The 57,671-nt window shown below is 58.7% G+C and carries 46 protein-coding genes (2 of these 46 only partly in view); 35 read left to right on the top strand and 11 right to left on the bottom strand.

Going from position 1 to position 57,671, the window contains the following annotated elements:
• The 4 genes in view from B9Z42_RS04710 to B9Z42_RS04725 are tightly spaced (each overlapping or abutting the next) and all read left to right on the top strand, a layout consistent with a single transcriptional unit that may run on beyond the window.
• Positions 1–11,051 carry the 3' portion of an Ig-like domain-containing protein gene (locus B9Z42_RS04710; protein WP_100132178.1) on the top strand. Its footprint begins 2,719 nt before the window's first position, so only the last 11,051 of its 13,770 coding nucleotides appear in the window; the start codon falls outside the window, past its left edge; the stop codon is at positions 11,049–11,051.
• A complete protein-coding gene (locus B9Z42_RS04715) occupies positions 11,051–12,037 on the top strand; it encodes a glycosyltransferase (protein WP_100132179.1) in 987 nt (328 codons plus the stop codon). Before B9Z42_RS04710 ends, B9Z42_RS04715 begins: the two co-directional genes overlap by 1 nt.
• On the top strand, positions 12,034–12,891 hold the full coding sequence (locus tag B9Z42_RS04720; protein WP_100132180.1) for an FkbM family methyltransferase: 858 nt from the start codon (positions 12,034–12,036) through the stop codon (positions 12,889–12,891). Before B9Z42_RS04715 ends, B9Z42_RS04720 begins: the two co-directional genes overlap by 4 nt.
• Positions 12,888–15,275: a tetratricopeptide repeat protein gene (locus B9Z42_RS04725; protein WP_100132181.1), complete on the top strand. Its 2,388-nt coding sequence runs from the start codon at positions 12,888–12,890 to the stop codon at positions 15,273–15,275. Before B9Z42_RS04720 ends, B9Z42_RS04725 begins: the two co-directional genes overlap by 4 nt.
• A gap of 27 nt (positions 15,276–15,302) precedes the next feature.
• Here B9Z42_RS04725 and B9Z42_RS04730 read toward each other — a convergent pair whose 3' ends face one another.
• Positions 15,303–15,530: a helix-turn-helix domain-containing protein gene (locus tag B9Z42_RS04730; protein ID WP_100132182.1), complete on the bottom strand. Its 228-nt coding sequence runs from the start codon at positions 15,528–15,530 to the stop codon at positions 15,303–15,305.
• Positions 15,531–15,697: 167 nt separating this feature from the next.
• Between B9Z42_RS04730 and zapE the strand changes: the two genes are divergently transcribed.
• From zapE to B9Z42_RS04745, 3 genes are read left to right on the top strand one after another with little or no spacing between them, the layout of a single operon-like run.
• Positions 15,698–16,795, top strand: a complete 1,098-nt coding sequence (zapE, locus tag B9Z42_RS04735) for a cell division protein ZapE (RefSeq protein WP_100132183.1) — start codon at positions 15,698–15,700, stop codon at positions 16,793–16,795.
• Complete coding sequence (locus B9Z42_RS04740; protein WP_100132184.1) at positions 16,792–17,355, top strand: hypothetical protein; 564 nt, start codon at positions 16,792–16,794, stop codon at positions 17,353–17,355. Before zapE ends, B9Z42_RS04740 begins: the two co-directional genes overlap by 4 nt.
• Positions 17,356–17,366: 11 nt before the next feature.
• A complete protein-coding gene (locus B9Z42_RS04745; protein WP_100132297.1) occupies positions 17,367–19,505 on the top strand; it encodes an ATP-dependent DNA helicase in 2,139 nt (712 codons plus the stop codon).
• A 55-nt stretch (positions 19,506–19,560) separates the two neighbouring features.
• Here the strand turns inward: B9Z42_RS04745 and B9Z42_RS04750 are convergent, their stop codons facing one another.
• Positions 19,561–20,334, bottom strand: coding sequence for an outer membrane protein assembly factor BamD (locus B9Z42_RS04750; protein ID WP_233203528.1), 774 nt, complete (start codon positions 20,332–20,334; stop codon positions 19,561–19,563).
• A 110-nt stretch (positions 20,335–20,444) separates the two neighbouring features.
• Between B9Z42_RS04750 and B9Z42_RS04755 the strand changes: the two genes are divergently transcribed.
• The 21 genes from B9Z42_RS04755 (at position 20,445) to B9Z42_RS04855 (ending at position 41,305) form a co-directional block, all read left to right on the top strand.
• Entirely contained in the window at positions 20,445–21,419 is a 975-nt protein-coding gene (locus B9Z42_RS04755) for an RluA family pseudouridine synthase (RefSeq protein ID WP_369806835.1), read from the top strand.
• A gap of 208 nt (positions 21,420–21,627) precedes the next feature.
• Entirely contained in the window at positions 21,628–22,350 is a 723-nt protein-coding gene (gene scpB, locus B9Z42_RS04760) for an SMC-Scp complex subunit ScpB (protein ID WP_100132186.1), read from the top strand.
• Complete coding sequence (locus tag B9Z42_RS04765) at positions 22,340–23,629, top strand: pseudouridine synthase (RefSeq protein WP_199171984.1); 1,290 nt, start codon at positions 22,340–22,342, stop codon at positions 23,627–23,629. Before scpB ends, B9Z42_RS04765 begins: the two co-directional genes overlap by 11 nt.
• A gap of 113 nt (positions 23,630–23,742) precedes the next feature.
• Positions 23,743–24,168: a nucleoside-diphosphate kinase gene (ndk, locus tag B9Z42_RS04770; RefSeq protein ID WP_100132188.1), complete on the top strand. Its 426-nt coding sequence runs from the start codon at positions 23,743–23,745 to the stop codon at positions 24,166–24,168.
• A 45-nt stretch (positions 24,169–24,213) separates the two neighbouring features.
• Entirely contained in the window at positions 24,214–25,344 is a 1,131-nt protein-coding gene (gene rlmN, locus B9Z42_RS04775) for a 23S rRNA (adenine(2503)-C(2))-methyltransferase RlmN (RefSeq protein ID WP_100132299.1), read from the top strand.
• Positions 25,341–26,189, top strand: coding sequence for a type IV pilus biogenesis/stability protein PilW (pilW, locus tag B9Z42_RS04780; RefSeq protein ID WP_100132189.1), 849 nt, complete (start codon positions 25,341–25,343; stop codon positions 26,187–26,189). Before rlmN ends, pilW begins: the two co-directional genes overlap by 4 nt.
• Positions 26,190–26,221: 32 nt before the next feature.
• Positions 26,222–26,863 (top strand): RodZ family helix-turn-helix domain-containing protein, encoded by a 642-nt coding sequence (locus tag B9Z42_RS04785; protein WP_100132190.1) that lies wholly within the window; start codon positions 26,222–26,224, stop codon positions 26,861–26,863.
• Positions 26,853–28,115 carry a flavodoxin-dependent (E)-4-hydroxy-3-methylbut-2-enyl-diphosphate synthase gene (gene ispG / locus B9Z42_RS04790; RefSeq protein ID WP_199171978.1) on the top strand — a complete coding sequence of 421 codons (1,263 nt, stop codon included), beginning with the start codon at positions 26,853–26,855 and terminating at the stop codon, positions 28,113–28,115. Before B9Z42_RS04785 ends, ispG begins: the two co-directional genes overlap by 11 nt.
• A gap of 147 nt (positions 28,116–28,262) precedes the next feature.
• Positions 28,263–29,552: a histidine--tRNA ligase gene (gene hisS / locus B9Z42_RS04795; protein ID WP_233203540.1), complete on the top strand. Its 1,290-nt coding sequence runs from the start codon at positions 28,263–28,265 to the stop codon at positions 29,550–29,552.
• A 46-nt stretch (positions 29,553–29,598) separates the two neighbouring features.
• Complete coding sequence (locus B9Z42_RS04800) at positions 29,599–30,270, top strand: tetratricopeptide repeat protein (RefSeq protein ID WP_100132192.1); 672 nt, start codon at positions 29,599–29,601, stop codon at positions 30,268–30,270.
• Positions 30,267–31,394, top strand: coding sequence for an outer membrane protein assembly factor BamB (gene bamB / locus B9Z42_RS04805; RefSeq protein WP_233203529.1), 1,128 nt, complete (start codon positions 30,267–30,269; stop codon positions 31,392–31,394). The genes B9Z42_RS04800 and bamB overlap by 4 nt, the downstream gene beginning before the upstream one ends.
• Positions 31,395–31,418: 24 nt before the next feature.
• Complete coding sequence (der, locus tag B9Z42_RS04810) at positions 31,419–32,759, top strand: ribosome biogenesis GTPase Der (RefSeq protein ID WP_100132193.1); 1,341 nt, start codon at positions 31,419–31,421, stop codon at positions 32,757–32,759.
• A gap of 65 nt (positions 32,760–32,824) precedes the next feature.
• Positions 32,825–33,091: an RNA chaperone Hfq gene (gene hfq, locus B9Z42_RS04815; protein ID WP_100132194.1), complete on the top strand. Its 267-nt coding sequence runs from the start codon at positions 32,825–32,827 to the stop codon at positions 33,089–33,091.
• Positions 33,092–33,161: 70 nt separating this feature from the next.
• Positions 33,162–34,328: a GTPase HflX gene (gene hflX / locus B9Z42_RS04820; RefSeq protein WP_233203530.1), complete on the top strand. Its 1,167-nt coding sequence runs from the start codon at positions 33,162–33,164 to the stop codon at positions 34,326–34,328.
• A gap of 107 nt (positions 34,329–34,435) precedes the next feature.
• Complete coding sequence (gene hflK, locus B9Z42_RS04825) at positions 34,436–35,713, top strand: FtsH protease activity modulator HflK (RefSeq protein WP_100132303.1); 1,278 nt, start codon at positions 34,436–34,438, stop codon at positions 35,711–35,713.
• Positions 35,714–35,729: 16 nt separating this feature from the next.
• Positions 35,730–36,638 (top strand): protease modulator HflC, encoded by a 909-nt coding sequence (hflC, locus tag B9Z42_RS04830; protein ID WP_100132304.1) that lies wholly within the window; start codon positions 35,730–35,732, stop codon positions 36,636–36,638.
• A gap of 12 nt (positions 36,639–36,650) precedes the next feature.
• On the top strand, positions 36,651–36,845 hold the full coding sequence (locus tag B9Z42_RS04835) for a DUF2065 domain-containing protein (protein WP_369806837.1): 195 nt from the start codon (positions 36,651–36,653) through the stop codon (positions 36,843–36,845).
• Positions 36,846–36,895: 50 nt separating this feature from the next.
• On the top strand, positions 36,896–38,053 hold the full coding sequence (locus B9Z42_RS04840) for an ATP phosphoribosyltransferase regulatory subunit (protein ID WP_100132195.1): 1,158 nt from the start codon (positions 36,896–36,898) through the stop codon (positions 38,051–38,053).
• A 31-nt stretch (positions 38,054–38,084) separates the two neighbouring features.
• The gene (locus tag B9Z42_RS04845) at positions 38,085–39,437 is read left to right on the top strand and encodes an adenylosuccinate synthase (RefSeq protein ID WP_199171979.1); all 1,353 of its coding nucleotides are present in this window, start codon (positions 38,085–38,087) and stop codon (positions 39,435–39,437) included.
• A gap of 42 nt (positions 39,438–39,479) precedes the next feature.
• Positions 39,480–40,004, top strand: coding sequence for a phosphoribosyltransferase (locus tag B9Z42_RS04850; protein ID WP_100132196.1), 525 nt, complete (start codon positions 39,480–39,482; stop codon positions 40,002–40,004).
• A 68-nt stretch (positions 40,005–40,072) separates the two neighbouring features.
• Complete coding sequence (locus tag B9Z42_RS04855; protein ID WP_100132197.1) at positions 40,073–41,305, top strand: PLP-dependent transferase; 1,233 nt, start codon at positions 40,073–40,075, stop codon at positions 41,303–41,305.
• 45 nt (positions 41,306–41,350) lie between these two features.
• Here B9Z42_RS04855 and mnmH read toward each other — a convergent pair whose 3' ends face one another.
• Positions 41,351–42,427, bottom strand: coding sequence for a tRNA 2-selenouridine(34) synthase MnmH (gene mnmH / locus B9Z42_RS04860; protein ID WP_100132198.1), 1,077 nt, complete (start codon positions 42,425–42,427; stop codon positions 41,351–41,353).
• On the bottom strand, positions 42,428–43,201 hold the full coding sequence (locus B9Z42_RS04865) for an arylesterase (RefSeq protein ID WP_369806838.1): 774 nt from the start codon (positions 43,199–43,201) through the stop codon (positions 42,428–42,430).
• On the opposite strand from B9Z42_RS04865, the gene B9Z42_RS04870 reads away from it, so the two are divergent.
• Positions 43,200–43,916 carry an ABC transporter ATP-binding protein gene (locus B9Z42_RS04870; RefSeq protein ID WP_100132199.1) on the top strand — a complete coding sequence of 239 codons (717 nt, stop codon included), beginning with the start codon at positions 43,200–43,202 and terminating at the stop codon, positions 43,914–43,916. The genes B9Z42_RS04865 and B9Z42_RS04870 overlap by 2 nt on opposite strands.
• A 20-nt stretch (positions 43,917–43,936) precedes the next feature.
• Positions 43,937–44,686 (top strand): 23S rRNA (guanosine(2251)-2'-O)-methyltransferase RlmB, encoded by a 750-nt coding sequence (gene rlmB, locus B9Z42_RS04875; RefSeq protein WP_100132200.1) that lies wholly within the window; start codon positions 43,937–43,939, stop codon positions 44,684–44,686.
• A gap of 22 nt (positions 44,687–44,708) precedes the next feature.
• On the opposite strand, the gene B9Z42_RS04880 is transcribed toward rlmB, so the two are convergent.
• The 4 genes from B9Z42_RS04880 to fabG are packed head-to-tail and all read right to left on the bottom strand — an operon-like array spanning position 44,709 to position 47,326.
• Positions 44,709–45,362 (bottom strand): nucleoside/nucleotide kinase family protein, encoded by a 654-nt coding sequence (locus B9Z42_RS04880; protein ID WP_100132201.1) that lies wholly within the window; start codon positions 45,360–45,362, stop codon positions 44,709–44,711.
• Between the two features lies 1 nt (position 45,363).
• Positions 45,364–45,960, bottom strand: coding sequence for a chromate transporter (locus B9Z42_RS04885; protein WP_100132202.1), 597 nt, complete (start codon positions 45,958–45,960; stop codon positions 45,364–45,366).
• Positions 45,957–46,562 (bottom strand): chromate transporter, encoded by a 606-nt coding sequence (locus tag B9Z42_RS04890; RefSeq protein WP_233203531.1) that lies wholly within the window; start codon positions 46,560–46,562, stop codon positions 45,957–45,959. The genes B9Z42_RS04885 and B9Z42_RS04890 overlap by 4 nt, the downstream gene beginning before the upstream one ends.
• Entirely contained in the window at positions 46,559–47,326 is a 768-nt protein-coding gene (gene fabG / locus B9Z42_RS04895; RefSeq protein ID WP_100132203.1) for a 3-oxoacyl-ACP reductase FabG, read from the bottom strand. The genes B9Z42_RS04890 and fabG overlap by 4 nt, the downstream gene beginning before the upstream one ends.
• Before the next feature lie 129 nt (positions 47,327–47,455).
• Between fabG and B9Z42_RS04900 the strand changes: the two genes are divergently transcribed.
• The 5 genes from B9Z42_RS04900 to B9Z42_RS04920 all read left to right on the top strand — a co-directional run bounded on the left by B9Z42_RS04900 (position 47,456) and on the right by B9Z42_RS04920 (position 52,867).
• Positions 47,456–48,703, top strand: coding sequence for an ABC transporter substrate-binding protein (locus tag B9Z42_RS04900; RefSeq protein WP_100132204.1), 1,248 nt, complete (start codon positions 47,456–47,458; stop codon positions 48,701–48,703).
• Between the two features lie 44 nt (positions 48,704–48,747).
• On the top strand, positions 48,748–49,962 hold the full coding sequence (locus B9Z42_RS04905; protein WP_100132205.1) for a carbohydrate porin: 1,215 nt from the start codon (positions 48,748–48,750) through the stop codon (positions 49,960–49,962).
• Positions 49,963–50,044: 82 nt separating this feature from the next.
• Positions 50,045–50,926, top strand: a complete 882-nt coding sequence (locus B9Z42_RS04910; RefSeq protein ID WP_100132206.1) for a carbohydrate ABC transporter permease — start codon at positions 50,045–50,047, stop codon at positions 50,924–50,926.
• Positions 50,916–51,785 carry a carbohydrate ABC transporter permease gene (locus tag B9Z42_RS04915; protein WP_100132207.1) on the top strand — a complete coding sequence of 290 codons (870 nt, stop codon included), beginning with the start codon at positions 50,916–50,918 and terminating at the stop codon, positions 51,783–51,785. The genes B9Z42_RS04910 and B9Z42_RS04915 overlap by 11 nt, the downstream gene beginning before the upstream one ends.
• A gap of 11 nt (positions 51,786–51,796) precedes the next feature.
• Positions 51,797–52,867, top strand: coding sequence for an ABC transporter ATP-binding protein (locus B9Z42_RS04920; RefSeq protein WP_100132208.1), 1,071 nt, complete (start codon positions 51,797–51,799; stop codon positions 52,865–52,867).
• A gap of 59 nt (positions 52,868–52,926) precedes the next feature.
• Here the strand turns inward: B9Z42_RS04920 and B9Z42_RS04925 are convergent, their stop codons facing one another.
• The 3 genes in view from B9Z42_RS04925 to ppc are tightly spaced (at most 30 nt apart) and all read right to left on the bottom strand, a layout consistent with a single transcriptional unit that may run on beyond the window.
• Complete coding sequence (locus B9Z42_RS04925) at positions 52,927–54,321, bottom strand: sensor histidine kinase (RefSeq protein ID WP_100132209.1); 1,395 nt, start codon at positions 54,319–54,321, stop codon at positions 52,927–52,929.
• Positions 54,318–55,007 carry a response regulator transcription factor gene (locus B9Z42_RS04930; RefSeq protein WP_100132210.1) on the bottom strand — a complete coding sequence of 230 codons (690 nt, stop codon included), beginning with the start codon at positions 55,005–55,007 and terminating at the stop codon, positions 54,318–54,320. The genes B9Z42_RS04925 and B9Z42_RS04930 overlap by 4 nt, the downstream gene beginning before the upstream one ends.
• A 30-nt stretch (positions 55,008–55,037) precedes the next feature.
• Positions 55,038–57,671, bottom strand: the 3' portion of a protein-coding gene (gene ppc / locus B9Z42_RS04935; RefSeq protein ID WP_100132211.1) for a phosphoenolpyruvate carboxylase. Its footprint extends 282 nt past the window's final position; only the last 2,634 of its 2,916 coding nucleotides appear in the window; the start codon falls outside the window, past its right edge — the gene reads right to left on this strand; its stop codon occupies positions 55,038–55,040.

A 57,671-nucleotide genomic window follows, 5' to 3' on the forward strand; every position in this document is an offset into this window, starting at 1 on the left:
AGCCCACCGTCACGATCAGCAGCAGTGCAACCAGTTTGGGCGCCAACGCCACAGCTACCTTGACCTTCACGTTGAGCGAAGCCATCGCCAATTTCAGCGACACCAGCATCACCGTCACGGGTGGCACGCTTAGCAATTTCAGCGGTAGCGGCACCAGCTACACGGCCACTTTCACGCCCGATGCGGGCCTGAGTGGCGCAGCCACCGTCAATGTGGCAGCCAGCGCTTTGACCGACGCAGCGGGTAACAGCAACAGCGCGGCCAGCAACACGGTTTCCATCAGCGTGGACACGCAGGCCCCCACCGTGGCCAGCATCACCGCCAGCCGGTCGTCATTGTTGGTTGACCAAACCGCTAGCCTCAACATCATGCTGAGCGAAGCATCCACCACCTTCGGCTTGGCCGATCTGCAGGCAGTGGGCGGCACATTGAGCAACTTGCAAGGCTCTGGCAGCAGTTACACCGCCACCTTCACGCCTGATGACAACCGCACCGCACCCGGTAGCGTGTCGGTCACATCACGCAGCTTCAGCGACGCGGCCGGCAACGACAGCGAAAAATCAGACAACGACGGCGTCGTCATGGCCATTCAGACCCTGCGGCCCACAGCGACGCTTCAAGCACGCCAAACGAAGTTGGGCATGGGTGATGCAACCACCATCGACATCACCCTGAGCGAAAAATCCAACGACTTCGTGGTGGGTGACCTCACCGCCAGCCATGGCACGCTCAGCGAATTCACGCCAAAAGGCGATGGCATGCACTACAGCGTGGTGTTCACGCCTGAAGCACCTTTCACCGGCACCGGCGGCGTCACGCTGGCAGATGGCCGCTTCACCAACGCAGCGGGCAACAGCAACAAAGGCGAGGGCCAAGTCGCCAGCACCGACAGCTTGGCCATAGACACCACACCCCCCACGGTCACCATCACCAGCGACGTTACGGCTTTGTCTATTGGCCAAAGTGCAAAAGTTACTTTTACCTTCAACAAAGACCCTGGCGACAGCTTTGACGCCAAAGACATCACCGTCAATGGCGGCACGCTGACCAACTTGGTCAACAACACCGGCACCATTTGGACGGCACGCTTCACACCCACCGATGGCAGTACCGGCCAAGCCAGCATCACAGTGGCTTCGGGCCGCTACACCGATGGCGCAGGTAACAAAGGCGCAGCAGGTACCACGCCCGCCATCACCATTGACACCCAAGGCCCCGTAGCTGACAGCTTGCTGCCAGGTAACGCCACCACCGTGCTGCCTGGCCATGCGCTGGTGTTGAACTTCAACGAGGTCGTTCACAAAGGCACGGGCAACCTCGTGCTGGTCGACGACACCGCAGCCACGCGCACCAGCTTCGCCGTGAGCGACACAGCCGTGGTGCTGTCCAACGACGGCAAAACCCTCACCATCACGCCCACTACTGCATTGGTGGCCGGTAACCAATACCACGTCGAAGCGGCACCTGGCACCTTGCTCGACGCCGCAGGCAACGCTTGGGCTGGCATCGCCAGCAGTGACTGGGCCAACAGTGGCTGGCACTTTACCGCCGCCACGCCCAGCGTGAGCTTGAACAAAATCAGCACCGACAACCGAGTGAATGGCGTGGAAAACACCGCTGGCGTGACCGTCAGTGGCGTGCTGGACTCTGAAACACTGGCTGTGGTTCAGGCCTTTCAGGCGGGTGACTTCACCGTCACCTTGACTCAAGGTGGCATAAGCATTCCCGTCACCGTCAATAGCTATGTGGTCACCAACGGTGTGGGTGCTTGGAGTGGCACCACTACGGCGGGGGCATTCACACAAAACGGCACTTACAGCGTCAATGTGACGGCCAGTCGCGTCATCAGCAGCAGCACGGTGAGTGCGCAGACCACAGGCATCGTCTTGGTCGACCTCAGCGCATCAGCGCCTACGCTCACTCTGCTCAACGACACCGGCACCAGTAACAGCGACGATATAACCAGCGACGCCACCGTCAGCGTGGCAGTCTTGGAAGACAAAGCCTCTTGGGAATACAGCACCGACAGCGGCAGCACTTGGCAGGCTGGCAGCGGCACCCAGTTCACCGGTGCCAGCACCGAGGGTGCCCACACCGTGCTGGTGCGTCAAACCGACGCAGCGGGCAACGTGTCCAGCAACGGCACGCTCAGCTTCACGCTTGACACCTCCGCAGCTAAACCTGTCATCAACGCCATCGCTACCGACAACATCATCAACGCCAGCGAAGTGGGCAGCGTTATCTCCGGCACAGCAGAGGCCGGTGCCAGCGTGCAGCTGATGCTCGGTAATGGAAAGCAAGAACGCACCGTCACCATCACGGCTGACGGCTCCGGCAACTGGACCCATACCCTCAACGCCGCCGACTTGGCCGCGATGGGCCGTGGTCAAACCCAAATCACGGCCACACAAACGGACGTGGCGGGCAACACTTCGTTCACAACGCTGCGCAACTTGACCGTGGACACCTTTGCGCCCACCGTCAGCATCGAAGCCAGGCAGACACAGCTCACGGCAGTCAACGGCACCACCACACTCACATTCACCCTTAGCGAAGAAAGCACAGACTTCACGGCCAGCAGCGTCACCGTCACGGGCGGTACGCTCAGCGGCTTTGCAGGCAGTGGCACGCAATACTCAGCCACCTTCACCCCCACCAATGCGGCCACAACAGCGGGCAGCGTCAAAGTCGCCGCGGGAGCCTTCAGCGACGCAGCAGGCAACACCAACGCCGAAGCCAGCAACCGCATTGAACTCAGTGTGGACACCGTGGTGCCCACCGTGGCTGTGTCCAGCAACGCAGCCACCTTACTGGCAGGCGAAACGGCAACCCTCACTTTCACACTCAGCGAGGCCAGCGACAGCTTTGGCGCAGACAGCCTCAACGTGGTCGGTGGCACCCTGAGCCCACTCAGTGCCAACGCTGCGCGCACTGTTTACACCAGCGTGTTCACCCCCACCCCAAGCTTTGCAGGGGCGGGCAGCGTCACGGTGGCTAACAGCGCCTTCTTTGACCGAGCTGGCAACGTCAACGCCGACGGCGCTGACACCAACAACAGCGTGTCCCTGAGCATCCAGGGCGCCATCGTCACGCTCGACATCAGCAGTGACAAAACCTTGCTGAAGGCTGGCGAGACAGCCACCATTAGCTTCACGTTCAGCAGCGCCCCCACGGGCTTTGCGGCCGGTGACATCACCGTCTCAGGCGGCACCTTGGGCGCGCTCACCACCGTCGACAGCACCCACTACACCGCCACCTTCACGCCCACAGCCAGTGCTGCCAGCGGCACGGCCAGCATCAGTGTGGCCAAGGGCAGTTATACCGGTGGCGGGGGCAATTTGGGCGAGGGCGCCAGCGTGCCCAGCATCTTCTTGGACACCCTGGCACCCACCCTCCAAACCCTCAACCCCGATGACAACGGCTTTTTGGCTGCTGGCAACGCCTTGGTGGCCACCTTCACCGAAGCGGTCAGCGCAGGCACGGGCAGCATTCGCTTGGTGGACGACACCAGCAACACCACGGTCACCTATGCCATCACCGACAGCGCCATCGTCATCGACGGTAACAAGCTGACCTTGACACCCACCACAGCTCTGGTCGCCGGACACAACTACCACCTGAGCATTGATAGCACCGCCTTGGAAGATTCCGCAGGCAACGCCTATGTGGGCATTGCCAACGCCACCAGCTGGAACTTTGGAGCCACCAACCTCTCCACCACGCTCAACCCGGTCACGGGTGACGGCCGCATCAATGACGACGAAAAAACAGCGGGCCTGATTGTGCTGAGCGGCACTGTGTCCTCCCTCAACCCAGCCGTGCTCACCGCGCTGACGGCCAGCGACATCGTGGTCAAGATCACCGTGCCGCGTGACAAAGACAGCCAAAGCTCAGACAACAAAGTGGTGACCTGCACAGGCGTTACCTACGACAGCACGACAGGCGAATGGACCGCCACGCTGCCAGCCACATGGGAGTACGCCAACTTCAACATCTTTGGGGTGATGACCAGCACCACCACCAAGACAACCCTGATCAACGGCGACACTGACAACATCGCTGTCACCATCACCGGCCGCAACGGCACCGCCGCCGCAGGCCTGACCGCCACGCTGAGCGACACGATGACGGTCGACCTGAGCGACCCCGCCACGCCCACCCTCACACTGGCCGGCGACACCGGCAGCAGCAACAGCGACGGCATCACCCGCAACGGTCTGATCAACGTTGGCGCCTTGGAGGCAGGCGGCACTTGGCAATACAGCTTGGATAACGGTGCTAATTGGCAACCGGGCACAGGCACCAGCCTGGCGCTCACGCAAGACGGCGCGGTCGCCCTGCAAGTCAAGCAAGCCGATGCCGCGGGCAACGCCTCGGGCACACGCAGCTTGGCCGTCACGCTCGACACCCAAGCAGACGCACCTGGGGTCAATGCCATTGCCACAGACTACCGCATCAACGCCAGCGAAACCAGCAGTGCCATCAGCGGCACGGCCGATGCCAATGCCAGCGTGAGTCTGGTGATTGGTGCCAACACCCGCACCGTCACCGCCAACAGCAGCGGCGTGTGGAGTTACACCTTGGTCGCAGGCGACATCACCGCCATGGGGCAGGGCAACGAGGTCATCCAAGTCACCCAAGCCGACAAAGCCGGCAACACCAGCGCGGCCACCAAGGCGGTGATTGAGGTCGACACCGTGCTGCCCACCGTCACGCTGGCCAACACCGGCAGCGCCAGTTTGTTGGCAGGCCAGAGCACCACCTTCACTGCCACACTGAGCGAACTCTCGGCCAGCTTTTCAGTGGAGAGTCTGACCGTCAGTGGCGGCACCGTGACTAACTTCAAGGCCGATGCCACGGGCTTGGTCTACACCGGCACATTCACGCCCGACAGCAACAGCACCACAGCAGGCAGCATTGGCATTGCAGCCGGTGCGGTAGGCGATGCGTCTGGCAACACCAACAGCGCCGCCAGCAACACGTTGGCCCTGACCATCAACACCGTGCAACCCAATGTGGCCGTCACCAGCAGCGTGGCGGCAACCACCCCCCTGCACGCAGGCGAAACGGCCACCGTCACCTTCACGCTCAGCGCGGCATCCAGCGACTTCACAGCCGCCGACGTGACCACCATCGGTGGTACTTTGGGCAACTGGACCGCCGTCAGTGGCACGGTGTACACCGCCAGCTTCACGCCCGACGCCAACAGCCGAGCCCCCGGCAGCGTCAGGGTGGCCAGCGGCACCTTTGCCAACGCCGCGACCAACACCAATGCCGACGGCGCGGACGACAACAACACGGTCAGCTTTGCCATCGCCACGGCTCGCCCCACGCTCACCATCAGCAGCGACCTGGGTACCTTGGGCGGCGCTCAAACGTCGCAAATCACCTTCACCTTCAGCGAAGATCCGGGTAGCAGCTTCACGCTGGCCGACATCGCCCTCACCGGTGGCACGCTCAGCGCCCTCAACGGCGCAGGTAACGTTTATACCGCCGTGTTCACGCCTACAGCTGGCTTTGTAGGCGCAGCCGTCATCAGCGTGGCCAATGGGCTCTACACCAACGCCGACGGCAGCTTGGGTCAAGCCGCTGGCAGCCCATCGCTCACCATCGACGCCGTGGCACCCACCGTGGCCATCAGTCGAAGTGCCAGCGGCACGTTAGGCGCGGGGCAAACCGACACCATCACCTTCGACTTCAGCGAAGCGCCGGGCAGCAGCTTCACACTAGACGACATCGATCTGAGCGGCGGTACTTTAGGATCACTCAGCGCCGTGTCTGCCACCCAGTATGTCGCCACTTTCACGCCAGATGCCAACGAAAGAGGCACGGCCAACATCCGTTTGGGAAATGGGCGTTTCAACGACGTCGCAGGCAACGTCAATGCCGATGGCAACGATGCCAACAACCTGCTGGCCATTGGCTATGCCACCGGCAACAGCAACGTGGGCAACGTCACGATCGCCAGCGCGCCTAGCCTGCGTTTGTCGGCCGACACAGGTGCAAGTAGCTTGGACGGCATCACCAACAACGGTGTGATCGAAGTCTCTGCCCTGATGGATGGTGCCACCTGGTCTTACAGCCTAGACGGAGGTGCCAACTGGCTAGCAGGCAGCGGTAGCAGCTTTGCCCTGACCAGTGCAGGTGTTTACACCGCCGCAGCGGGTAGCAGGCAACTGCAGGTGCGCCAGACCGCCGGGGGGTTGACCTCCAATGCGGGCACCTTGGCTGAAAACGTGGACTTCCGTCCGGCCTACAGCAGCAATGTGTCGGTAGCGCTGGACGTGGACACCGGCAGCTCGGCCACCGATGCCATCACCTACCGTGGTGCGCCCGTGGTCAGTGGCCTGGCAGCCACAGACACTTGGCGCTACAGCATTGACAACGGCCTTAACTGGGTCACGGGCTTCACCGCCACCTGGACCGACGCTGGACAAAGTTACTCGGCCAATATCATTTCAAACGGTCAACTCTGGGGCCAGGACAAGACATACAACACCCTTATGGAAGCCACAGATGTGGCTGGCAACACGCGCACCGTGCAATATGCGTTCAGACAAGACAACTTTGTCGAGTCCCCGAATTTCAAGCTCACACCCGACGGAGCCCTTGTGGCTGCCACCAACATCGAGCCGGGTGCAACTGTGTCGTACGCCCTATGGTTGGGTTCAACCTCTGTCTACCGAGGGCCAAACTACACCCCACCCACAACGCCTGGTAGATACAACCTGAACATCAGCCTTACGGATGTGGCGGGGAATAGCAGTTCAAATTCGTTTAGTTTCGATGTGGTCGCGCCAGTATTAGGCATCAAATTGTCGGCTGTTGCAGGCGGCACAGGCGGCTTTGTCATCAATGGTCAGGGTGCGTCCGACCAAAGCGGCATTAGTGTGTCAAGCGCAGGGGATGTGAACGGAGATGGCTTGAATGACCTGATCGTCGGTGCCTCTGGTAGCGATCCTGCAGCGGGATCAGGTGCTGGGCGAAGCTATGTGGTGTTTGGCAAGACGGGCACGGGGGGCATCGATCTTTCAGCCGTAGCTGCTGGTACGGACGGCTTTGTAATCAACGGGCAATGCGCGCTTGACGAAAGCGGCATCAGCGTGTCCAACGTGGGTGATGTGAATGGCGACGGCTTGGCAGACTTGATTGTCGGTGCCTCTGCTAGCGATCCTGCGGCGCGAGTAAATGCTGGGCGCAGTTATGTGGTGTTTGGCAAGACCTCGACCACGGCCGTGGATCTGTCAAGTATGGGGGCCACGTGGGGCTTCGTCATCAACGGGCAATGCGGTGGTGACTTCAGCGGCTCCAGTGTGTCCAGCGCGGGGGATGTGAACGGCGACGGACTGGCTGATCTGATCGTCGGGGCCAGCCAGAGTGATCCCACAGCTGGGCTCTCTGAGGCCGGGCGAAGCTATGTGGTGTTTGGCAAGACGGGCACTGCGGCCATCGATTTGTCGGCCGTGGCTGCGGGTCCGGGCGGCTTTGTGATCAACGGTGAGTGCCAGGGTGACAACAGCGGTATCAGTGTGTCCAGCGCTGGGGACGTCAACGGAGACGGCTTGGCCGACCTGATTGTAGGTGCCAATAAGGGCGGCTTTCTGCCATCTAGTTTGGGAAACCAAGTTGGTCGCAGTTTTGTGGTGTTTGGCAAGACGGGCTCGACAGCCATCGATCTGTCGTCCGTCGCGGGCGGCACAGACGGTTTTGTTATCAACGGCCAGTGTTATATGGACAAATCCGGCTTTAGCGTGTCCAGCGCGGGGGATGTGAACGGCGACGGACTGGCTGATCTGATCGTCGGGGCCAGCCAGAGTGATCCCACAGCTCGGCTCTCTGATGCCGGGCGAAGCTATGTGGTGTTTGGCAAGACTGCCACGGGTGCCATCAATTTGTCAGAAGTGGCCGCGGGAGTAGGCGGCTTTGTCATCAACGGCCAGTGTATTTATGACTTAAGTGGCTTCAGCGTATCTGGAGCGGGGGATGTGAACGGAGACGGTTTGGCCGATGTGATCCTTGGGGCCAAATACAGCGATCCGGTGGGGGCCAATAATGGCGGACGAAGCTATGTGGTTTTTGGCAAAACCACCACGGCAGCAATTGATCTCTCAGCTGTGGCTTCAGGTGTAGGCGGCTTTGTGATGCATGGCCAGTGCTTAAGTGACCAAAGCGGTATTAGTGTATCCGGCGCGGGGGACGTCAACGGTGACGGCTTGGCCGACTTGCTCGTTGGGGCCCCTAACAGCGATGCCTTGGCGGGTGCCGATTCAGGCCGTAGTTACGTGATTTTTGGCAACACCACCGGGGACTTTGGCCAAACCGCGGTCGACTGGCTGGGCACCGACGGTGCCGACACACGCAGCGACAACGGCAAAGCCAGCACTTTGGTGGCCGGCGCAGGCAACGACATACTCACCGCCACCGCTGCCAGCGTGCTTTACGGCGGTGCGGGCAGCGACAGATTTCTCATCAACCAAGCCATGATCACAGCGCTGCAAAGCCCCATGGGCCAAGGCGGCAACGTGGGCCAACTGGCGCGCATCGACGGCGGTAGCGGCACAGACATCCTGGCCCTGTGGGGCAGTGGCTTGACCCTTGACTTGACCAAAGTCGCCAACCAATCCGGGGCCAACCCCGACGGCGGCAGCCGCATCGACAGCGTGGAAATCATCAACTTGTCTGGCATCGGCAACAACACCTTGGTATTGGCTGGACGCGATGTGCAAGACATGGCTGGCATGAACCTTTACAACAGCGGCAACGGCTGGACGGGCCTGGCCGCCAGCGTGGCGCGCCATCAACTGTTGGTCGAGGGTGACTCCGGCGACGTACTCACCTTGGGTACAGAGTGGTCCCGCGGCGGCACAGCCATATGTTTGGGAGAGAACTACAAGATTTACAACGCAGGCTCAGGTGCTCAGGTGCTGGTGCACGAGGCGGTGACGGTGAACCTGGCGCCCCCAATGGTTCATTTGTCAGCCGTGGATGCGGGTGTGGGTGGGTTTGTGATCAACGGGCAGTGCGAAAGTGACCTCAGTGGTTCGAGTGTGAGTTCAGCTGGCGACGTCAACGGCGACGGACTGGCAGACTTGATTGTCGGGGCATCTAAAAGCGGCCCGACTACGGGTGGCAATACGGGACGAAGCTATGTTGTGTTTGGCAAGACCTCAGGCACCAGCATTGATCTGTCTGCTGTCGCCAATCAAAGCGGTGGCTTTGTGATCAATGGGCAGTGCGCTTCTGACAATAGCGGCATCAGTGTGAGTGCTGCGGGCGATGTCAACGGCGATGGTTATTCAGACCTAATCGTTGGGGCGTCCAGTGCAAACAACTTGTTGGGCCGAAGCTACGTGGTGTTTGGCAAGGCAACCGGCTCCACCATAAACCTATCTTCGGTGGCAAACGGTATTGGTGGCTTTGCCATCAACGGGTTCCTCTCGAATGCACTCAACGGTTTAGGTACGAGTGTAGGCGGCGGTTTCAGCGTGAGTTCTGCGGGCGACGTGAACGGCGATGGTCTGGCCGATCTGATCGTGGGTGCACCCTTTGGGAATAACAGTTTAGGTAGAAGCTTTGTGGTGTTTGGCAAGGCATCCTTTACAGCGATCAACCTTTCTGAGGTGGCGGGTGGCCAAGGTGGCTTTGTGATCAACGGTAACAGCACTACTCTAAACAGCGGTAACAGCGTGAGTTCTGCGGGTGATGTAAACGGCGATGGCTTAGCTGACCTGATTGTTGGCTTAACCATGCTCAAATCTGAGGGTGCCTGTTACGTGGTGTTCGGAAAGGCCACAGGCACTGCTGTGGACTTGACAACACTGGCAAAAGGTAATGCGGGTGGTTTTGTGATCAACAGACAAAGCGATTCAGGTATGAGCGAAACGCGCGTGAGTGCAGCTGGCGACGTGAACGGCGATGGCTTGGCTGACCTGATCGTGGGTGTAAGTAACATGGATAAGTTTTCGGGTCGAAGTTATCTGGTGTTTGGCAAGGCCACATTCGAAGCTGTGAATTTGTCGGCTGTGGCAGCCGGCACAGGTGGTTTTGTGATCAACGGTGACGTTAATTCCAGATCAAGCGGCTCTAGCGTGAGCGCTGCTGGCGACGTGAATGGAGATGGCCTTGCCGACTTGATCGTGGGGGCGCCCAGCGCAAACGCCGGTGTTGGGCGCAGTTACGTGGTGTACGGCAAAACTTCGGGTATTGCTTTGAACCTGTCGGATGTGGCGGCGAGCAAGGGCGGATTTGTGATCAACGCGGACTTCAACTCATTGAGCAACGGCACGAGTGTGAGTGCTGCAGGTGATGTGAACGGGGACGGCTTGGCCGACCTGATCATTGGAGCACCCAACTCGAATGCACAGGCCGGTCGCAGTTACGTGATTTTCGGCGGCACCACTGGGGTATTTGAGCAAACCGCCGTTGATCAGATGGGCACGGACGGGGCTGATATGCAAAGCGATAACGGCACAGCCAGCACCTTGGTGGCCGGGGCAGGCCAAGACACCCTCACCGCCACTGCCGCCAGCGTGCTTTACGGCGGGGCGGGTTCGGACACCTTCAAAATCAGCCAAGCCATGGTCACCGCGCTGCAAAGCCCCATGGGTACAGGCGGTAACGTGGACCAACTGGCACGCATCGACGGCGGCAGTGGCACGGATAGGATTAGCCTGACTGGTGCAGCCTTGACGTTTGACTTGACGCTGGTGGCCAACCAAGCCGCCAGCAACCCCGACGGCGGCAGCCGCATTGACAGCGTGGAGATTTTTGACATCTCAGGCTGGTATGTCAACAACACCCTCAAGTTGACGTCAAAAGATGTGCTGGAGCTCGGCTCTGCCAAGTTGTTTGACCCCGCGTCTTCGCGCCAGCAGCTGATGGTGCTAGGTGATAAGGGCGACATCGTCGATCTGGCTGACGGTACAGGTACTTCGGGGTGGACCAAGGAAAGCAAACTGGTTACGCATGGCAACGCAGGGTTGCAACAAGTCTGGAACCACAAAGACAGCTTGGCCACACTGTATATATCGTCGGATGTGACGGTGATTTGATGACAAACCCAGCCATCTACTACGCCTGCACGCTGCCCGTGCGTGCAGGCGGTGAGCTGGTGAATTTTCAGCATGTGGACAGCTTGCGCCGCCAAGGTTGGCGAGCGTTTGCGTGGCTGCAAGAAGGTGCGGAGCTGGAGTGGCCATCACAGGCTTTTCCGGTGCCGGTGGTGCAAGGTGGGCCGCACCACCGCTGGACACCGCACGATGTGCTGGTGTTGCCCGAGGTGTGGTCTGACAGCGGTTGGCAGATCATGCGCGAGCAGGGCTGCCAGCTGGTGATGCACAACCAAAACCCTTACTACACCTTCAGAGGTTTGCCCACCCTAGACGCGCTGAATGCTTTTCCACTGGCGGGCGGCCTGTGTTGCAGCGCTTTCACGCGCGACACTTTGCAGGCTTGGGGTTCGACCACCGACTGGCAGGTGGTGCAACCCATGGTGCTGCCGCATTTTGAGCAAGCGCTGGCCCATATAAGTGGCCTGTCGGCCAAGAGGCAGCAAATTGCGTTCATGCCGCGCAAGCGCCCTAACGAGGCCAAGCAGCTGCAACAGTGGTTTGCCGCGCTGTGCCCGCAGTGGGCCCAAGTGCCGTGGGTCGAGGTGGACGGCATGAGCCGCCCGCAGGTGGCGCAAACGCTGGCCGAGTCGCTGGTGTTTGTGAGCCTGAGCAAAGACGAAGGCCTGGGGCTGCCGCCGCTGGAGGCCATGGCCGCAGGCTGTTTGGTGGCGGGCTTCACAGGCGGTGGTGGGCAAGAGTACGCCACGCCTGACAACGGGCTGTGGGTGGGCGAGGCGCAGCTGCCCGACCTGGCTTTGGCCATAGCCAGTTTGCTGGCCATGGATGCGCCGCAGCAAGCGGCGCGTGTGCGAGCGGGGCAAGCCACAGCGGCCCTATTCAGTAGAGCGAATTTTGATGCGCAGCTGAACGCAGCTTGGCACCAGCTGTTGGGTGACACGGCATCGGCTTACCGGAGTGGCGCATGAGTGGTTTGCAATTCCCTAAACCCGTGGGCCATTGGCTGCAGGTGGATGTGCCGGGCCCCGCACGGTTTTGGATGGACAGCTGCACAGGCCGCGATCAAGTGGCCTTGTCAGCATGGGCCGACGGCTGGGCGGCCTATGAAGCGCCTTTGCCCAGCTTGGTGGCGTGTTGGTGTGCCGCTCTGAACCCCGTGGTGGTGGATGTGGGTGCGAACACTGGTTTTTACAGCCTGCTTGCCTTGGCCACGGGCGCTGCGCATGTGCACGCGTTTGAGCCCGTGCGCGAGATTGCCGATGTGCTGCGGGCCAATGCGCAGATGTCGGAATTGACGGCGCGGTTGGATGTGTACGAGATGGCTTTGGGGGAAGCGCAGGCGATGTTGGATTTGCATTTTCCGGACGCGTCGCATGGGTTGATGGAAACCTCGGCTTCGCTGAACAAAGCTTTTCGCACGCGCCATGCTGGTGTGCGGCGGGTACCCGTGCAGCGGCTTGACGCAGTACTTCCCCCGGACGTGCTGTGGCGTGGTGTGACGCCCAATACGCCGGTGCTGGTGAAGATCGATGTGGAGACGCACGAGCCTGCCGTGCTGAAAGGTGCGTCGGGCTGGTGGCAAACCGTTCGGCCTGCCTTGGTGTGCGAGGTACTGCCCGGCTGCGACACCCAGTTTTTTGAAAACTTTGCCCAAGCGAATGACTATGTGCATTACGCGTTGGGCAGTGATGGCGGGGTGGATGAGTTGGTGAGACATGTTGTAGCGACAGAGCGCGTCACGCCAAGCGACACCCACCGCGACCATTTGTTTTTGCCTAGATCAGACGCCGCGCGCTGGCTGGCACCTTTGGGTATGAAATGAAGAAGACAGAGAGCAAGCCGGTTAAAAAAGCGGCAACTAAGAAAACACCATCGCGTGTGAATGGTGCGAAGAACGCGACAGAGATCGCCAATGCCATGGGTGACAACACGCAAGTGATCACTCGTTTTAACGCGGGTAATGCCGCGTGGCGTGCGCAAGATTGGACGGGGGCTTTGGCTGCTTACGACGCGGCTTTGGCCTTGGAGCCAACTTTTGAATTGGCCTTGCTAGGCCGCGCCCGCGTTCTTGTGCGCTTGGGCCAATGGATGCCTGCACGCGAGGCGTTTGCCAGCTTACTGCGTGCCCACCCGCAGCAATTCAGTGGTTGGCTCGAAGCGGGGCATCTGTGCCGCCAGATGGGTGAGTTGCAACAAGCCGCGGCGGCGTATCAACGTGCGATGGACGCCGCGCCCGAGCGCTACGAAGCGCCGCTGGGCATGGCGCGGGTGCTGCACCAGCTAGACCAAAAGCCTTTGGCCGCGCAAGCGTTTGAACAAGCGATGACTTTGGCAGGCGGAGCGCAAGCCAATGGGGCTAGCCAATCTGCGAGCAAGGCAGTGGCAAATGGTTCGCCTCATTTGCCCGCCGAGGTGGCGCACCGCATGGGCCAGTACCTGCTGGAGCTGGGCGACAACGCGGCTGCTGTGCAGGTGCTGCGCTTGGCGTTGCAAAAGCTGCAAGCTCAAGCGCCAAACGCCACGGCGCGCGGCAACACGCAAGGCGGCAGCAACACAACGCTTTCCGTCATCAACATCATGGCTGAAGTTCAAATGGACTTGGGCGAGGCTTTGCTGCGTTTGGGCCAGCAGCCTGCCGCTTTGCAGGTTTTAACGGAGGCGTCGGCGGCCACCCACGAGCCCACGCTGGCCCGATTGGGCGCCTTGGCCTTCAGGCACAACCTGTGGCAAGAGGGCTTGGCCGTGCTGCGCAAGTGTGTAGACCTGTACCCGCAAAGCCCCACCGCCCGCTGGAACCTGGCGCATTTGCTGGCGGAGAGCTGGCAGATGGACGAGGCCGAGCAGGTGTTGCAAGAAGCGGAGAAGCTGGGGCCGATGCCCGGTGCGAAGAGCATGCGTGCCTCCATTGCTGGCCGCCAAGGCGATGCCGACACGGCGCTGCGCTTGTACCGTGAGCTGGCGGATGAGTCGGGCGAGCAGGGCAAGTTTGCCTCCAGCTCGGCCATGTCTTCGCTTTACAGCGATCAGTTGACGGCGCATGAAGTGGCCGACTTGCACCGCGAGCTGTTTGCACCGCTGGGGCAGGGTGCACGAGCGCGTGAGAGTTTTGTGCGGGCACCGCTGGCCGGGCGGCGCATCAAATTGGGGCTGGTGAGTGCGGATTTTCACCACCAGCACCCGGTGAACATCTTCATGCAGCCGGTGCTGCGCGAGATCGACCGCAGCCGCTTTGAGGTGTTTTTGTATTTCACGGGTGTGAGCTACGACGAGCAAACCCGATTGGCGCAGCAGCGCATCGAACACTGGGTGGAAGCCACCACGCTGAACGACACCCAACTGGCCAAACGCATCGACGCGGATGGCATTGATTTGCTGCTCGATCTGGCAGGCCACACCGGCCAGCAGCGCATGAGCTTGTTTGCCAAACGTGTGGCACCCGTGCAGGCCACGTATTTGGGCTACCCCGGCTCCACCGGTGTGCCCAACATGGACTGGGTGCTGGGCGACGAGGTGGTCACGCCCGTGGGCAGCGACTCGCTTTGTTCAGAACGCATTGCGCGTTTGCCGGGCACAGTGTTCTGCTTTGCACCGGAGGTGGACTACCCATACCCGGCGTTTGCAGACGACGTTGCGAAACGGTCTTTGACCTTTGGCTCGTTCAACAACGTACCCAAATTGACACCGCGCACCTTGCGGTTGTGGGCGCAAATTTTGAAGGCGGTGCCTGATTCACGTTTGTTGCTCAAGGCCCCAAGTTTTTCAGACGGCGGTGCGGTGCGGCTGTTTGGCGAGCGGCTGCAAAAGCTGGGCGTCGATTTGGCCCGCGTGGAGTTTCGCGGCCCTACGGGCTTGACCGACATGATGGCCGAGTACACCGATGTAGACATTGCGCTGGACCCCGTGCCCTACAACGGCGGCACCACCAGTTTGCAAGCGATGTGGATGGGTGTGCCGGTGGTGACGCAGGCCGGGCACAACTTTGTCTCGCGCATGGGCGGAAGCTTCATGACTGCCGCTGGCCTGCCCGAGTGGGTGGCAGATGACGACGAAGGCTATGTGCGTGTGGCGGTGCAAATGGCGCAAGACCGGGCCGCTTTATTGGCGCTGAAACGTGGCTTGCGCGAACGGCTTAAAGCACGGCGTGGCTGGGATGTGGTGGCGCACACGCGGGCGATGGAGGCGGCGTTTGAGGGCATGGTAAGTTAGCCCATTCCCCTTGACTGGGCTGGTTCGTTATTTGAGCGTGCGTTTGTACGCACGAAGTTCTGAGGCTAAGAACATTTGGTTGCGACCCACGCTGTGGCTAGGTTTTAGTTCCGCAGCCTGCACATGACGGCGCAAAGTTGGCAGTGACACCTCTAGGTACTCTGCGGCCTCTGCAGCCGACAAGGGCTCTCGGTCCAAATGACCAAACGCTTGTTCGTGGGTGAAGTCGTCGTCGCGAATGCTGATGGTGCTCATTGCGTGTTCTCAAGTTTTTGCATGAACTGACGTGGGGTCATCACTTGAATTCCAAAGGGGCTGGCTTTTTTTTGAATTCTGCACCGTTAACACTTGGGGCACCGCTAATGAGTGCGCTGATGCGTGACAGAGTTTTTCGTCACTGACCGTGCACAATATCCCCCGCTATGTCCGTCCATCAAAACTACCTCAAAGAACTCGAAATTCGTGGCTTCCAAAGCGACCCCGCCCAGCTTCGCGCGATAGATGCGTTAGAACGCTGCGCCAACGATTGGGCGGCTTACAGAGAGAAGCGGTCGAGCCCGCTGAAAAAACTGGTTAACCGGCCACCCATCCCGCGTGGGGTTTACATGTTTGGTGGCGTAGGCCGGGGCAAGAGCTTTTTGATGGATTGCTTTTTCGACGCGGTGCCGATCAAGCGCAAAACGCGTTTGCATTTTCACGAGTTCATGCGCGAGGTGCATCGCGAGTTGCGCGAGTTGCAAGGCACGGTGAACCCGTTGGATGTGCTGGGCAAGCGCATGTCCAAGCGCTACAAGCTGATTTGCTTTGACGAGTTTCATGTGGCGGACATCACCGACGCCATGATCTTGCACCGCTTGCTCGACGCTTTGTTTCAAAACGGCGTGGGGTTTGTGACGACGTCCAATTTCAAGCCCGACGATTTGTACCCCGGCGGCATGCACCGCGACCGCATCATGCCGGCCATTGAGCTGCTCAACCGCTCGCTGGATGTGATCAACGTGGACAACGGCACCGATTACCGCCGTCGCACCTTGGAGCAGGTCGAGTTGTATTTGCGGCCCTTGGGCGAAAAAGCCGATGCTGCCATGTCCGATGCGTTCAAGCGTTTGGCCGAATGCCCCGACGAAGACCCCGTGCTGCACATCGAGGCCCGCGAAATCAAAGCACGACGCCGTGCAGGCGGGCTGGTGTGGTTTGACTTCAAAGAGCTGTGTGGCGGCCCGCGTTCACAAAACGATTACTTAGAGATTGCAAGCCAGTTCCACACGGTGTTGCTCAGCGATGTGCCGCACATGCCGGTGAACAAAGCGGCAGAAGCGCGCCGCTTTACGTGGTTGATTGATGTGTTGTACGACCGTCGTGTGACGCTGATGATGTCTGCGGCCGTGGCGCCCGAAGAGCTGTACACCCAAGGCCCGATGGCGCATGAGTTTCCACGCACGGTGTCGCGTTTGAACGAGATGCAGTCGGCCGAGTTTCTGGCGTTGGAGCGACGCATGGTGGACACGTCCCTCACATGAAAACAAGGGTCATCGCGCTTTGGGCGCTGCTGTGCTTTGCGGGGGCCTTGGCGCAGGATGTCTCAGCGCCAGTTCCTTCTGCCGACGAACGCGCCGCGATGAGCCAGCAACTGGCCGCACGTCGTCAGCAGCTGGAGACGGACTACAACCAAGCCATGACGTTTTGCTATCAAAAGTTTGATGTCACCAGTTGCCGCTTGGAGGCGCGTGAGCGTCGTTTGCAGGCACATGCCGTTTTGCGAAAAGAAGAGATTGCCTTCAACACCGTGGAGCGCCGCCTCAAAGCCGAAGAGGCGGAGCGGCGTTTGGCCGAAAGCAATGCCTTGGCGCGTGAGCGAGAGCAAACGCGACAAACGGATGCCGCTGACAACGCCAAAGCCGCAGCGGATCGTGCTGCACAAAAACAGGCCGACCATGCCGCGCAAGGTCAGCAGCGCGAAGCCTATGACCAAAAGCAGCGAGATGCGGCCCAACGTCGCGTGGACTTAGAGCAAAAACGCCGTGAGCGTGCCAAGCCGCCTTCCGCCGCTTTGCCGCCTGTGACTGGATCCAGTCAATGACCGACTCGGCCATGAGCCACCCACTGCGCGACATGGTGCAAGAAGCCTTTGCGCCATTGGGCGTGTTGGCGCGCAGCACCGACCACTTTCAGCCGCGACAAGGCCAGACCGACATGGCCTTGGCCGTGGCCGATGTGGTGGCCTTGGGCGGCAGTTTGGTGGTGGAGGCGGGTACGGGCGTGGGAAAGACCTTTGCCTATTTGGTGCCTACCTTGTTGAGCGGCGAACGCGTGCTGCTGTCCACCGCCACCAAGGCGTTGCAAGACCAGTTGTACGCGCGCGATTTGCCGCGTTTGGTCAAAGCCTTGAACTTACCTGTGCGTTTGGCCTTGCTCAAAGGGCGCTCCAGCTATTTGTGCACCCACCGCATGGAATTGGCGCGCCAAGACCACAGCGCCACCGACCGCCACACAGCGCATTTGTTGTCGCGTGTTGAAACCTGGTCCATGGCGACCCGCAGTGGTGATTTGGCGGAGTTGCCGGGCTTGGACGAGCGTTCGCCGCTGATCCCGCTCATCACCTCGAATCGAGAAAACTGTTTGGGCTCGCAGTGCCCGAAGTTCAAAACTTGTTTTGTGAATGCGGCGCGTCGTGAGGCTTTGGGGGCTGACGTGGTGGTGATCAACCACCATTTGTTCTTTGCCGACATGGCGGTGCGCGAGTCGGGCATGGCCGAGTTGTTGCCCAGCGTGCGTGTGGTGATTTTTGATGAAGCGCATCAACTCAACGAGACGGGCGTGAACTTTTTGGGCAACCAAATTGGCACGGCGCAATTGCTGGACATCACCCGCGATGTGTTGGCCACGGGCTTGCAGTTGGCGCGTGGTTTGGCCGATTGGCAGGGAACGGCATCGGCGCTGGAGCGTTCGGCGCGTGAATTGCGCTTGGTGGTGGGCAAGCGCCAAGGCGCTTTGAAGTTGCGTTGGGTGGGTGAAGCGCCCGAAGACATTCACCCTGGCGCCTGGCAGCAGTCGCTGCACGACGTGGGCGCGGCTTGTTTGCAGGCTTTGCGCGCTTTAGAGACGGTGAGTGAAATTGCGCCCGACTTCATGCGCTTGTTTGAGCGCGTGGCCGAAATCGCCAAACGTGTGCAGGCATTTTTAGAGCCCTGTGCGCATGACGCCGTGCGTTGGGTGGACGTGAGCGCCTCGCAAATTCGCCTGATGGAAGCGCCGCTGGACATTGCAGCGACGGTGCGTGACCGGCTTTTGAAGCAAGGCGTAGCGACCCAAGACATTGGCCAAGACGACGAAGCGCCTTGGCAAGACGAGCCAGAGAGCTTGCCCGATCCTGTTGGATTTTTGGCCGAACCTGATGACTTGCAAGATTTGAACGCCGATGCGTACGTAGCGCGTGCCCGCCCCGACGAAGACACGCGCCCCCGCAGCTGGATTTTTACGTCCGCCACGTTGGGCGATGACCCGCGTTTGCGCTGGTTCACCGAGCCGTGCGGCTTGGAGTCGGCGCAGGTGCTGCGGGTGAGCAGCCCGTTTGATTACCCCGCCCAGGCTGCGCTCTATGTGCCGCGCCACTTGGTCAAGCCCAACGATCCAGCGCACAGTGGTCAGGTGGCCCAGCTGGCCAGCGACGCGGCCAGGCGCTTGGGTGGTCGCACGCTGGTGCTGACCACCACGCTGCGTGCGTTGCGTGTCATTGGTGACGTGATGAAGCAGCAGCTCGAAGGCTCGGGCATCGAGGTGCTGGTGCAGGGCGAGTGGCCCAAGCGCCATTTGATGGAGCGATTCCGAGAAGGCGCGCAAGCCGAAGAGGGCGGTTGCGTGTTGGTGGCCTCTGCCACGTTTTGGGAGGGCTTTGATGTGCCCGGCGATGCTTTGCAGTTGGTCATCATCGACAAACTGCCGTTTCCACCGCCTAATGACCCGTTGGTGGAGGCGCGTGGAAAACGCTTAGAAGCGCAGGGCCGCAGCCCGTTCAACGATTATTTTGTGCCCGAGGCCGTGGTGGCTTTGAAGCAAGGCGCAGGCCGTTTGATTCGCCGCGAAACCGACCAAGGTGTGCTGGTGCTGTGCGACAACCGTTTGGTGACGACGAGCTACGGCCGGCGTTTGATTGCTGCGTTGCCGCCTATGCGCCAGTTGGGCAGCGACACTGATTTGGCCCAAGCGCTGGAAGCACTTAAAAAGGTTTGAGCGCTAGCCGCGCGAAAACCGACTTAAGCGCTAGTCGCGCTTGTGCCAATTCAAATCACCAAAATTTCCACCAAGACTTCGGGGCTACGGCGCGTTCTGGGTACAAAAACACGCTGTTGGGGTAGGTGGCTTCAAGCACACGGCGTGTGTCATCGCGCAATTGCACCAAGCCCAGTTTGTCGTACGACTGAACCAAGATGAACAAGGCTTCTTCCACCGCGGGCACGTCGCGGAACTCTTGAACAGCAGCTTGCGCGCGGTTCACAGCGGCCACATAACCACCGCGTTGGTAGTAAAAGCGGGCCACATACACCTCGGAACGTGCCAGCGAGTTCTTGATGTAGGCCATGCGCAAGCGCGCATCTTCGGCATATTTGGATCGGGGGAATCGCAGCGTTAACTCGCGAAACGCTTCAAACGATTCTTTGGCTTGTTTCGGGTCGCGCTCGGCCAAATCTTGTTGGGCGAGGGTGGAGAACAGGCCCAAGTTGTCGTTGAAGTTCACCACGCCTTTGAGGTAGAGCGCATAGTCCAGCGCAGGGCTGGCAGGGTGCAACTTGATGAAACGGTCGAGCGTGGCCACGGCCTGAATGGGCTCGTTGGTTTTGTATTGGGCCCAGGCTTTGTCAAGCTGGGCTTGCTGTGCGAGGGGCGTACCCGCCGCACGGCCTTCGAGCTTTTCGTAGTAACCAATGGCCTTGTCGTAGCCGCCGGCAGCGAGCTCGTCTTTGGCTTCTTGGTACAACTTGTCCACACTCCATCCGGAGGTGGCGTCATAGTTTTGGGCACAACCCGATAAAAGAATGGCCGCAGACATTCCGAGAGCCATCCACACAGCCGATAATTGAAGGCGTAACACCACAGGCCACTTTCTTGAAGCAAAGACAAACCATTCTATCGGCACCGCCGACCGCCACACCCTCAAGCCTTGAGGATGTTTTGCCAGACGAGCACGTTGATTTGGTGGACGGTCCCGAGATCGAGTGGCGCGAGCTCGACATTCCCACCACGATGCACGGTGAGCGCCTCGACCGTGCCCTGGCTTTGTTGCTGCCCGAGTTCTCGCGCAGTTACTCGCAGCAGTTGTTGGCGGAGGGCTGTGTGTCGTGCATCTTGCCCACGCAGCGCGAGGTGACCAAGGCGTCGAGCAAAGTTCGCATGGGTGAGCGTTACCACGTGGCCTTGCGTCCAACGCCGCAAAGCCAGGCGTTCAAGCCGGAAGATATTCCGTTAGAGGTGGTCTACGAAGACGACGATTTACGCATCTTGAACAAACCCGCAGGCTTGGTCGTGCACCCTGCGCCTGGCAACTGGAGCGGCACCTTGCTCAACGGCTTGCTGGCCATGGACCCGCAAGCGGTGATGCTGCCCCGCGCCGGCATCGTGCACCGTTTGGACAAAGACACCAGCGGTTTGATGGTCGTGGCACGCACACGTCGCTGTATGGATGCCTTGGTTGAGCTCATTGCCGCCCGCGATGTGCACCGCGAATATTTGGCCGTGGCCTACCGTAAGTGGAACGGCAACCCCAACCGCGATGTGGTGGCTGGCATTGGTCGCGACTACCGCAACCGCCTGCGCATGGCGGTGGTTGATCTGGACCGTTTACCCGGCAAAGAAGCCCACACCACCTTTGACTGCTTGGCCAGCCAAGAAGAAGCCTGTTTGGTGCAATGCACCTTGCACACTGGCCGCACGCATCAAATTCGCGTGCATATGGGGCACATTGGCCATCCGTTGGTGGGCGATTCTTTGTACGCCGGCCCCATGACTTTGGGGATTGATCGCCAAGCGCTGCATGCGTTTCGCCTCAGTTTTGAGCACCCCATTTCAGGCAAAGCGCTCTCGTTCGAGGCCCCGTTGCCCGCGGACATGGTGGCTTTGTTGGACGGTCTGGGTCTTAAAAAGCCTTGAGATCGTGCGACTTGACGCCTTCAAGAGGCGCCAAGGCCACTTGCCGTTACAATCCATCACCCGCTTGTGAAAGCGGTGAGCCCCTTGGCTCTGACTTCGCGAACGCTAAAACCACAATTGGCCCTGTCCTTTTGAGCTTTGCCTTACCGGCCCCGAGACATGTTTCGGGGACACTTTCCTCGATTCCCTGACCTCGGAAACCCTCACGATGAACACCGTGGATGCCAAGCGTGTGCTTGAGACCGCTTTGATTTGTTCCCATCAGCCGATTCAAGTGCGCGATTTGCGCGTGCTGTTTGCAGATGACTTGGGCGCAGACACCATCAAAACGCTGCTGGAAGAACTGCAACTCGACTGGGCCCAGCGTGGCGTCGAGTTGGTGCATGTGGCTTCGGGCTGGCGTTTTCAAAGCCGCCCTCAAATGCGCCCCTTTTTGGATCGCCTGCACCCCGAAAAGCCGCCCAAATACAGCCGTGCAGCCATGGAAACCTTGGCCATCATTGCCTACCGCCAGCCCGTGACCCGCGCGGACATGGAAGATGTGCGTGGCGTGACCATCAACTCGTTGGTGATCAAGCAGCTGGAAGACCGCGGCTGGGTCGAGGTCATTGGTCATCGCGAAACGGTGGGGCGTCCCGCTTTGTTCGCCACGACCCGCCAGTTTTTGGACGATTTGGGCTTGGCGTCGTTAGACCAATTGCCCGTTTACGACACCGCCCAAGCCCAAGCCAATGCCTTTGCCCGTTTGGGTGAAGACGACCCTAGTCTGCAAATGAACATGGTGTTGGATGCGCCTGTTGATGACGCACCCACAGAACCCTCATCCACATCGGAGATCTTGCTGGCCCCCGAATTGGGCGAGCCCGAAGTCTTCCACCTATCTCTCCCTAGCGAACCCGCCACACCGGGCGACGAACCCCATGAACACTGAAAACAATCACCCTGGCAACACGCCAGAGCATGCTGACGCTTTTGACGCCGAGGACGCCGCGTTTGACTTCGACGATGTTGTCTCCGGCGAGTTTGACGCCGAGCTGATCCGCGCCGACGCCGCATCTGAAAAGCGCGTGCTCTTGCCTCAGCCCGAATCGCCCAAGTTGCACAAAGTCTTGGCCCAATCGGGTTTGGGCTCGCGCATTGAGATGGAGCGTTTGATCGCTGACGGCCATGTTGCCGTGAACAACGAAGTGGCCCACACCGGCCAGCGCGTGCAGTTTGGTGACCAAATCAAGGTCAACGGACGTCAGCTCAAAGTGCGCATTGCACCACCGCCTCCGCGCGTCATTGCTTACCACAAGCCTGCGGGCGAAGTGGTGACCATGGACGACCCACAAAACCGTCCAACCGTGTTTCGCCGGTTGCCGCGCCTCTACCAAGGCAAGTGGCAGTCGGTCGGTCGTTTGGACTTGAACACCGAAGGCTTGTTGCTGTTCACCAGCTCGGGCGAGTTGGCCAACCAGCTGATGCACCCCCGTTTTGGTTTGCAACGCGAATATGCGGTGCGCTCGCTGGGCAAACTCAGCAAAGACCAAAAAGAACAACTGGTCACAGGCATTCAACTCGACGACGGCCCTGCGCAATTTGGTTCGATCGAAGAGGGCGGCGGCGAAGGTTCTAACTGCTGGTACCGCGTCACGATTTCTGAAGGCCGTAACCGCGAAGTGCGCCGCATGTTCGAAGCCGTCGGTCACGCTGTGAGCCGTTTGATCCGTATCCGTTACGGCGCCATGGTGTTGCCACGCGGTTTGAAGCGTGGTGCGTTCGTCGAGTTGGGCGAGCGCGACATTCGCGCCTTGATGGAAGCTGCCGGTGCCGATGCGCCGATGGCCAGTGGCCCCTCGCAAAACAACCGCACCGAGCGCGCCAACAGCCGCCGCCGCGGCAACAGTGTGGGTCCGCGTCCGTCGATGCCTCGCGCACCGGAAGAGCGTCCACGCGGTCCCGAGCGTTTGGTCATGAGCGATCGCAAGCGCGGTGGCCGCGGCAAGCCTGAGCCCGTGCAGCAGCAACAGCCCGACCCGATGCAAACGTCGGTGGGTTACATCGGTGCCGACAGTTATGCGATGGAGCGTCAACGCAAAAAAGACGGTCACAAGGCTTTCAAAGCTGGTTTGGTGGGGGGCCGCAAGCCATCTACATCTCCAGCAGGCCCGCCCAAACGCGGCGGCGTTCCCGGTGGCAGTTTTGGTCGAGGCCGCAACAGCCGTTAATTCAATGCAAAAGCGCCCACTGCTCGCAAGGGGAAACCCTTTGAGCGGTTAAAATAATAGGCTTCGCTTTTGTCGAACTCAGTTTTTAAAACGTCTAACAAGGAAAATCCATCATGGCTATCGAACGTACTCTCTCCATCATCAAGCCCGACGCAGTGGCCAAGAACGTCATCGGTCAAATCTACGCCCGTTTCGAAGCTGCTGGCTTGAAAGTCATCGCCGCTCGCATGGCTCACCTGTCACGTGGCGAAGCTGAGCAGTTCTACGCTGTGCACGCTGCGCGTCCTTTCTTCAAAGACTTGGTCGACTTCATGGTCTCCGGCCCCGTCATGATCCAAGTGTTGCAAGGCGAAGGCGCGATTTTGAAAAACCGTGACTTGATGGGCGCAACCAACCCCAAAGACGCCGCACCTGGCACCATCCGCGCTGACTTCGCTGACAGCATCGATGCCAACGCTGTGCACGGTTCTGACGCCGCTGAGACTGCCGCTGTTGAAATCGGCTTCTTCTTCGCTGGCATGAACGTTTACGGCAAGTAAAGAAAGTTTGCTGTGGTTGGTGACAACAACAGCAGCGATAAAAAAATGACGGCCAACCTGCTTGATTTTGATCTCGACGGTTTGGCCGTTTTTTGTGAGCAACTGGGCGAAAAGCGCTTTAGAGCCACCCAGTTGTTTCGCTGGATTCATCAAAAAGGCGCACAAGACTTTGATCAGATGTCTGATCTCGCCAAGTCGCTGCGTGAAAAGCTGAAAACCTGCGCTCAGGTTCAGCCCTTAACCCCCATTTCCAGACACGATTCCGCGGACGGCACCATCAAGTGGCTGTTCGACGTGGGTCACGGCGACGCCGTTGAAACCGTGTTTATTCCTGAAGACGACCGTGGCACTTTGTGCATCTCGTCACAAGCCGGTTGCGCCGTGGGTTGCCGCTTTTGCTCCACGGGCCACCAAGGCTTCAGCCGCAACCTCACCACAGGCGAAATTTTGTCGCAGCTGTGGTTTGCCGAGCACACGCTGCGCAAGCAATTCAACACGACCGAGCGCGTCATCTCCAACGTGGTGATGATGGGCATGGGCGAGCCGCTGCAAAACTACAGCGTTTTGGTGCCCGCACTGCGTGCGATGTTGGACGACCACGGTTACGGCCTGTCGCGCCGCCGTGTGACCGTTTCTACCTCTGGCGTCGTCCCCATGATGGACCGCTTGGGTGAAGATTGCCCTGTGGCTTTGGCTGTGTCGCTGCATGCGCCCACCGATGCCTTGCGCGACAACTTGGTGCCGCTCAACCGCAAATACCCGTTGCACGAGTTGATGGACGCGTGTCGCCGCTACTTGGCCCATGCGCCACGCGACTTCATCACTTTCGAATACTGCATGTTGGACGGCGTGAACGACCAACCTGAGCATGCGCAAGCGTTGATCGACTTGGTCAAACCGAAGCGAGGGGCGGGTGAGGGTGTGTCGTGCAAATTCAACCTGATTCCGTTTAACCCTTTCCCTGCGTCCGGGTTGACGCGCTCCAGCGCTGCCACCGTCAAAGCGTTTGCGGCGCAACTGAGCGAAGCGGGCATCATCACCACGGTGCGTAAAACCCGAGGTGACGACATTGATGCCGCTTGCGGTCAGTTGGCCGGTGATGTCAAAGACCGCACCGATGTCGACTCGCGCATGGCCAAGCAGCGGGTGATTGCGCTCAAACAGGTGCCGTCATGAACGTGCGCTTGAGCGCGAGGCAACACATCCCAACAGCAGCGGTTCTCGCCCTCATTCTGTGCGTGATGGGTTTACAAGCCTGTCAATCGTCTGGGCAGACCGCTCGCGCTACGCAGTTAGATACGTTGACCTCGCCTGAGCCCGATGCACAGCGCCAACGGGCCATGCGTCGCTTGGCGTTGGCCTCGGCTTACTTTGAACAAAACCAATCAGAGGCAGCTTTGCAAGAGGCCCGTGCGTCCTTGCAGATTGACCCTGCCTATGCACAAGCGTTCAGTCTGATTGGGCTGATTCATCAGCGTGCCAATTCGCCAGCGTTGGCCCAGTCAAGTTTTGAGCAGGCTTTGCAACTGGCAGTCCAAGTACCGGCCATACCCGCCGATTTGGCGGAGGTGCAGCACAACTACGGCTGGTTTTTGTGCCAACAAGACCGTTTTGATGCAGGTCAAGCTCAGCTGATGCAAGCGCTCTCGCAACCTGGCTACCGCCAGGTGGCGAAAAGCTGGATGGCGCTGGGCCTGTGCCAGCTGCGCGCGGGTGATAAACCCCAGGCACGTCGAAGCTTTGATGCGGCGTTGTTGCTCGAACCCGAAAACCCTGTGGCTCGCTACCAACTGGCCGTCCTCGACTGGCAAAATGGCGATGCCAAGCGCGCCCAATCGACCTTGACCGCACTCAATAGCTCTGCCCAAGCCAGTGCGCAAAGCCTCTGGCTGGGCATCCAGTTGGCCCGTGCTTTGTCGCAGCCCCAAGACCAGGCCCGACTGGCGCAACAATTGAATCAATTTTTTCCCAACTCAACCCAAGCGCTTGCGCTGGCTCAGGGTAAATTCCAAGACCAATGACTCAAGACACTTCGACCATTTCTGAATTAACAATGCCGGATGTTCATCTCGATGTTCCTGCACCTTCGCCCGCTACGGCAGGTGCCATGTTGCGTGCCTACCGTGAAGCGCAAGGTCTCAGAATCGACAGTGTGGCGAGCTCGTTGAAAGTGCCGGCTAGCAAGCTGGAATCCCTTGAAAACGACCGTTTAGACGAGTTACCCGACACCATGTTTGCCCGAGCTTTGACGTTGGCGGTATGCCGCGTGCTCAAGGCCGACGCGGCACCGGTGCTGGCGTTGTTGCCTGGTCAAGATGTGTCGCGTTTGGCCCCGAAAGACGAGCGCGGCATCGACTTAACGCTGCAGCGCCCTTCTTTTTTGCCACAGTCACAGTGGATGTCGACGGCAAGCTTTTTGACGCCGATGCGCGGTGGTGCCATCTTGGCGTTGATCGTGGCATTGGCGCTGGCTTTTTGGCCTGATTTACAAGCGTTGTTTGCCAGCAAAGGCACACCCGAGCGCGTGGAGGTTGCTCCCGAAGTGACCCCCGTTGCGCCCGCGCTCCCTGTGGCCTCGGCTGTGCTTTCCGAACCGCCACCTGTGAACATCGTGGTCACGCCAGTGCAGTCCTTGGCTGCGCCGGGGGTGACGCAGAATCCGGCTAATTCTTTAGGAGCTTCGAATGTCCGATGACACGACCATTCCTTGTGGCATCCCGATGTCGCAACCCAAAGCCCGTCGCAGTTTGCAAGCCCGTTTGGTCTGGGGTGACCATGTGGTGACGGTGGGTGGTGACGCCCCAGTGCGCGTGCAGTCCATGACCAACACCGACACGGTGGACGCGATTGGAACGGCCATCCAAATCAAAGAGCTGGCCTTGGCGGGTTCGGAGATTGTGCGCATCACGGTCAATACGCCCGAAGCGGCGGCTGCTGTGCCGCATGTGCGCGAGCAACTGGACCGCATGGGCGTGAACGTTCCCTTGGTTGGCGACTTTCACTACAACGGCCACCGCTTGCTGACCGATTTTCCTGACTGTGCACAGGCGCTGTCGAAGTACCGCATCAACCCCGGCAACGTGGGCAAAGGCGACAAGCACGACAAGCAATTTGGCCAAATGATTGAAGCGGCGATGCGCTACAACAAACCTGTGCGCATTGGTGTGAACTGGGGCAGCCTTGACCAAGAGTTGCTGGCCAAGTTGATGGACGAAAACGCCTTGCGGGCTCAACCCTTTGAGGCCAAGCAAGTCATGTATGAGGCTTTGATCACCTCGGCCATTGACTCTGCAGCACTCGCCCAGAGCATGGGAATGTCGCCCAATCAAATTTTGCTGAGCTGCAAGGTCAGTGGTGTGCAAGACCTGATTGCGGTCTACCGCGAGCTGGCCCAGCGCTGTAACTACCCGCTGCATTTGGGTCTGACCGAAGCGGGCATGGGCACCAAGGGTACGGTGGCCTCGGCCACAGCCTTGTCTATCTTGTTGCAAGAGGGCATTGGCGACACCATCCGTGTCTCGCTCACGCCTCAACCTGGCGAAGCGCGTACGCAAGAAGTGGTGGTGGCTTCTGAAATTTTGCAATCCCTAGGTCTGCGCACCTTTGTGCCCAGTGTGACGGCTTGCCCAGGCTGCGGTCGCACCACCAGCACCACGTTCCAAGAAATGGCCAAGTCAATTGACGACTTCTTGCGCGCCCAAATGCCCGTCTGGCGCACCCAATACCCCGGGGTTGAAAACCTCAAAGTTGCCGTGATGGGTTGCATCGTGAATGGCCCCGGCGAGAGCAAGCACGCCGACATCGGCATCAGCCTGCCGGGAAGTGGTGAAGCGCCTGCTGCGCCCGTGTTCATTGATGGCGAAAAAGCCATGACTTTGCGCGGCGACAACATCGCGCAAGAGTTCCACCAAATTGTTGAAAACTACATTGAAAAACGCTTTGCTTGATGAACGCGTGGGTGCTTTGCACCTGCGATGCTAACGTTTTCTTCTTCCTCACTCCCGCGCCGATTTACCGTGACAAACGACCACTCAACTCCTTCCCCTCAAACCGCCAAGCCCGCCAAAGTTCAAGCCCTCACCGCCGTCAAAGGCATGAACGATTTGCTGCCACCGGCTTCCGCCCACTGGGAGTGGTTAGAGGACAAAGTGCGCGGCTTGATGGCGCGTCACGCGTATCGCAACCTGCGCACGCCTATCGTCGAACCCACTGCTTTGTTTGTGCGTGGTTTGGGCGAGGTGACCGACATTGTGGAAAAGGAGATGTACTCCTTTGAAGACCGTCTGAACGGCGAGCAACTCACGTTACGCCCCGAATCGACGGCCGGCGTGGTACGCGCAGTGGTCGAGCACAACATGCTGTACGACGGCGGTAAGCGCTTGTATTACATGGGCCCGATGTTTCGCCATGAGCGCCCACAACGGGGCCGCTACCGTCAGTTCCACCAAATCGGTGCGGAGGCTTTGGGCTTTCCTGGGGCTGAAGTGGATGCCGAGCTAATTTTGTTGGCCGCCACGCTGTGGCAAGAGTTGGGTTTGCAAGATGTGCGTTTGGAGCTCAACAGCTTGGGGCAACCCAATGAACGCGCAGCGCACCGCACTGCTTTGATTGCCCATCTCGAAGCCCACACCGATGTGCTGGATGAAGAGGCCAAACGCCGCTTGCACAGCAACCCTCTGCGCATTTTGGACACCAAAAACCCCGCCATGCAATCGGTGGTGGAAGCCGCGCCTAAGTTGATCGACTTCTTAGGCGAGGCGTCCTTGGCCCACTTCAACGCGGTCAAAGCCATTTTGGATGCCAGCGGCGTGGCCTACCGCATCAACCCGCGCTTGGTGCGTGGCATGGACTACTACAACCTGACGGTGTTTGAGTTTGTGACCGACCGTTTAGGCTCGCAAGGCACGATCTGCGGTGGTGGCCGATACGACTACCTCATTGAACAAGTGGGCGGCAAGCCCGCGCCGGCTGTGGGTTGGGCCTTGGGCGTCGAACGCGTGTTGGAGCTGCTCAAAGAACAAGGCACCTTGCCTGCGGCTGAGGGGCCCGATGTGTATGCCATCGTGCCCGATGCCTCCGCATTGCCCGTGGTGTTTAAAACCCTCCAAATCTTGCGTGTGAAGGGCATTTCGGTGCAAATGCATGCGGGGGCAGGCGAGGGCATGGGCAGTATGAAGTCGCAGTTCAAGAAAGCCGATGGCAGTGGTGCCCGTTTTGCCCTGATTTTCGGCGGCGACGAGTTGGCACGCGGCGAAGTTACGCTGAAGTCCCTGCGTGATGGCGTGGGCGCCCAGCAAGCGCTGCCGCTGGCCGATGTGGCACTGCAAGTTGCAGCCTTAGTTGCCGCATCCTTGACTGCCCACCCACAAAGCGTGGCGGCTTGAGCAGCCGCCCTACAATCCGCCTAACTTTTTGTAAGCACTGATCACTATGGCCACGCACCTCGACCTCGAAGAACAAGAACAACTCGACGAACTGAAGCATTTTTGGAGGCGATGGGGCAACCTCATCACTTGGCTTTTGATTGCCGTGCTCGGCAGTTACGCAGCTTGGATGGGCTGGCAGTCGTATTCCGTCAAGCAAGCCGCGCAATCTGCAGCTTTGTACGATACGTTGGAACGCGCGGCCATCGGTTCAGACATGCCCCTGTTGGACCGCTCACTCTCGGACATCAAAGACAAATTTGCAAGCACAACGTATGCCCAACAAGCCGCCTTGTTGGCCGCTCGCGCTTACGTGGACAAAGACCGTGCCAAAGACGCCAAAGCACAGCTGACATGGGTGACCGAGAAAGCCAGCGACGAGGGCTACCAAGCCTTGGCACGTTTGCGTTTGGCGAGTTTGCTGATGGAAGAAAAAGCTTTTGATGAAGCGCGCAAGCAACTCAGCGCGAAAGTGCCTGCTGCGTTTGCCCCCTTGATGGCTGACCGTTTGGGTGACCTCTACATGCTCGAAGCCAAACCTCAAGAAGCGGTCAAGCATTACCAAGCTGCTTGGAAAGATTTGGAGCCCAATGCCGAATATCGCCGTTTGGTCGCGGTCAAACTCGCAGCTTTGGGCGCTGATCCGGAAGAAAAATCGGCTCTGGAGTCTAAGAAGTGAAATCCAACGCCGCGCTTTTGATGTCCCGTTTGGCTTATGCCGCGGTGTGTGTGGCACTGGCGGCCTGCTCCTCCTCACGACCTAAACCGGCCGATGTTCCTGTGGTCACGGTGCTGCAAGATGTACGCACCAGCTGGACAGCCTCGTTGGGCGAGGTGAACTTTCCCCTTGTCGTGTCGACGCGTGAAGGCCGTGTGGCCTTGGCCAACAGCGAAGGCACGGTGGCGGTGCTAGATGCGTCCAGCGGCAAAGACGTGTGGCGTTTGAGTTTGAAGCAGCCCATTGCTGCCGGTGTGGGCAGCGATGGTCAGCAAGTCGCTGTCATCACCCGCGACAACCAACTGGTGGTCATGCGTGATGGTCAGGTGCAATGGCGTCAGACCTTGCCCGCTCAGTCGTTCACCGCACCTTTGGTGGCAGGCGCGCGCGTGTTTGTGCTCACGGCTGATCGCTCGGTCTTGGCGTTTGACGGCACTTCCGGTGCCAAGTTGTGGACCCAGCAACGTGCAGGTGAACCTTTGGTGCTCAAACAAGCTGGCGTGTTGGTGGCGTTCAAAGACACCTTGGTCACGGGTTTTGCCGGTCGCTTGGTGGGCTTGAACCCCAACACCGGTGTGATCCGTTGGGAGTCGGCCATCGCTTCGCCACGCGGCACCAACGACGTTGAGCGCTTGGTGGATTTGCTCAGCCCCGTCGACCGTTTGGGCGACAGCGTTTGCGTGCGTGCCTTTCAGTCTCAAATCGGTTGTGTCAATGCCCAAAGCGGGCAGGGCGTATGGACCCGCGCTGCTGCAGGCGCACGAGGCGTGAGTGGGAATGAAACCTTGCTCATCGCTGGACTCGCCAATGGTGTGGTTCAAGCCTGGAATCGCAACTCCGGTGAGCGTCTCTGGGAAACCGAGCGCTTGAAATACCGCATGCTCAGCGCGCCCTTGGTCACCCCTCGTGGCGTTTTGGTAGCAGATGACGGCGGCTGGCTGTACGTCTTGTCATTGGCCGATGGCGCCTTGCTCAACCGTGTCAAGCTGGAGGGCAGCGAACTTGCTGCTGCGCCTGTTTTGGCCGGTGAGCGTTATGTGTTGGTCACACGCGAAGGTCGCGTGTCAGGCCTGCAAATCCCGTAATTGGGAATGTTTAAGGAATAAGTTTTGAAACCCGTATTGGCCCTGGTGGGCCGCCCCAACGTTGGCAAGTCCACGTTGTTCAACCGTTTGACCAAGACGCGTGATGCGATCGTGGCCGACTTTGCAGGCCTGACCCGTGACCGCCACTATGGCAACGGGCACTTGGGCAAGCACGAATACATCGTCATCGACACCGGTGGCTTTGAGCCCGATGCGCACGATGGCATTTACAAAGAAATGGCCCGTCAAACGCGTCAAGCCGTGGCGGAGGCCGACGTGGTGGTGTTTGTGGTCGATGCGCGTGGCGGTATTTCTGCCCAAGACCACGACATTGCCAATTACCTGCGCCGTTTGGGCAAGCCCACGCTGCTGGTGGCCAACAAAGCCGAGGGCATGAAAGAGGGCGCTCAGCTGGTGGAGTTTTACGAGTTGGGCTTAGGCCAAGTTTTGCCTGTGTCCGCCTCGCATGGCCAAGGTGTACGCGACTTGGTTGAGTTGGCCTTGGCCACCTTGAACTTGCCCGAGGTCGACGAAGACGCCGAAGTCATGGACGACGGTTCTATCAAACTTGCCGTGGCTGGCCGCCCCAACGTAGGCAAGTCGACCCTCATCAACACGTGGCTGGGTGAAGAGCGTTTGGTGGCATTTGACATGCCGGGCACCACGCGTGACGCCATCAGCGTGCCGTTTGAACGCGACGGTCAAAAGTTTGAGCTGATCGATACCGCAGGTTTGCGCCGCAAAGGCAAAGTATTCGAAGCCATCGAGAAGTTTTCGGTGGTGAAGACCTTGCAAGCCATCGAGTCGTCCAACGTGGTTCTGTTGTTGCTTGACGCCACCCAAGGCGTGACCGACCAAGATGCGCACATTGCGGGCTATATCTTGGAGAGTGGTCGTGCCGTCGTGGTAGCTGTGAACAAGTGGGACGCGGTGGACTCGTACCAGCGCGAAATGCTGATGCGCTCCATCGAGACGCGTTTGCCCTTCTTGAAGTTTGCAGCCTTGCATTTCATCTCGGCCAAAAAGCGTCAAGGCTTGGGCCCTTTGTGGGGCGCCATTGCACAGGCGCACCGTGCTGCCAACTGCAAAATGTCTACACCCGTGCTGACGCGTTTGTTGCTGGAAGCGGTGCAGTTCCAAAGCCCGCAACGCGGCGGCATGTTCCGCCCCAAGTTACGTTATGCCCACCAAGGTGGCATGAACCCACCGGTGATCGTGATTCATGGCAACTCTCTCGAGCATGTCACCGACACCTACAAACGTTTCTTGGAAGGGCGCTTTCGCAAGGCTTTCTCACTTGAAGGCACGCCGTTGCGCATTGAGATGAAAACCTCGCAGAATCCCTACAAAGACAAGGATGCTTGATGGCTTTGACCTTTCGCTGTGGTAAGGTTCAAGCTCTTTTCAACTACTGAAACACGGAGAATATCGTGAACACCGACAACTCAAAAAACAAAGGCCAGCTGTTGCAAGACCCCTTCCTAAACATCCTCCGTCGCGAGCATGTGCCCGTGTCCATCTACTTGGTCAACGGCATCAAGTTGCAAGGCCAAATTGAGTCGTTTGACCAATACGTGGTGTTGTTGCGCAACACCGTGACGCAAATGGTTTACAAACATGCCATCTCGACCATCGTGCCGGGCCGTGCTGTGAACTTCAACGCCACGGACGGCACGGGCAGTTCGCCCGAAGTCTGAGCTGGGTAGCTCTGCGAAAAGGGCTGGTCACGGCCCTTTTTTTACGCCTTTATTTTTTTAGACTGATCGCTTGAACGACTCTGACCGCAAAGACACCGCTCCCACCTTGTTGGTGGGGGTCGATTTTGGTTTGCCCCACTTCGACACCGAACTCGAAGAGCTGGGTTTACTGGCCCAAACTGCGGGCCTTCATCCCGTGGCACGCCTGACCTGTAAGCGCAAAGCGCCTGACGCAGCCTTGTTCGTGGGCAGCGGAAAAGCCGACGAAATCAAAGAGCTCGCCACGCTGCATGGCGCTGTTGAAATTTTGTTTGAGCAACCCTTGAGTCCCGCTCAGCAGCGCAATTTAGAGCGCCACATGGGCATGCCGGTGAACGACCGCACCTTCTTGATTTTGGAAATCTTCGCGCAGCGCGCCCGCAGCCACGAGGGTAAATTGCAAGTGGAATTGGCCAAACTGCAATACCTCAGCACACGTTTGGTGCGCCGCTGGTCGCACTTGGAGCGACAAAGTGGCGGTATCGGCATGCGCGGTGGCCCTGGGGAAACCCAAATGGAGCTGGACCGACGGATGATTGGCGACTCGATCAAGCGTACCCGAGAGCGTTTGGAAAAGGTCAAAAAACAACGCACCACGCAACGCCGTCAGCGCAACCGCCGCGATGCCTTCACCATTTCTTTGGTGGGCTACACCAACGCTGGCAAATCCACGCTGTTCAACGCCATGGTCAAAGCCCGTGCTTATGCGGCTGACCAACTCTTTGCCACGCTCGACACCACCACGCGCCAGCTCTATCTGGGCAACAAAGAGGGCGCGGGCCGCTCGGTGTCGCTGTCGGACACGGTGGGGTTTATTCGCGATCTGCCCCACGGCTTGATCGATGCCTTTCAAGCCACTTTGCAAGAAGCCGCTGACGCCAGCTTGTTGATGCATGTGGTGGACGCCTCCAACCCCAACTTTCCCGAGCAAATGGCGGAGGTGCAAAAAGTGCTAGCTGAAATCGGCGCAGCCGATGTGCCGCAAGTCTTGGTGTTTAACAAACTCGACGCGATGGGTGAAGAAACGCGTCCTTTTCAGATGCACGACCACTACACGGTAGACGGCGTGGCGATTCCACGCTTCTTTGTGAGCGCCAAGTCCGGTGAGGGCCTGGCAGGCTTGCGTGAGTATTTGGCGCAAGACGCCTTGCAAAACATGCCTGATGACCTTACGTTCCATACAGCATCTGCCGACTAAAGCCTCAATTTAGGCACAATGAAGACTTCAGAGAAATAACAACGATGCGTATGAACTCCAATTCAAACAACGTGACCCCGAAAACTTGGCTGTCACGAGGGCTCGGCATGTTTAACCTCAACGATGGCCGTTGGGGTCGAGACAACGAGACGGATACCAAATCTGAGCCGGGTGCCCCTAAACCCGAAGATAAAAAACCCCAAGGCCCAGCCGCAGGTGGTCCCCCTGACTTAGATGAGTTGTGGCGTGATTTCAACGCCAAGTTGGCTGGTTTTTTCGGTCAACGCAAGGGCGGCGGTCAAACCCCACCCCCTTCTGGTCCCTCAGGTCCAGCGTTCAAGGTGCCACCTTTTGGCATCGGCGTGATTGCTGCTGTGTTGGTCGCGATTTGGATGTCTACGGGTTTCTTCATCGTGCAAGAAGGTCAGCAAGCGGTGATCACTCAGTTTGGCCGTTACCACTCGACCGTCGGTGCGGGTTTCAATTGGCGCTTGCCGTATCCGTTTCAAAGTCAAGAGTTGGTCTTCGTGACCCAAATTCGTTCAGTCGATGTGGGGCGTGACAACATCATCAAAGCCACGGGCTTGCGCGAGTCGGCCATGCTGACCGAAGATGAAAACATCCTTGAAATCAAGTTTGCCGTGCAATACCGTTTGACTGACGCTCGCGCTTACTTGTTCGAAACCAAGAACCCCACCGACACCGTGGTGCAAGCTGCTGAAACGGCCGTGCGCGAGGTGGTGGGCAAGATGAAGATGGACGCGGCCATGTCGGACGAGCGTGATCAAATTGGCCCACGCATTCGCACGCTCATGCAAAGCATTCTTGACCAATACAAAGTGGGCATTGAAGTGGTGGGCATCAACTTGCAACAAGGCGGCGTGCGCCCACCTGAGCAAGTGCAAGCCGCCTTTGACGATGTGCTCAAAGCAGGACAAGAACGCGAGCGTACCAAGAATGAAGCTGAGGCCTATGCCAATGATGTGGTGCCGCGTGCTGTGGGTGCTGCTTCGCGCCTGAAGCAAGAAGCCGATGGTTACAAAGCCCGCATCGTTGCGCAAGCCGAGGGTGACTCACAACGTTTCAAGTCGTTGGTGGGTGAGTACCAAAAGTCGCCGCAAGTCATGCGCGACCGCTTGTACATCGACGCCATGCAGCAGATTTACACCAACACCACCAAGGTCTTGGTCGATACCAAACAAGGCTCCAACCTGTTGTACTTGCCTTTGGACAAAATCATTCAGCAAACCAGCGCCATCAACGCGTCGGCCACTGCGCCCGCCGCAGACGCCGCCAGTACCAACCCAAGCAGCGTGAACACGGCCCCCGCCTCTGGCGACATCCGCACACGCGATGGTCGTTCACGCGATCGTGATGGCCGTTGAGATCAGGGGATACAAAATGCAAAACAACAAAATCGGTTTTTATATTTCCTCGGTCTTCGTCGCTTTGGCGCTGTTGAGCTCCACTTTGTTTGTGGTGGACCAACGCAAATTTGGCGTGGTTTACTCGTTTGGACAAATCAAAAACGTCATCACCGAGCCCGGCTTGAACTTTAAGCTACCGCCGCCTTTCCAAAACGTGAGTTACATCGACAAGCGTTTGTTGACGTTGGACAACGCCGACACAGAGCCCATGTTGACGGCTGAAAAACAGCGTGTCGTGATTGACTGGTATGCCCGTTGGCGCATCACTGACCCTTCGCAATACATTCGCAACGTGGGTTTGGATGAAAACGCGGGTGCGATTCAACTCGCCCGTGTGGTGAGAAATGCGTTCCAAGAAGAAATCAACAAACGCACGGTCAAAGAGTTGCTTTCTCTCAAGCGCGAGGCATTGCTCGAAGCTGTGAAACGTGAAGTCCTGGCTTCTGTCAAAGGTGCTAAGCCATGGGGCGTCGACGTGGTGGATGTGCGCATCACCCGCACCGACTATGTCGATGCCATCACTGAATCGGTGTACCGCCGCATGGAGGCCGAGCGTAAGCGTGTGGCCAACGAGTTGCGCTCCACAGGTGCTGCTGAAGGCGAAAAAATCCGTGCGGATGCTGATCGTCAACGCGAAGTCACGGTGGCCAACGCCTACCGCGAAGCGCAAATCATCAAAGGCGAGGGCGATGCACAAGCCGCGCGTATTTACGCCGAGTCGTTTGGCCGCGACCCTCAGTTCGCGCAGTTCTACCGCAGCTTGGAGGCCTACAAAGCCACCTTCAACAAAAAGAGCGACGTGATGGTGCTTGACCCATCGAGCGACTTTTTCAAAGCCATGCGTGGCAGCAGTGGCGCTAGCGCACAAGCACCTAAAAAGTAACAAGGCGGTCGCATGAGTTTGGACGGCGATACGCTGTGGATGGCGTTTGGCTTGATGCTGATCGTCGAGGGTCTCTTTCCCTTCATCTCGCCTGAGGGCTGGCGTCAGAAAATGGTTCAAGTTCTGGCGCTGCACAACGGCCAAATTCGCTTTTTTGGTTTGGCCTGCGTGATTGTTGGTGTTTTGATGCTCGGGTGGCTGGGTTAATGCCCGAGAAGACCGGTAAAATCCCTGTTTTAACAGCCTCTCACAAACACATGTCCGCTTGGGTTTTGCCGGATCACATCGCCGATGTTTTGCCTTCTGAGGCCCGGCACATTGAAGAGCTTCGTCGTCTTTATTTAGACACGGCTCGGGGCTACGGCTACGAGCTGGTCATGCCGCCGTTGCTCGAATACCTTGAATCGTTGTTGTCCGGTACCGGCCGCGCACTCGATTTACAAACATTCAAATTAGTCGACCAACTTTCAGGTCGCACCCTAGGGCTTCGCGCCGACACCACACCCCAAGTAGCCCGCATTGATGCCCATTTGCTCAACCGTGCTGGCGTGACGCGCCTGTGCTACTGCGGCCCTGTGCTGCACACGCGCCCTGATCGTCCGTTTGCTACGCGCGAGCCTTTGCAGTTTGGCGCTGAAATATATGGACATGCAGGCATAGAGGCTGACCTCGAAGTTTTGCACCTGGCCTTGGACACGCTCAAAGCCGTGTCCATCCAGCAATTGACCGTCGACCTGAGCGATGCGCGCATCGTGCCTGCTTTGCTAGCTGGCGTGACCTTGACGGCCGAATCGCGTGATGCCTTGCACAGCGCGTTGGCCGCCAAAGACACGTCAGGTGTTCAAACCCTGAGCAAAGATCTGCCTGCCAACGTGCGCGCCGCTTTGGTGTCTTTGGTCGACATGTATGGCGACGCTTCGGTGTTGGTGCACGCTGAGAAAGCCTTTGCAGCTTGGCCGGTCGTGATGCAAGCATTGGTTGAGTTGCGTCAAATCGCCGCCGATTTGAGCGGTGTGCCCACCACCTTTGATTTGGCCGATTTGCGCGGTTATGCCTACTACAGCGGCGTGCGTTTTGCCATCTTTGTGCCGGGTGTCAGCGACGCTTTGGTGCGTGGTGGTCGTTACGACGAGGTCGGTGCCGTGTTCGGCCGTAAACGACCTGCTGCAGGGTTCAGTTTGGACCTGAAAGAGTTGGTCAGCGTAGTGCCTGAGCGCGCCCTCAAAGCCGCCATTCGTGCACCTTGGGGCACAGCCAAAGGTTTGCGCGAGGCCATTGCCACCTTGCGTGCCAATGGTGAAACCGTGGTCTGCGTGATGCCAGGCCACGAGAGTGAAGTTGATGAATTTGACTGCGATCGCGAATTGATCGATGTCGCCGGTCAGTGGGCAGTGCAAGCTGTTCCTGCCGTTTAAGCCCTTTAATTTTTTAAGTAATCGAGTGGATATGAGCACTACCCAAGGACAAACTGTGGCTGCAACCAAAGGCCGTAACGTCGTTGTCGTCGGTACCCAATGGGGTGACGAAGGCAAAGGCAAATTGGTCGACTGGCTGACCGAAACCGCCACCGGCGTGGTGCGCTTTCAAGGCGGCCACAATGCCGGCCACACCTTGGTCATTAACGGCGTGAAAACCGCCTTGCATTTGATCCCTAGCGGTATCATGCGTCCTGGCGTGAAGTGCTACATCGGTAACGGTGTGGTGTTGTCTGCCACCAAGTTGCTCGAAGAAATCGCGGGCCTCGAAAAAGCTGGCGTGGAAGTGCGCTCACGTTTGCGCATCAGCGAAGCTTGCCCTTTGATCTTGCCCTACCACGCTGCCATCGACGTGGCCCGTGAGGCCGCCAAAGAGAAGGCTGGCACCGCCAAGATCGGCACCACAGGCCGTGGCATTGGCCCCGCCTACGAAGACAAAATTGCCCGCCGCGCCTTGCGCGTGCAAGACCTGAAGCACCCCGAGCGTTTCGCCACCAAATTGCGCGAAAACCTTGAGTTGCACAACCATGTCTTGACCGACATCTTGCACGCCCCCGCTGTGGACTTTGATGCCGTCTACAACGAAGCCATGGCCTATGCCAAAGAAATCTTGCCCATGGTGGCTGATGTGTCACGTGAGTTGAATGAAGCCCACGCCGCCGGCGCTAATCTTTTGTTTGAAGGCGCTCAAGGCACCTTGCTCGATGTAGACCACGGCACTTACCCCTTCGTTACCTCCAGCAACTGCGTGGCTGGTAACGCCTCAGCGGGCGCTGGCGTGGGTCCTGGCATGCTGCACTACATCTTGGGCATCACCAAGGCTTACTGCACACGCGTGGGCGGCGGACCTTTCCCTACGGAACTCGATTGGGAAACAGAAGGCACGCCCGGTTACCACATGGCCACCATTGGCGCCGAAAAGGGCACCACCACAGGGCGCTCACGCCGTTGCGGTTGGTTCGACGCAGCATTGCTCAAGCGCAGCGCACAAGTCAACGGTCTCACTGGCTTGTGTATCACCAAGCTCGATGTGCTCGACGGTTTGACCGAATTGCTCTTGTGTGTGGGTTACGAATTGGACGGCGAAAAAATTGACATCTTGCCTATGGGTGCTGACGAGATTTCGCGTTGTACCCCAATTTACGAAACCATTCCGGGTTGGACCGACAGCACCGTGGGCGTGACCGATTACAACAAGTTGCCCAAAGCAGCTCAGCATTACCTCAACCGCATCGCTGACACCACAGGCGTGCCCATTCACATGGTGTCCACCAGCCCTGACCGCGACCACACGATTTTGTTGACCCACCCTTACGTGGCTTAACGCTGCGTTTTGATTTCAGTTTTATTTTGAAGGACCATTGATATGTTGACCGAAGACGGCAAACACCTGTACGTGTCTTACGACGAGTACCACAACCTGATTGAAAAACTCGCCATCAAGATTCACCAATCTGGCTGGGAATTCGACACCATCCTGTGCTTGGCCCGTGGCGGCATGCGCCCTGGTGACATCTTGTCACGCATCTTCGACAAGCCTTTGGCCATCATGTCGACCAGCTCGTACCGCGCTGATGCTGGCACTGTGCAAGGCCATTTGGATATCGCCCGCTTCATCACCACACCCAAAGGCGAAATCGCTGGGCGTGTGTTGTTGGTGGACGACTTGGCTGACACCGGTCACACCTTGAAGGCCGTGGTGGACCAGCTCAAAAATAACTACGCGCCCATCACCGAGCTGCGCACGTCTGTGATTTGGACCAAAGGCGTGTCGGCCTTCAAGCCCGACTACTCGGTGGATTACCTGCCCACCAACCCATGGATTCACCAACCGTTCGAGCCGTATGACAACATGCGCCCAGCGGCCTTGTTGGAGAAGTGGAAGGTTTAATCTTTCACGTTTTATGAAAAAACTCCGCCATCGTGCGGAGTTTTTTTTGTCCATCGTAATATGTACTTATGACGCGCAGCACCCACCTCATTCACCACGCCTACCAACCACCCGCTGAGTTTGAAGCGCCCCAAGTGGGCGTGTTCAAAGCCTCGACGGTGATCTTCCCTAATGTGGCCGCCATGCGAACGCGGGAGTGGATGGACAAGTCGGCTTACACCTACGGCTTGCACGGCACGCCCACCACGTTCACCCTGGAAGAGCGCTTGGCCACGCTCGAGGGTGGCACGCATTGCATCCTCACGCCCAGCGGCTTGGCGGCTATCGCGCATGTGGATTTCGCGTTGCTCAAAACTGGCGATGAGGTGTTGATTCCCGACAACGCTTACGCGCCTAATAAGTCGCTTGCAGAAGGCGAGTTGGCGCACTTCGGCATCACGCATCAGGTGTACGACCCGCTGGATGTGAACGACTTGGCCGCACGCATCACACCGCGCACGCGTTTGGTGTGGCTTGAAGCGCCGGGCTCCGTGACGATGGAGTTTCCTGACTTGGTGGCTTTGGTGCAATTGTGCAAATCACGCGGTGTGCTGTGCGCACTCGACAACACCTGGGGCGCAGGCCTCGCGTTCAACGCGTTTGACCTGACGCCGGGGCAGGGCGCTCAAGGACAGCCACCCTTAGGGGTGGACTTAACCATCCATGCGCTGACCAAATACCCTAGCGGTGGTGGCGATGTGTTGATGGGCAGCATCGTCACGCGCAGCGATGAATTAGCGCAAGTCCTGAAGCTCAGCCACATGCGTTTGGGCACAGGGGTGGGCGCGAATGATGCCGAGATGGTGTTGCGCTCGCTGTCCAGCATGCCGCTACGCTACAAAGCGCAAGATGCGGCGGCGCGAACTTTAGCCGCTTGGTGTACCTCGCAGCCCGCATTCAGCCAAGTGCTTCACCCTGCGCTGAGCAGCTCACCGGGGCATGCACAGTGGCAGCAGCTTTGTGTGACGCCTCATGAGCCAGAGGGCCTGGCTGCAGGCATTTACAGCGTGGTGATGGATGAACGCTTCACCTCAGCGCAAGTGGATGCGTTTTGCGATGCCTTGCAGTTGTTCAAGATTGGCTACAGCTGGGGCGGCCCCATGAGTTTGGTGATGCCCTACAACATGGCGTCTAGCCGTGCACGCGCTACAGCGCACATGCAACGCGGTCGTGTGGTGCGCTTTTGCATTGGCTTAGAAGCGGCGAGTCATTTACAGGCTGACATCTTGCAGGCTTTACAGACTGCAAACTTGCAGGCTTAGTCGACGTAGCCCAACACGACGCCTCCGCCTCTGCCCTAGATGGCGTTATTCCGCTGTCAGTGCTTGCGCGATTTTGCGCAAGCTCTCAGCATGGCGGTTGTACGCCACGCACGCTGTGGCTTGGCCCGTTTGCGAGAAATTTCGCACCATCGAAGAGGCATACGTCGGGTCGTAATGCAGCACCAGCAGGTCCCGCACCACGTTTTCAATGTGGCCCGTATGGACTTGCTCTTTCCAGGCGTCGACCACGGCTTTGCCACGGATGGCCACCAAGGCATCAAGCCGGCGGCAAAACAAGTCATGATCGTCGACGAAGAAGTTGTAGTCTTCCATCAGCAAGGCCACACGCTCATCCAAGCTGAGTTGCAACTCAAAACACGGGCTGTCACGCATGGCGAGCATCAGCGATTCAGGCACCGACAAATTGCCCACTTTGCGGCTTTCTGATTCGACGAACACGGGGCGCGTAGGGTCAAAGCTGCGCAACGCTTGCCACACCAAGGTGTCGAAGCGTTTTTGGCTGGGTTGCGGTTGGCCGGGAATATGGCCCAGCACCGAGCTGCGGTGGCAGGCCAATTCTTCGAGGTCCAGCACTTGGGCGCCCTCGGCGGCCAGGGCATAGAGCAAACGCGTTTTGCCCGAGCCCGTAGGCCCAGAGATGACTTTGAATTGCAACGGTGCCACGCGCTTCGGAATGTCCTCGACGATGGCGGCACGGAAGGCTTTGTAGCCGCCCTCGATCAAGTGAATCTTGAAGCCAATTTGTCCCAGCACCATTGACAGCGAGCCACTGCGCTTGCCGCCACGCCAGCAGTAGATGAGCGGTTGCCAATTTTTGGGCAATTCCAGCACTTCACGCTGGATGTGCCGTGCAATGTTGGCCGCCACCATGGCCGCGCCATGTTTTTGCGCCTCAAACGCACCCTGTTGCTTGTACATGGTGCCCACGAAAATGCGCTCTTCGTTGTTCAACGACGGCCAGTTGACAGCACCCGGCAGGTGGTCGAGCGCGTGCTCGTCTTCGCTGCGTGCATCGATGATGGTGCTGAAACCGCCGGGCTCACCCAGCGGTGTGGCCATGCGGGCCATGGCGTCTTGCGCCGAAATGAAATGAACGCTCACTCAATGACCTTGTAAATTCTTTTTGATGTCGGGCCACACATTGCCCAGCATGCGCGGATGCGCTTCTTCGCGGGGATGAATGCGGTCGGGTTGAAATTGGTTGACTGCATCCGGTACGTCGGCAATGCCTTTGAGAAAAAACGGCACCAGGCTGATGTTGTTCCTCTTCGCCACTTGATGGAACATCACCGAAAACTGGGTGCTGTAATCAGGCCCGTAGTTTGGGGGAATCTGCATGCCCACTAACACCACGCGTGCGTTGACTTCCTGGCTGGCTTGAATCATGGCTTCTAAATTCTTTTGCGTGCTGGCAAGATCGAGGCCGCGCAGGGCATCGTTGCCGCCCAACTCGATCACCACGAGCACGGGGCGAACTTGGCTCAACAGTGCAGGCAAGCGAGCGCGACCGCCTGCCGTGGTGTCGCCACTGATGCTGGCATTCATCACGCTCACATCGGGGCGCTCGGCGCGCAACTTGGCTGACAGCAGCGCCACCCAGCCCTTACCCCGTGTGATGCCGTATTCGGCGCTCAGCGAGTCGCCGACCACCAAAATCGTAGCCACAGGCGCAGATCCTGGCGGGGGCACGGCGTTGTTGACGGGGGGGCGACGGCGGCGCGGTTCGGTGCCGATCACGTCACCTTCCATGCCTTCGCCTCGCGACGAGATCACGTTGTTTTGACTCCATGCCGAACGCAGGCCCAAAAGCCCTGTCAAACCGACAGCCAACGCGCTCAAGTTAAAGTCGCGTCTCCACATCCCATCGCGCTTCATGACCACGTCCTCATTAGAAAATTTATCTGCCCACGCACCCGCTGCGGTGTCGCCCTTGATCGCCGTCTCGCACTTGTTCAAATCAGTCCAAGACGCCACCGGCACACTCGACATTCTCCGCGATATCGATTTCACTTTGGCCCCGCAGCAATCCCTGGCCATCGTGGGCGCATCGGGCTCGGGCAAAAGCACCTTGCTGTCCATCATGGCGGGTTTGGACACACCCAGCCGTGGCAGCGTTTGGCTGGGCGGCGTGGATATTTTCAGTTTGAACGAAGACCAACGTGCCGCCTTGCGCGCGCGTCAAGTGGGCTTTGTGTTCCAAAGCTTTCAGCTCTTGGGCAACATGACCGCCCTCGAAAACGTCATGCTGCCTCTGGAGCTGGCGGGCTTGCCCAACCCGCGTGCCGCCGCCAAAGACATGCTGGTGCGCGTTGGCTTGGGCGAGCGTTTGAACCATTACCCCAAAGTGCTGTCGGGCGGAGAGCAACAACGCGTGGCTCTGGCCCGCGCCTTTGTCGTCAAACCCGCACTGCTGCTGGCCGATGAGCCTACCGGCAGCTTGGACCACGCGAGCGGAGAGCGCATCATGGATTTGATGTTTGCTTTGAACCAAGAATTGGGCACCACGCTGGTGTTGGTGACACATGATTTGAAGCTGGCCGCGCGGTGCGATCAGGCCATCACGATTGAGGCGGGGCAGGTGAAGGTTTAGTCAAGGGATAATCCCTGCCTATGTCCTCAGCCCCCAAAGTTCTCTTCGGCTTTCACGCCGTTGGCGTGCGCGTTAAAACAGCGCCGCAATCCGTCATCGAAATCTATTTCGACCCCACACGCCGTGATGCGCGTATGCGCCAGTTCATTGACCGCGCCAACGAGGGCGGTATTCGCTTGATCGAGGCTGATGGCCCACGTTTGGCAAAGCTCTCGGGCGGCCATGGCCACCAAGGCGTGGCGGCGCGGGTCACCGAAATCAAGATGGTGCATTCGCTGGACGAGTTGCTGGAAGGCATCGAAAAAATCGAGTCACCGTTGATTTTGGTGCTCGACGGTGTGACCGACCCGCACAACCTCGGCGCATGCTTGCGCGTGGCCGACGGTGCCGGTGCCCATGCGGTGATCGCGCCCAAAGACCACGCTGTGGGCATCAACGCCACGGTGGCCAAAGTGGCGAGCGGCGCGGCTGAAACGGTGCCTTATTTCATGGTGACCAACTTGGCGCGCACCTTGAACGAACTCAAAGAACGCAACATTTGGATCATCGGCACCAGCGACGATGCCCCCAAAACTTTGTACCAAGTCGACCTCAAAGGGCCCACTGCACTGGTGTTGGGTGCCGAAGGTGATGGCATGCGCCAACTCACGCGCAAGACGTGTGACGAGCTCATCAGCATCCCCATGTCGGGGGCGGTGGAGAGCTTGAACGTGTCGGTGGCCAGCGGGGTGTGTTTGTACGAAGCGCGCCGCCAACGCACGGTCGCCTAATTCTTAACTAAACCCGAGTCTCCTAATTTTCCCAGCGGAACACCACGTCCGCTTTGACTTTGGCCGCCTCAATGCGTCGCGCATTGGGCTCGTCTGTGTGTTGCACCCAATCGGCAGCGTCTTGTGCGCTGCGGCCAAATTGCTGGTGGCGTTGGGTCAAGCGGTCAACGCGCAGGTCGTGCGGCACGTCAACAAACCAGGTTTCATCCAGCAGCGCTTGCACTTGGTCCCAGGGGGCATCGTTGAGCAGCAAGTAGTTGCCTTCCACCACGAGTAGTGGCGTCTTCGCGTGAATGGCGATCGCACCTGCCACGCTTTCTTCTAATGTGCGTTCATAGCTGGGTGCGTAGACCACTTCATCGTCGGTTTGTGTGCGCAGACGCTTGAGTAAGGCGACAAAGCCAAACGCGTCAAACGTGTCTGGCGCGCCTTTGCGTTGTTTGCGTCCCAAACGTTCAAGTTCCACATTGGCCAAGTGAAACCCGTCCATGGGCACCACTTGCACAAGTTCAGGCCATTGCAACGCCAGCACTTGCGCCAAGGTCGATTTGCCCGCGCCGGGTGCACCGACCAAGCCCACCATGCGGCGCGTTCCGCTGGCCAGCAAAGCTTCCATGCGCTGTTGGTAAAGCTTGGGGAGTGTGGGCAGTGCAGGGTGTTTGAGGGGCAAATCCATCTCAAATCCAACCCATGGCCCCCAGCAAAGCGCCAACACCTAGCAACACCAACAAGTGCGTCTTGGTTTTCCAGACGATCAAGGTGGTGATCGCAGTGAGGGTCCAGAGGGGCCAGTCGCGCGCAGGGTTGTCGTGATCGCCGGTCAGCAACCAGCCTGTAGCAATCAAGAGCGCAATCACGATCGGAGCCATGCCCGCTTTGAAAGCTTTCACGGCGCGCAGTTCGCGATTGCGGTGCGCCCATTGCGTGGCCACAAAAGTGAGGGTACATGACGGGATCAAAATGCCTACCATGGTGATCAGCACGCCCCACAACGCCAAGCCCACTGCGTGCCAACCTGCTGCCAAGCCGCCAGCTGCGTTGAGGCCCACGTTCCAGCCCATCAGGGCCACAAACATCACATTGGGCCCAGGCGCACCTTGCGCCAAGGCGATGGACGAGGTGAACTGCGTGTCACTGAGCCAATGCGTTTCATCGACCAAGTAGCGGTGAATGTCGGGCGCGGTGGTGATGGCGCCGCCCACAGCCAGCAGCGACAGCGACACGAAGTGCAAAAACAAGGACCACCAATCGGCCAAGGTCAAGACAATGTTCATGCCTCACCTCGCTTGGCGATGCAGTGGCTGGCCCATAAGCTGGCCAGGGGCCCCAAAGTCAGCAATACCCACGCCAAAGGCAAGCGAAACAGCGCAATGCCGACGAAGGTGAGGGCGGCAATGGCGAGGCAGCTGAACTGGCCCATGGGGTTGTTTTTTAAAGCGTCCATGAGCTTGATGCCCACCGCCGCAATCAAGCCTGCGGACACTGCGCCCATGCCGCGCAGCATGCCTTGTGCCGTGGGCGTGTCCGCTACACCTGCTACGGCGGCTGCTAAAAGAAGTACCAACACAGTGGGCGCGAGCAACAGGCCCGCCAACGCTGCCAGCGCGCCTGACAAGCCAAAGGCGCGTCCACCGATCATCAAGGCGAGATTCACCACGTTGGGCCCCGGTAAGATTTGCGCAACGGACCAATCTTCCACAAACTCATCCAGTGTGAGCCATTTCTTTTTGTCCACCAACTCACGTTGCACCACCGCCAAAACGCCGCCAAAACCCTGCAAAGCGAGCAGGGTGAAGGACACAAATAAATCTGTCTTGTTGCGTGGCGCGTGTTTGTTGGGGACTTGCTGCATGGAGACCGCTTGCGCGTCACTCATACCGTCATGCCACCCGAAACTTCCAGCACCGCACCGTTCACATAAGACGCCTCGTCACTGGCCAAAAACGCGTAGACGTTGGCAATATCTTCGGCGCGGCCCAAGCGCTTCAGGGGCACGCGGCTCACCATGTCTTCAATCACTTTGTCGGGCATGGAGTCCAAGATGGGCGTGGCAATGAAGCCAGGTGCGACGGCGTTGACGCGAATACCTTTGGGGCCCAGCTCGCGACTCCAGGTTTTGGTAAATCCGATCACGCCAAACTTGGTGGCGGCGTAGTTGGTTTGGCCAAAGTTGCCGTAGATGCCCACAACGGACGACGCATTCAAAATCACGCCGCTGCCTTGCGCCACCATGGTGTCGGTGACGGCTTGGGCGCAATGAAAAACGCCACGCAGGTTCACGTCAATCACGCGGTCAAACTGTTCCATCGTCATCTTTTGCAAGCGCGCATCTTGGGTGATACCGGCGTTGTTCACCAGCACATCGATGCGCCCAAACTTCTCAATCACGGCCTTGACGGCGCCATCCACCATGTCGCGCTGGGTCACGTCCACCACAAAGCCCACCGCTTGTGCGCCTGCAGCTTGGCATTGGGCGACGGCCGCATCGACCGCAGCTTGCTTCACATCGCACAGCACCACGATGGCACCTTCATGGGCGAATTTGAGGGCGGTTGCCAAGCCAATGCCTTGTGCGGCGCCCGTGATGATGCTGACTTTGCCTGCCAGCCGTTGCGAAGTGTGGGGGGAGGTGGTGTTCATGGGCTCAGTGTAAATTGCCCACCATCTAGGGAAAATCCTTAGAACTTTGTTTAATTAATTAATGAATAATTAACGCACTCAGGAAAAGACTTGAGCCCTCTAAATCAACCAAATCGAGAGACAAACTCCATGAAACTCAACCAAATCGTTCTGGCCTGTGTGGCCGCTGTGTCGGTGTCAGCTGCTGTGGCAGGCGAAGTCGAAGTGTTGCACTACTGGACTTCCGGTGGCGAAGCCAAGTCAGCCGCTGAGCTGAAAAAAATCATGTCGGCCAAAGGCCACACCTGGAAAGATTTTGCGGTCGCTGGCGGCGGCGGTGACAACGCCATGACCGTGTTGAAGAGCCGTGTGGTGTCGGGCAACCCACCTTCCGCTGCGCAAATCAAAGGCCCCGCCATTCAAGAGTGGGCGCAAGAAGGCGTGTTGGCCAACCTCGACAGCGTGGCACAAGCCGAAAAGTGGGACAGCCTGCTGCCCCAAGTCGTGGCCAACGTCATGAAATACAAAGGCAGCTACGTGGCGGCTCCCGTCAACGTGCACCGCGTGAACTGGGTCTGGGCCAACCCTGATGTGCTGAAAAAGGCGGGCGTGGCCAGCATGCCTGCCAACTACGACGAGTTTTTCGTTGCGGCTGAAAAAATCAAAAAAGCGGGTTTCATCGCCGTGGCCCACGGTGGCCAAAACTGGCAAGACTTCACCACCTTTGAATCGGTGGTGTTGGGTGTGGGTGGCGCTAAGTTCTACCAAGAAGCCTTGGTCAAGCTCGACCCCAAAGCGTTGAGCAGCGCCACGATGAAGAAATCGCTGGAGACCTTCCGCAAGATCAAGGGCTACACCGACGCCGCCTCACCTGGCCGCGACTGGAACTTGGCCACCGCCATGGTCATGCAGGGCAAAGCTGGCTTCCAATTCATGGGTGACTGGGCCAAAGGCGAGTTCGTTGCCGCTGGCAAAAAGCCAGGCAAAGACTTCTTGTGCGCCGCTGCGCCTGGTACGTCCACTTCTTACACCTTCAACGTGGACTCGTTTGCCATGTTCAAGCTCAAAGACGCCGGTGCACAAAAAGCCCAAGGCGACTTGGCCGCCGCCATCATGAGCACCGACTTCCAAGAGGTGTTCAACCTCAACAAGGGCTCCATCCCTGTGCGCTTGAACATGTCGATGGCCAAGTTTGACGACTGCGCCAAGCTGTCCAGCAAAGACTTCGTGGACACCGCCAAAACCGGCGGATTGGTCCCATCGGTTGCCCACGGCATGGCCATCTCGCCAGCCACCGAAGGCGCCATCAAAGATTTGGTCAGCCAGTTCTGGAACGACGACAAGATCAGCATCGACGATGGCCAAAAACGCCTCGTTGCAGCCGCTGCGACCAAATAAGCAACAGACAGCCTGTTGATTTTTAAAACCCCTGAGAGACAACTATGAAAATGAAACTAACCTGCGCCGCTGCTGCACTTTGCTGCTTGAGCGCGACTGCTTTCGCGGCAGATGTGGGCGGCGTTGAAGTCACCGGCTACAGCCGTGGCGGTGGCGTGTACAGCTACAACAAAGACCAGCAAGTCAAAGGTGGCTTAACCCTCGGCGGCGACTTGCAAAAGTACCGTTTGGGCAACGAAGGTGACTACGGTGTGGAAGTCAACATCGCCAAAACTTTTGAAGTGGATGGCGTGAAATACAAGTTGGACTACATGCCCACTAAGTGGAACGATGGCAATGTGGGCACAGAACAAGCCTTCGTCGAAGTCTCGGGCTTGAGCTTTGCACCCGAAGCTAAGATTTGGGCCGGTCAACGCCGCCTCCGTATTCAAGACGTTCACATCGTTGACCATTTCTTGATGGACTACGGCGTTAACCAAGGTTCGGGTTTCACCGATCTGTCAGTGGGTGGTATCAAGGTGGGTGCCGCTTTACAAACCGGCGACACCTTCGACAAAAAGATGACCGTCGGCACCTCTGCCAACAAACTCAACGTTGACATTTCTGAAATCAACACCAACCCCGGCGGCAAAGTGCGCGTGTTGTTGACTTCAGTGACCACCTCTGGCTTGAAGAGCAGCGGCGGTTCGGGTTTGACCATCAACCACAACCAGTCGAATTTCGGCATGCCCGGTTTGACCAATAGCCTGTTCTTGCAAACCTCCAGCGGCTACGCCAATATCAATGGCCGTTTTGGTGACATCAGCTCGACCACGGTGTATGGCAAGAAAACCAACCGCATCGCTGATTCCATCAACTGGCAATCAGGTCGTTTCGGTGGTCAAGCGATTGTGGGTTACCAAACCACCAAGTCGGATGACCCTGCCGTCACACGCACCACCAAAGACACCTCTTTGGGCGGTCGTGTTTCATACGCTTACACCAAGAACTTCAAGATGTTGGTCGAAGCTGGAACGACATCACGATCCTTCAGCGATGGTGCTCAGTCACAGCGTCTGAACAAAATCACGATTGCGCCCACCATCGCCATGTCGCCTGATTTCTGGTCTCGTCCTGAGTTGCGTTTCTACGTGACCAAGGCGAACTGGAACCAAGCCGCAGCAGATGCCAACAATGGCGGAGCAGGTGAAGGTACGTTTGGGACCAACAACCGTAAAAACCAAACTTTGGCTGGTGTCCAGTACGAAGTTTGGTGGTAAATCGACCTCGGTTTTGAACAGGCGAGGGTGAGAGAAGGGGGTAACCCCTTCTCTCTTTTTTGAAACATCACAAAGGCTCAAGATGCACAAGCATCGCTTAGAAGCGTTGATTCCTAAGATGGTGGTCGCACCCGGTTTGGTGCTGGGTTTTGCGTTCATCTACGGGTTCATGATTTGGAACGGCGTGTTGTCGGTCACCGTCTCGCGCATGTTGCCCAACTACGAGTTGGTGGGTTTGGCGCAGTACGCCAAGCTGTGGGAGATGGACCGCTGGTGGGTCGCCCTGAAAAACCTCGCTATTTTTGGCATCGGCTATGTCGCTGGTGCCATGGCTTTGGGTGTCTTTTTGGCTGTTTTGTTAGACCAAAAAGTACGTGCCGAAGGCTTCATTCGCACCGTCTATCTGTACCCCATGGCTTTGTCGTTTGTGGTCACGGGCACAGCGTGGAAATGGTTGCTCAACCCCAGCATGGGCCTTGAAAAACTCATGCACGACTGGGGCTGGAGCAGCTTCAGTTTCAGTTGGTTGGTCGAAAGCGACATGGCCATTTACTGCGTGGTGATTGCCGGTGTGTGGCAGTCGGCAGGTTTTGCCATGGCCTTGTTTTTGGCGGGCTTGCGCGGCATTGACGACAGCATCATCAAAGCGGCGCAGATCGATGGCGCGTCCTTACCCCGTATTTACTGGCGCATCGTGTTGCCGGCGTTGCGACCCGTGTTCTTTTCGACCCTGATGGTGCTGTCGCATCTGGCCATCAAGAGTTTTGACCTGATCATGGCGCTCACCTCGGGCGGTCCAGGTTATGCCACCGATGTGCCCGCCACCTTCATGTACGCCATGAGTTTCACGCGTGGACAAATTGGATTGGGTGCCGCCAGCGCCACCATGATGCTGGCCACCGTGGCGGCCTTGGTCGTGCCTTATCTATACAGCGAATTGCGGAGCAAAAAGCATGAGCACTAAGTTCTTTTCTGCGCAAACGCTGTGGCGGGTGTTGCTCTATGTGACCTTGGCTGTGGGTGCCATTTTCTTCTTGGCACCGCTTTATGTGATGCTGGTGACCTCCCTCAAAGACGCCGAAGAAATTCGTCAAAATAGCTTGGTCAGTCTGCCTGGGTCGTTGAACTTTGACGCCTGGCGTTTGGCGTGGGACTCGGCCTGCACGGGCGCGCAATGCTCCGGCTTGGAACCTTACTTTTGGAACTCGGTGTGGATGGCGGTACCTGCGGTGTTGATCTCCACCACATGGGGCGCGCTCAATGGCTACGTGCTGAGCCTGTGGAAATTTCGCGGCAGCGAGACCTTGTTTGCACTGCTGTTGTTTGGCGTTTTCATGCCCTTCCAAGTGGTGCTGTTGCCCATGAGCCAAGTGCTGGGTTGGTTGGGGCTTTCTAGCTCCATCGGCGGCTTGATCTTGGTGCACTTGTTAGCGGGCTTGCCCAGTACCACCTTGTTTTTCCGCAACTACTATGCTGGCATTCCCAAAGACTTGATGAATGCCGCGCGCATGGACGGCGCTGGTTTTTGGATGATCTTTTTACGCATCATCGTGCCCATGTCCACGCCCATCGTGATGGTCACTTTGATTTGGCAATTCACCCAAATATGGAACGACTTCTTGTTTGGCGTGGCCTTCAGCGGCGCGGACTCCAAGCCCATCACCGTGGGCCTGAACAACTTGGCCAACACCACCAGCAGCGTCAAAGCCTACAACGTCGACATGGCGGCGGCCTTGATTGCGGGCTTGCCCACCATGCTGGTGTATGTGCTGGCAGGACGGTATTTTGTGCGTGGCCTCACCGCCGGCGCTGTCAAAGGTTAAAAGGAACGACGATGTCTTCAGCATTAGAAATTCGCGGCATTCGCAAATGTTTTGGCAAGGGCGATAACACGGTGGAGGTGCTCAAACGCATCGACATCGACGTGGCTCCCGGTGAGTTCTTGATCTTGGTTGGCCCCTCCGGCTGCGGCAAGTCCACCTTGCTCAACATCATTGCGGGTTTGGAAGAGCCCACCGAAGGCAGCATTGCCATTGCCAACAAAAACGTGGTGGGCGTGCCGCCCGCGCAGCGCGACATTGCCATGGTTTTTCAGAGCTACGCGCTGTACCCCACGATGAGCGTGGCCGAGAACATTGGCTTCGCCCTTGAAATCCGCAAAGTGCCCAAGGCCGAGCGTCAAGCGCGCATTGCCGAAGTGGCTGCCATGTTGCAGATTGAGCATTTGCTGGACCGTCGCCCCTCGCAACTCTCGGGCGGCCAACGCCAGCGCGTGGCCATGGGCCGTGCTTTGGCGCGCAACCCTCAGCTGTTTTTGTTTGATGAACCCCTGTCTAACCTCGACGCCAAGTTGCGCGTGGAGATGCGCGCTGAAATCAAACGCTTGCACCAGCTCAGCGGCATCACCAGCGTGTATGTGACGCATGACCAAGTCGAAGCCATGACCTTGGGCAGTCGCATCGCGGTCATGAAGGGCGGCGTTTTGCAGCAACTGGGCACACCGGACGAAATTTACAACCGACCCGCCAACACCTACGTGGCCACCTTCATTGGTTCGCCCACGATGAACCTGATCGAAGGTCGCGTCAGTGCCAATAGCGCCGCCTTTGACATTGCAGGCGCTCAGTTGGCTTTGACCGCCCCCACGCACGCGGGCAGCATCACGCAGTTGGGCTTGCGCCCTGAACACCTGAGCTTCGACGATGCAGCGCCTTGGCGCGGTGTGGTGAACTTGGTGGAGCCCACGGGGGCCGACACCTTTGTGGTGGTCGACACGGCAGCTGGCAAAGTGACCGTGCGTACCGCCCCGCAAACGCAAGTGCGTCCGGGTGACCACGTGGGATTGGGCATTCAAGCCGACCACGTCACTTGGTTCGACCATGCCTCAGGGTTGCGGTTGGCCTAAAAGGTCTGAGGCGCTTTCAGGGCGGTGCAGCGCTTGCAGGCTTGATGCGCTCAGCGGTGTTAAGTGACTTGCAGCGTGAGCTCAACCCGCAAGCCCTGCGGCTGCACCGGGAGCACGCGTGCTTCGCCGCCATGGCGACGCGCAATCTCTTGCACGATAGACAGCCCGAGGCCGCAGCCTCCTGGCAGCTCGTTGGCGCGCCAAAAACGATCAAAGGCTTGGTCGCGTTGCGCTTCCGTCAAACCCAGCCCGTTGTCTTCGACCGCCAACACGCAGGTGCGGTCATGGTGGTGCACTGATACGGTGATGGTCGCGTCGCTTCCCTCTGCAACGCCGACAGCGCCATAGCGCAGCGCGTTGTCAATCACGTTGGTGATGGCTTCGCGCAGCAGCACCACCGAGCCATTCATCCAAACGTGGGCATCGCCTTCGTAGCCCAAATCGACTTTCAGCGCCACGGCGCGTGGGCTCAGTTCGCGCGCCACATCTTGGGCCAGGCTGGCCAGATCTAAACGCGTCATGGGCACCTCGGTGCCGCTGCGGGCCAAGGCCAACAGTTGGTTGACCAAGTGCGCGCTGCGTTGTGCGCCTGCGTGCACTTTGTGCAGGCGTGCTTTGAGTAAGCTGGCATCGGGCTCACTCAGCGCCAAATCGGTTTGGTTGATCAGGCCTGCCAAAGGAGTACGCAGCTGGTGGGCGGCGTCGTTGATGAAGCGTTTTTCTTGACTCACGTTGCGTCGCACGGCCAGCAGCAAACGGTTGATCGAGCCCACCAAGGCATGCACTTCGGTGGGGGCTGTGGTCAGCTCCAAAGGTGTCAATTCGGACTCAGATCGGTCTTGCAATTGCTTGTCGAGTTTGGTGAGCGGAGCCATGCCCCGTTTGATGCCGGCATACACCAAGATGCTCAGCACCACGCCCAAGAGCAGCAGCGGGGCCAGCAAATCAGCCACCAGCTCTTCGGCAATGCGCTCGCGTGCCACATAGCTTTTGGCCAACTGCACACGCAAGCGTTGCGGGGTGTCAGCGTCGCCATAGGCGACTTCCAAAGACACGGCGCGCATGGGCTTGCCCGCCAGTTCCATGCGATAAAACACGGGCGCATCGGGGGCGTTGGCTTGCGCGCCTGTGGTGGGGGGCTCGGCAAAAGCTTGGTTGCCCAGCAAAAACTTGCCAGGCGGCGAGGACACCATGTAGCTCACGCGATCTGCAGGGTCTTCTTCAATGATGGCTTGGGCTGCGCGTGGAAAGTCCACCAACAAGCCCGAGCCCAGTGGTTTGACTTGCCGTGCCAACGAGCGCACCGATTGCGACAGCGATTGGTCCAAGCCCTTTTCTGCATAGTTCAATGCAATGCGATACGTAAGCGCGCCACCCCCCAGCCACAGCACCAACTGAGGCAACAGCAGCCAGAGCAACAACTGGCGACGCAGCGACAAGCTGGGTTGGCTCACACCGGTTCCAGCATGTAGCCCAAGCCGCGCACGTTGCGAATGTTCAGGCCCGAGCCGGTGAGCTTGCGGCGCAGACGGTGGATGTAAACCTCCAGCGCGTTCGACGCCGTCGGCTCTGCTGATTCGCTTTGCCAAGCGACAGCCACATCGTCGCGGCTGACCACTTGGTTGAGGCGTTGGTGCAGTAAGCGCAAAAGTTCCCACTCGCGTTGTGTCAAGTCGGTGGCTTGGCCGTGGATGCGCATGCGTGGCAGGTTGGGGTCAATCTCCAGCGCCTGTTTGGTGTCTTGGTCGTCAAGCACGCTGCTTTGAAAAGCGGGCAATCGGGCGCGGCGCAGCAGGGCTTGCATGCGGGCGCTGAGCTCGGCGTTGTTGAAGGGTTTGGTCAGGTAATCGTCGGCACCGGCCATCAGGCCTTCCACGCGATCGTCCACGCCGTCGCGGGCGGTCAAGATCATCACGGGCAAGCTCTCAAAGCGCTGTCGTAGCCATTGCAGCAGGGCCATGCCATCGAGTTTGGGCAGGCCCAAGTCGAGCAACACGGCGTCAACCACGTGGTCGCTCAAAAAAGTTTGGGCGCTGAGGCCGTCGGCGCAGTGGTCCACGGTGTGACCGGCTTGGCGGAACAGGTCCGTCAAGCCGTCACGCAGCAAGTCGTCGTCTTCAACAATCAGTAAATGGGCCATAGGGCTAATTTACCGCACCCTGCGCTGGGTTTAGCCCGTGTTGCGCAAACCGGCCGCAATGCCGTTGATGGAGATGTGAATGCCGCGTTGGGCTTTCTCATCGCGGTCTTGCGGGCGCAAGCCTGCCCGGTAGCGGCGAATCAACTCGACTTGCAAATGGTGCAGCGGGTCGATGTAGGGAAAGCGGTGGCGCATGGAGCGTTCCAGCGCTGCGTTGTTGACCAAACGTTGCTTGTCACCCGTGACTTGTTTCAACGCGTCTGACGTGCGGTGCCACTCCGTTTCGATCAACGCAAAGATCCGCTTGCGCAAACGCGTGTCGCTGACCAACTCGGCGTAGCGCGAGGCCAAGCCCAAATCGCTCTTGGCCAACACCATGTCGAGGTTGGAGAGCAAAGACCGGAAAAACGGCCAATGGCGTTGCATTTTTTGCAGCAAAGCCAGCGCGTCTTTGGGCTTGAGCGTGGGGTGGTGGTGGATGAACTGGTCCACTGCCGAGCCAAAGCCCAACCAACCGGGCAGCGTCAAGCGGCATTGGCCCCAGCTGAAGCCCCAAGGAATGGCGCGCAGGTCTTCAATGCGTGGCGAGGCATTACCGCTTTTTGGGCGTGCCGCAGGTCGCGAGCCAATGTTGAGTTCGGCAATTTCACGCAACGGCGTGGACGCAAAGAAGTACTCGGTGAACCCGGGTGTGTCGTACACCAAGCCACGGTAAGCCTTCATGCTCGCTTCGGACAACCATTGCGCGGCCTCTAAAAAGGATGGCGGTGCGGGTTGGGTGGTTTGCAGCATCGTGGCTTCCAACGTGGCGGCCACCAGAGTTTCTAAGTTCCGTCGACCAATTTCGGGGTTGGCGTATTTAGAGCCAATCACTTCGCCTTGCTCGGTCAGGCGAATTTGGCCACGCACCGTGCCGGGGGGCTGCGCCAGAATGGCTTGGTAGCTTGGGCCGCCGCCGCGACCCACCGTGCCGCCACGGCCGTGGAACATGCGCAAGGTGATGTCGTGGTGTTTGAACAAGCCATCGAACAAAGCCACCAAGGCGATTTCGGCGCGGTACAACTCCCAGTTACTGGTGAAGATGCCGCCGTCTTTGTTGCTGTCCGAATAGCCCAACATGATGTCTTGCTCGGCGCCGCTGCGTTTGACCAAATCGGCCACGCCAGGGACAGCGTAGAAGCCGCCCATGATGTCGGCGGCACGGCGCAAGTCGTCGATGGTTTCGAACAAAGGCACCACCACCAAATCGCAGGTGGAGGTTTTGTGGTCCAAGGTGCCGCGCATCAAGCCGGTTTCTTTTTGCAGCAACAACACTTCCAGCAAGTCGCTCACGGTTTCGGTGTGGCTGATGATGTAGTGGCGAATGGCGTCAGCACCAAAGGCTTGGCGCATGTCGCGGGCGGTTTCAAAAATTGCCAGTTCTTTGCGGGCCAAGTCTGAATAGGGCGCACCCATCACACGCAACGGGCGAGCGTCGCGCAGCAACTGTGTCAGCACCGCCACGCGTTGCTCTTCGTTGAGCTTGGCATAGTGCGCTTGCACACCTGCGGTGGCAAGCAATTCAGCGATGACCAACTCGTGTTGATCCGAGCTTTGGCGCAAGTCCACCGTGGCGAGGTGAAAGCCAAACACCTCGACCGCCCGCATGAGTGGCGTGAGGCGCTGCGCCATCAAGGCGCTGCCGTGTTGCGCTTGCAGGGACTCGGCAATCACGCGCAAGTCGGCCAACAACTCTTGGGCCGAAGCGTAGGGGTTTTGCGGGGCCACAGCATGGCGTGCGGCGTCTCCACCCGTGAGGTCTTTGAGGGTCGCTGCCAAACGGGCGTACATGCCAGTCAACGCGCGGCGGTAAGGCTCGTCTTGGCGGTGGGCGTTGGTGTCGGGCGAGCGCTCGGCCAAGGCTTGCATCTCGGGTGTCACATCGACCAGCATGGCCGACATGGACAACTCAGTGCCCAAGTAATGCAACTCGGTCAGGTAATGGCGCAGCGCCACATCGGCTTGGCGGCGCAAAGCGTAATGCAGGGTGTCGGCGTTGACGTTGGGGTTGCCATCGCGGTCACCGCCAATCCATTGGCCCATGCGCAAAAAGCTGTGCACATGGGCGTGACCCAACTCGGCTTCCAGGTCGGCGTAGAGCTTGGGGATTTCGCTCAAGAACGTGGCTTCGTAGTAGCTCAGTGCGTTCTCAATCTCGTCTGACACGGTGAGCTTGGTGAAGCGCAACAGGCGGGTTTGCCACAGCTGCAACACACGCGCGCGAATTTGCAGTTCGTTGGCAGCCAACTCGCGCAGGGCCAAGGCGTCGGGCACGGTTTTGGATTTGGTGCTGGACTGCGGCAGGGCGCGAGATTGGATGTCGTCGCGTTCACCCAGCAGCACGGCAATGCCACGCTCGGCGTCCAAGATGCTTTTGCGTTGCACCTCGGTGGGGTGGGCGGTGAGCACCGGCGACACATGGCTGTGTGCCAGGGTTTGCACAATGCTTTTGGGCGAAATGCCTGCTGCTTTGAGTCGGCTTAGCGCGACGGACAGGCTGCCTTCTTGCGTGTCGCCCGCACGTTCATGGATGGCGCGGCGGCGAATGTGGTGGCGGTCTTCGGCCAAGTTGGCCAAGTGGCTGAAATAGGTGAAGGCGCGAATCACGCTGACGGTGGCTTCGCC

The organism is Limnohabitans sp. B9-3 (assembly GCF_002778325.1).
Classification (GTDB): Bacteria; Pseudomonadota; Gammaproteobacteria; order Burkholderiales; family Burkholderiaceae_C; genus Limnohabitans; species Limnohabitans kasalickyi.

Bases quoted from the DNA above. Each gene is read 5' to 3' on its own strand.
- ispG (WP_199171978.1), top strand. From the start codon at position 26,853: ATGTCCGATGACACGACCATTCCTTGTGGCATCCCGATGTCGCAACCC.
- B9Z42_RS04745 (WP_100132297.1), top strand. From the start codon at position 17,367: ATGAGCCACCCACTGCGCGACATGGTGCAAGAAGCCTTTGCGCCATTG.
- B9Z42_RS04920 (WP_100132208.1), top strand. From the start codon at position 51,797: ATGTCTTCAGCATTAGAAATTCGCGGCATTCGCAAATGTTTTGGCAAG.
- B9Z42_RS04930 (WP_100132210.1), bottom strand. From the start codon at position 55,007: ATGGCCCATTTACTGATTGTTGAAGACGACGACTTGCTGCGTGACGGC.
- hflC (WP_100132304.1), top strand. From the start codon at position 35,730: ATGCAAAACAACAAAATCGGTTTTTATATTTCCTCGGTCTTCGTCGCT.
- B9Z42_RS04870 (WP_100132199.1), top strand. From the start codon at position 43,200: ATGACCACGTCCTCATTAGAAAATTTATCTGCCCACGCACCCGCTGCG.
- B9Z42_RS04905 (WP_100132205.1), top strand. From the start codon at position 48,748: ATGAAAATGAAACTAACCTGCGCCGCTGCTGCACTTTGCTGCTTGAGC.
- B9Z42_RS04850 (WP_100132196.1), top strand. From the start codon at position 39,480: ATGTTGACCGAAGACGGCAAACACCTGTACGTGTCTTACGACGAGTAC.
- B9Z42_RS04725 (WP_100132181.1), top strand. From the start codon at position 12,888: ATGAAGAAGACAGAGAGCAAGCCGGTTAAAAAAGCGGCAACTAAGAAA.
- B9Z42_RS04720 (WP_100132180.1), top strand. From the start codon at position 12,034: ATGAGTGGTTTGCAATTCCCTAAACCCGTGGGCCATTGGCTGCAGGTG.
- rlmN (WP_100132299.1), top strand. From the start codon at position 24,214: ATGACGGCCAACCTGCTTGATTTTGATCTCGACGGTTTGGCCGTTTTT.
- B9Z42_RS04715 (WP_100132179.1), top strand. From the start codon at position 11,051: ATGACAAACCCAGCCATCTACTACGCCTGCACGCTGCCCGTGCGTGCA.
- B9Z42_RS04865 (WP_369806838.1), bottom strand. From the start codon at position 43,201: ATGAAGCGCGATGGGATGTGGAGACGCGACTTTAACTTGAGCGCGTTG.
- rlmB (WP_100132200.1), top strand. From the start codon at position 43,937: ATGTCCTCAGCCCCCAAAGTTCTCTTCGGCTTTCACGCCGTTGGCGTG.
- B9Z42_RS04740 (WP_100132184.1), top strand. From the start codon at position 16,792: ATGAAAACAAGGGTCATCGCGCTTTGGGCGCTGCTGTGCTTTGCGGGG.
- B9Z42_RS04900 (WP_100132204.1), top strand. From the start codon at position 47,456: ATGAAACTCAACCAAATCGTTCTGGCCTGTGTGGCCGCTGTGTCGGTG.
- B9Z42_RS04750 (WP_233203528.1), bottom strand. From the start codon at position 20,334: ATGGCTCTCGGAATGTCTGCGGCCATTCTTTTATCGGGTTGTGCCCAA.
- B9Z42_RS04765 (WP_199171984.1), top strand. From the start codon at position 22,340: ATGAACACTGAAAACAATCACCCTGGCAACACGCCAGAGCATGCTGAC.
- scpB (WP_100132186.1), top strand. From the start codon at position 21,628: ATGAACACCGTGGATGCCAAGCGTGTGCTTGAGACCGCTTTGATTTGT.
- B9Z42_RS04885 (WP_100132202.1), bottom strand. From the start codon at position 45,960: ATGAACATTGTCTTGACCTTGGCCGATTGGTGGTCCTTGTTTTTGCAC.
- B9Z42_RS04800 (WP_100132192.1), top strand. From the start codon at position 29,599: ATGGCCACGCACCTCGACCTCGAAGAACAAGAACAACTCGACGAACTG.
- zapE (WP_100132183.1), top strand. From the start codon at position 15,698: ATGTCCGTCCATCAAAACTACCTCAAAGAACTCGAAATTCGTGGCTTC.
- B9Z42_RS04910 (WP_100132206.1), top strand. From the start codon at position 50,045: ATGCACAAGCATCGCTTAGAAGCGTTGATTCCTAAGATGGTGGTCGCA.
- B9Z42_RS04785 (WP_100132190.1), top strand. From the start codon at position 26,222: ATGCCGGATGTTCATCTCGATGTTCCTGCACCTTCGCCCGCTACGGCA.
- pilW (WP_100132189.1), top strand. From the start codon at position 25,341: ATGAACGTGCGCTTGAGCGCGAGGCAACACATCCCAACAGCAGCGGTT.
- B9Z42_RS04880 (WP_100132201.1), bottom strand. From the start codon at position 45,362: ATGGATTTGCCCCTCAAACACCCTGCACTGCCCACACTCCCCAAGCTT.
- ndk (WP_100132188.1), top strand. From the start codon at position 23,743: ATGGCTATCGAACGTACTCTCTCCATCATCAAGCCCGACGCAGTGGCC.
- fabG (WP_100132203.1), bottom strand. From the start codon at position 47,326: ATGAACACCACCTCCCCCCACACTTCGCAACGGCTGGCAGGCAAAGTC.
- B9Z42_RS04730 (WP_100132182.1), bottom strand. From the start codon at position 15,530: ATGAGCACCATCAGCATTCGCGACGACGACTTCACCCACGAACAAGCG.
- B9Z42_RS04855 (WP_100132197.1), top strand. From the start codon at position 40,073: ATGACGCGCAGCACCCACCTCATTCACCACGCCTACCAACCACCCGCT.
- B9Z42_RS04915 (WP_100132207.1), top strand. From the start codon at position 50,916: ATGAGCACTAAGTTCTTTTCTGCGCAAACGCTGTGGCGGGTGTTGCTC.
- hflK (WP_100132303.1), top strand. From the start codon at position 34,436: ATGTTTAACCTCAACGATGGCCGTTGGGGTCGAGACAACGAGACGGAT.
- B9Z42_RS04840 (WP_100132195.1), top strand. From the start codon at position 36,896: ATGTCCGCTTGGGTTTTGCCGGATCACATCGCCGATGTTTTGCCTTCT.
- B9Z42_RS04835 (WP_369806837.1), top strand. From the start codon at position 36,651: ATGAGTTTGGACGGCGATACGCTGTGGATGGCGTTTGGCTTGATGCTG.
- hisS (WP_233203540.1), top strand. From the start codon at position 28,263: ATGAACGATTTGCTGCCACCGGCTTCCGCCCACTGGGAGTGGTTAGAG.
- B9Z42_RS04845 (WP_199171979.1), top strand. From the start codon at position 38,085: ATGAGCACTACCCAAGGACAAACTGTGGCTGCAACCAAAGGCCGTAAC.
- B9Z42_RS04890 (WP_233203531.1), bottom strand. From the start codon at position 46,562: ATGAGTGACGCGCAAGCGGTCTCCATGCAGCAAGTCCCCAACAAACAC.